This window comes from Vibrio sp. 10N.261.54.A5, from assembly GCF_041471145.1.
Classification (GTDB): domain Bacteria; phylum Pseudomonadota; class Gammaproteobacteria; order Enterobacterales; family Vibrionaceae; genus Vibrio; species Vibrio crassostreae_C.
In genome coordinates, this window is the sequence record NZ_JBFRNU010000043.1 from 1 (window position 1) to 51,912 (window position 51,912).

41 protein-coding genes, 2 pseudogenes and 1 riboswitch are annotated in these 51,912 nt (G+C 44.1%); of the genes and pseudogenes, 23 read left to right on the forward strand and 20 right to left on the reverse strand.

All coding sequences use genetic code 11. From position 1 onward, the window contains the following. Positions 1–191, reverse strand: a pseudogene (locus AB4329_RS13230) (transcriptional regulator); the annotation flags it as partial. A gap of 384 nt (positions 192–575) precedes the next feature. After that, complete coding sequence (locus AB4329_RS13235; RefSeq protein ID WP_017066272.1) at positions 576–1,946, reverse strand: sodium:alanine symporter family protein; 1,371 nt, start codon at positions 1,944–1,946, stop codon at positions 576–578. A gap of 128 nt (positions 1,947–2,074) precedes the next feature. Further along, positions 2,075–2,194: riboswitch (glycine riboswitch) on the reverse strand. A gap of 609 nt (positions 2,195–2,803) precedes the next feature. On the opposite strand from AB4329_RS13235, the gene AB4329_RS13240 reads away from it, so the two are divergent. Beyond that, on the forward strand, positions 2,804–3,538 hold the full coding sequence (locus AB4329_RS13240; RefSeq protein ID WP_017059725.1) for a chromosome segregation ATPase: 735 nt from the start codon (positions 2,804–2,806) through the stop codon (positions 3,536–3,538). 140 nt (positions 3,539–3,678) lie between these two features. Here AB4329_RS13240 and AB4329_RS13245 read toward each other — a convergent pair whose 3' ends face one another. Further along, positions 3,679–4,581, reverse strand: coding sequence for a LysR family transcriptional regulator (locus AB4329_RS13245; RefSeq protein ID WP_372138524.1), 903 nt, complete (start codon positions 4,579–4,581; stop codon positions 3,679–3,681). Positions 4,582–4,733: 152 nt separating this feature from the next. Here AB4329_RS13245 and AB4329_RS13250 point away from each other — a divergent pair, with 152 nt between their 5' ends. Together AB4329_RS13250 and AB4329_RS13255 are read left to right on the forward strand one after the other, a co-directional pair. Continuing rightward, positions 4,734–5,948 carry an MFS transporter gene (locus tag AB4329_RS13250; RefSeq protein WP_372138497.1) on the forward strand — a complete coding sequence of 405 codons (1,215 nt, stop codon included), beginning with the start codon at positions 4,734–4,736 and terminating at the stop codon, positions 5,946–5,948. Between the two features lie 233 nt (positions 5,949–6,181). Beyond that, complete coding sequence (locus AB4329_RS13255; protein ID WP_372138498.1) at positions 6,182–6,364, forward strand: hypothetical protein; 183 nt, start codon at positions 6,182–6,184, stop codon at positions 6,362–6,364. Positions 6,365–6,460: 96 nt separating this feature from the next. On the opposite strand, the gene AB4329_RS13260 is transcribed toward AB4329_RS13255, so the two are convergent. The 6 genes from AB4329_RS13260 to AB4329_RS13285 form a co-directional block, all read right to left on the reverse strand. Beyond that, on the reverse strand, positions 6,461–8,002 hold the full coding sequence (locus AB4329_RS13260; protein ID WP_372138499.1) for an alanine/glycine:cation symporter family protein: 1,542 nt from the start codon (positions 8,000–8,002) through the stop codon (positions 6,461–6,463). A 572-nt stretch (positions 8,003–8,574) separates the two neighbouring features. Then, positions 8,575–9,747 carry an ABC transporter permease gene (locus AB4329_RS13265; protein ID WP_372133153.1) on the reverse strand — a complete coding sequence of 391 codons (1,173 nt, stop codon included), beginning with the start codon at positions 9,745–9,747 and terminating at the stop codon, positions 8,575–8,577. Beyond that, positions 9,744–11,045 (reverse strand): ABC transporter permease, encoded by a 1,302-nt coding sequence (locus tag AB4329_RS13270; protein WP_372138501.1) that lies wholly within the window; start codon positions 11,043–11,045, stop codon positions 9,744–9,746. The genes AB4329_RS13265 and AB4329_RS13270 overlap by 4 nt, the downstream gene beginning before the upstream one ends. A 7-nt stretch (positions 11,046–11,052) precedes the next feature. Further along, positions 11,053–12,027: an HlyD family secretion protein gene (locus AB4329_RS13275; protein WP_372138502.1), complete on the reverse strand. Its 975-nt coding sequence runs from the start codon at positions 12,025–12,027 to the stop codon at positions 11,053–11,055. 3 nt (positions 12,028–12,030) lie between these two features. Continuing rightward, complete coding sequence (locus AB4329_RS13280; RefSeq protein ID WP_372138504.1) at positions 12,031–13,488, reverse strand: TolC family protein; 1,458 nt, start codon at positions 13,486–13,488, stop codon at positions 12,031–12,033. 215 nt (positions 13,489–13,703) lie between these two features. Next, a complete protein-coding gene (locus AB4329_RS13285; protein ID WP_009846577.1) occupies positions 13,704–13,931 on the reverse strand; it encodes a hypothetical protein in 228 nt (75 codons plus the stop codon). A gap of 617 nt (positions 13,932–14,548) precedes the next feature. Here AB4329_RS13285 and AB4329_RS13290 point away from each other — a divergent pair. The 5 genes from AB4329_RS13290 to gnd all read left to right on the forward strand — a co-directional run bounded on the left by AB4329_RS13290 (position 14,549) and on the right by gnd (position 21,084). Then, on the forward strand, positions 14,549–16,201 hold the full coding sequence (locus tag AB4329_RS13290) for an ATP-binding protein (protein ID WP_372138505.1): 1,653 nt from the start codon (positions 14,549–14,551) through the stop codon (positions 16,199–16,201). 66 nt (positions 16,202–16,267) lie between these two features. After that, a complete protein-coding gene (locus AB4329_RS13295; RefSeq protein WP_017059715.1) occupies positions 16,268–16,963 on the forward strand; it encodes a response regulator in 696 nt (231 codons plus the stop codon). Positions 16,964–17,373: 410 nt separating this feature from the next. After that, the gene (zwf, locus tag AB4329_RS13300) at positions 17,374–18,876 is read left to right on the forward strand and encodes a glucose-6-phosphate dehydrogenase (RefSeq protein WP_372138526.1); all 1,503 of its coding nucleotides are present in this window, start codon (positions 17,374–17,376) and stop codon (positions 18,874–18,876) included. Next, the gene (gene pgl / locus AB4329_RS13305) at positions 18,873–19,607 is read left to right on the forward strand and encodes a 6-phosphogluconolactonase (protein ID WP_017066266.1); all 735 of its coding nucleotides are present in this window, start codon (positions 18,873–18,875) and stop codon (positions 19,605–19,607) included. The genes zwf and pgl overlap by 4 nt, the downstream gene beginning before the upstream one ends. Positions 19,608–19,635: 28 nt before the next feature. Next, positions 19,636–21,084: a decarboxylating NADP(+)-dependent phosphogluconate dehydrogenase gene (gene gnd, locus AB4329_RS13310; RefSeq protein ID WP_017059712.1), complete on the forward strand. Its 1,449-nt coding sequence runs from the start codon at positions 19,636–19,638 to the stop codon at positions 21,082–21,084. A 132-nt stretch (positions 21,085–21,216) separates the two neighbouring features. Here the strand turns inward: gnd and AB4329_RS13315 are convergent. Continuing rightward, positions 21,217–21,423, reverse strand: a pseudogene (locus tag AB4329_RS13315) (metal-dependent phosphohydrolase); the annotation flags it as partial. A gap of 239 nt (positions 21,424–21,662) precedes the next feature. On the opposite strand from AB4329_RS13315, the gene AB4329_RS13320 reads away from it, so the two are divergent. After that, positions 21,663–22,076: a VF530 family DNA-binding protein gene (locus AB4329_RS13320; RefSeq protein WP_010438513.1), complete on the forward strand. Its 414-nt coding sequence runs from the start codon at positions 21,663–21,665 to the stop codon at positions 22,074–22,076. A 102-nt stretch (positions 22,077–22,178) separates the two neighbouring features. Here AB4329_RS13320 and AB4329_RS13325 read toward each other — a convergent pair whose 3' ends face one another. From AB4329_RS13325 to AB4329_RS13345, 5 genes are all read right to left on the reverse strand, one after another. Then, positions 22,179–22,370, reverse strand: a complete 192-nt coding sequence (locus AB4329_RS13325; RefSeq protein WP_017066914.1) for a hypothetical protein — start codon at positions 22,368–22,370, stop codon at positions 22,179–22,181. Between the two features lie 255 nt (positions 22,371–22,625). Further along, entirely contained in the window at positions 22,626–23,384 is a 759-nt protein-coding gene (locus AB4329_RS13330; RefSeq protein ID WP_372138506.1) for a sulfite exporter TauE/SafE family protein, read from the reverse strand. A 192-nt stretch (positions 23,385–23,576) separates the two neighbouring features. After that, a complete protein-coding gene (locus tag AB4329_RS13335; protein WP_372138507.1) occupies positions 23,577–25,097 on the reverse strand; it encodes a tripartite tricarboxylate transporter permease in 1,521 nt (506 codons plus the stop codon). Between the two features lie 10 nt (positions 25,098–25,107). Beyond that, positions 25,108–25,608: a tripartite tricarboxylate transporter TctB family protein gene (locus AB4329_RS13340; RefSeq protein ID WP_004733594.1), complete on the reverse strand. Its 501-nt coding sequence runs from the start codon at positions 25,606–25,608 to the stop codon at positions 25,108–25,110. Between the two features lie 244 nt (positions 25,609–25,852). Further along, positions 25,853–26,824, reverse strand: coding sequence for a tripartite tricarboxylate transporter substrate binding protein (locus tag AB4329_RS13345; protein ID WP_017062289.1), 972 nt, complete (start codon positions 26,822–26,824; stop codon positions 25,853–25,855). Between the two features lie 499 nt (positions 26,825–27,323). Here AB4329_RS13345 and AB4329_RS13350 point away from each other — a divergent pair, with 499 nt between their 5' ends. The 11 genes from AB4329_RS13350 to AB4329_RS13400 all read left to right on the forward strand — a co-directional run bounded on the left by AB4329_RS13350 (position 27,324) and on the right by AB4329_RS13400 (position 43,335). Continuing rightward, positions 27,324–30,497, forward strand: coding sequence for an HD domain-containing phosphohydrolase (locus AB4329_RS13350; RefSeq protein WP_372138508.1), 3,174 nt, complete (start codon positions 27,324–27,326; stop codon positions 30,495–30,497). A 391-nt stretch (positions 30,498–30,888) separates the two neighbouring features. Beyond that, positions 30,889–31,608 (forward strand): GntR family transcriptional regulator, encoded by a 720-nt coding sequence (locus tag AB4329_RS13355; protein ID WP_017071741.1) that lies wholly within the window; start codon positions 30,889–30,891, stop codon positions 31,606–31,608. 100 nt (positions 31,609–31,708) lie between these two features. Beyond that, entirely contained in the window at positions 31,709–32,605 is an 897-nt protein-coding gene (gene prpB, locus AB4329_RS13360) for a methylisocitrate lyase (RefSeq protein ID WP_065682186.1), read from the forward strand. Between the two features lie 146 nt (positions 32,606–32,751). Then, a complete protein-coding gene (prpC, locus tag AB4329_RS13365) occupies positions 32,752–33,966 on the forward strand; it encodes a 2-methylcitrate synthase (RefSeq protein WP_065682185.1) in 1,215 nt (404 codons plus the stop codon). 101 nt (positions 33,967–34,067) lie between these two features. Then, positions 34,068–36,704: a Fe/S-dependent 2-methylisocitrate dehydratase AcnD gene (gene acnD / locus AB4329_RS13370; RefSeq protein ID WP_372138510.1), complete on the forward strand. Its 2,637-nt coding sequence runs from the start codon at positions 34,068–34,070 to the stop codon at positions 36,702–36,704. Between the two features lie 9 nt (positions 36,705–36,713). Beyond that, positions 36,714–37,886, forward strand: coding sequence for a 2-methylaconitate cis-trans isomerase PrpF (gene prpF / locus AB4329_RS13375; protein WP_372138512.1), 1,173 nt, complete (start codon positions 36,714–36,716; stop codon positions 37,884–37,886). Between the two features lie 118 nt (positions 37,887–38,004). Then, positions 38,005–39,909 carry a propionyl-CoA synthetase gene (locus AB4329_RS13380; RefSeq protein WP_372138514.1) on the forward strand — a complete coding sequence of 635 codons (1,905 nt, stop codon included), beginning with the start codon at positions 38,005–38,007 and terminating at the stop codon, positions 39,907–39,909. Positions 39,910–40,056: 147 nt separating this feature from the next. Next, the gene (locus AB4329_RS13385; RefSeq protein ID WP_372138516.1) at positions 40,057–40,503 is read left to right on the forward strand and encodes a hypothetical protein; all 447 of its coding nucleotides are present in this window, start codon (positions 40,057–40,059) and stop codon (positions 40,501–40,503) included. A gap of 236 nt (positions 40,504–40,739) precedes the next feature. Further along, positions 40,740–41,141, forward strand: a complete 402-nt coding sequence (locus AB4329_RS13390) for a glycine zipper domain-containing protein (RefSeq protein WP_017062298.1) — start codon at positions 40,740–40,742, stop codon at positions 41,139–41,141. A gap of 215 nt (positions 41,142–41,356) precedes the next feature. Beyond that, entirely contained in the window at positions 41,357–41,836 is a 480-nt protein-coding gene (locus AB4329_RS13395) for a GNAT family N-acetyltransferase (RefSeq protein WP_009846623.1), read from the forward strand. 86 nt (positions 41,837–41,922) lie between these two features. Further along, positions 41,923–43,335: an NUDIX domain-containing protein gene (locus tag AB4329_RS13400; protein WP_372138518.1), complete on the forward strand. Its 1,413-nt coding sequence runs from the start codon at positions 41,923–41,925 to the stop codon at positions 43,333–43,335. Positions 43,336–43,435: 100 nt separating this feature from the next. Here AB4329_RS13400 and AB4329_RS13405 read toward each other — a convergent pair whose 3' ends face one another. Beyond that, on the reverse strand, positions 43,436–44,245 hold the full coding sequence (locus tag AB4329_RS13405; RefSeq protein WP_017062301.1) for a Cof-type HAD-IIB family hydrolase: 810 nt from the start codon (positions 44,243–44,245) through the stop codon (positions 43,436–43,438). Positions 44,246–44,429: 184 nt separating this feature from the next. Between AB4329_RS13405 and queE the strand changes: the two genes are divergently transcribed. Beyond that, positions 44,430–45,098 carry a 7-carboxy-7-deazaguanine synthase QueE gene (queE, locus tag AB4329_RS13410; RefSeq protein ID WP_346762947.1) on the forward strand — a complete coding sequence of 223 codons (669 nt, stop codon included), beginning with the start codon at positions 44,430–44,432 and terminating at the stop codon, positions 45,096–45,098. A 58-nt stretch (positions 45,099–45,156) separates the two neighbouring features. Next, entirely contained in the window at positions 45,157–45,852 is a 696-nt protein-coding gene (gene queC, locus AB4329_RS13415; RefSeq protein ID WP_017063822.1) for a 7-cyano-7-deazaguanine synthase QueC, read from the forward strand. On the opposite strand, the gene AB4329_RS13420 is transcribed toward queC, so the two are convergent. The 4 genes from AB4329_RS13420 to AB4329_RS13435 all read right to left on the reverse strand — a co-directional run bounded on the left by AB4329_RS13420 (position 45,812) and on the right by AB4329_RS13435 (position 50,412). Continuing rightward, the gene (locus AB4329_RS13420) at positions 45,812–47,839 is read right to left on the reverse strand and encodes a diguanylate cyclase (protein WP_372138520.1); all 2,028 of its coding nucleotides are present in this window, start codon (positions 47,837–47,839) and stop codon (positions 45,812–45,814) included. The two genes, queC and AB4329_RS13420, sit on opposite strands and share 41 nt — an antisense overlap. 162 nt (positions 47,840–48,001) lie before the next feature. Continuing rightward, on the reverse strand, positions 48,002–48,352 hold the full coding sequence (locus AB4329_RS13425) for a DUF2750 domain-containing protein (protein ID WP_017062305.1): 351 nt from the start codon (positions 48,350–48,352) through the stop codon (positions 48,002–48,004). A gap of 135 nt (positions 48,353–48,487) precedes the next feature. Then, complete coding sequence (locus tag AB4329_RS13430; protein WP_102321441.1) at positions 48,488–49,105, reverse strand: OmpA family protein; 618 nt, start codon at positions 49,103–49,105, stop codon at positions 48,488–48,490. Then, positions 49,105–50,412, reverse strand: coding sequence for a TolC family outer membrane protein (locus AB4329_RS13435; protein WP_017062307.1), 1,308 nt, complete (start codon positions 50,410–50,412; stop codon positions 49,105–49,107). Before AB4329_RS13435 ends, AB4329_RS13430 begins: the two co-directional genes overlap by 1 nt. 402 nt (positions 50,413–50,814) lie before the next feature. Here AB4329_RS13435 and AB4329_RS13440 point away from each other — a divergent pair. Continuing rightward, positions 50,815–51,912, forward strand: a 1,098-nt coding sequence (locus tag AB4329_RS13440) for an Ig-like domain-containing protein (RefSeq protein ID WP_372138522.1), incomplete at its 3' end; no start/stop codon positions are given.

Below are 51,912 nucleotides of genomic sequence, written 5' to 3' on the forward strand. Positions count from 1 at the left end.
AAAGTGTGCTCGCGCCCTGACGTATCCCCTATGAACTCGTTTCCCCAAGCGAAGCTAATAATATCTTGTTTGTTAACAATATCGGGTGAGTTTTTATGTAATAACTCCAGGACCCGAGTTTCACGGTATCCTACTTTAATAGAACGTTCATCGTTATAAATACGGTTTTTAATCGGGTCGAATCTGATCATATAGCCAACGTTTTATTTTTATTATAATTCTCTCTACAATGTAGATGACTATAAACTGACTAATATATGAATTAAAGTCACATGTTTTATTCTTCTGGTTTTTTGTGTCGTTGAAACGAAAATAAATTTAATATGTTTGTTACAAAACGCCTGACACCAACGCACAATCTGTTAAATATAAGTAATATCTAATTAAGTGTTGGTTTTATTAGTGTCCTTTTTAGTAGTCTACTATTCGCTTTATTAAATCGCATAGTAGTCGATTTAATATTCTTGTTATTTATAAGGGCATATGTTCTGCATAATAATTTAAGACGTTTCGCTATGTGATGAAAATAAAAAAGCCCGCAGTTGAGTGCGGGCTTGGTATTCAATCACTTCAGTTTACGCTTTAACTGCTTCACAATCATGTGAAGACGTCAACGGTTTGAAGAATAGCTTGGTTTCTTCGATAACAACGTGGCGCAGCAAGATAAGCCCGATTAGGTTCGGAATTGCCATTAGGCCGTTCACGATATCAGCCATTATCCAGATCATGTCGAGCTTTAAGAATGCACCAGAAGCCACCAACGCAATGAAGATGATCTTGTAAGGCAATACAGCTTTGGTACCTAGCAAGAACACAACACAGCGCTCACCGTAGTAGTTCCAACCTAAAATTGTTGTAAACGCAAAGAAGATTAAGCCAACAGAAACCAACATAGGGCCAAGGGTATCTGCATTCAGACCAACAGCGAATGCGTGAGTGGTCATCGCAGCGCCTGAAAGATCAGTCTGCCAAGCACCCGTTAAGATAAGCGCCAAACCTGTCATCGTACAGATGATGATGGTGTCGAAGAAGGTACCTGTCATAGAGACAAGTCCTTGTTTCACACATGAGTCTGTTTTAGCCGCTGCTGCAGCCATTGGTGCGCTACCTAGGCCAGATTCGTTCGAGAACACACCACGAGCGATACCTGATTGGATAGCAAGCATGATGCTCGCGCCAAAGAAACCACCGGTTGCTGCTGTGTTGGTAAACGCAGAAGTCACAACAAGGGTAATGGCATTCAGTAGTTGGTCGGCATTTGAAATCAGAACGCTTAAACACGCGACGACGTACATAACCGCCATAGTAGGAACAACTTTCCCTGCCACTTTAGCGATAGATTGGATACCACCAAGGGTAACCACTGCCACTAATATCGTAAGAACGACAGCAGACATCTCACGCGAAGCGCCAAATGAGATTTGAGTTGCGTCCAAGATAGCGTTGACTTGTGGGAAGGTACCGATACCGAAGCAAGCAACACCGAGCGCGAAGACAGCGAACATTACCGCTAAGATTCGTGAGCCGACACCGTATTGCAGGTAGTACATTGGGCCGCCAACCATTTCGCCATTGCTATCGGTTCTGCGGTATTTAACGGCGAGTAGACATTCTGCGTACTTGGTCGCCATACCAAATACAGCGGCAAGCCACATCCAGAATAGGGCACCAGGGCCACCAATCTTGATTGCGGTCGCTACACCAACGATGTTACCTGTACCAATGGTTGCTGAAAGTGCAGTACACAAAGCCGCGAAACTCGATACGTCACCCGTACCAGATTTGTCTTTGCTGAACACCATTTTCAGTGCAGTTGGGAGGTGTCTAAACTGGAGTAAGCCTAAGCGAAAAGTAAAGTAGATACCTGTACCCACTAGCAGAATAAGCAGTGGTGGTCCCCAAACGAATTGGTTAATGGTTTGTAGTGTAGCTTGTAGGTGGTTCATAGATTCCCCTTAATACATTAAAAATTTAAGGAGAAGAGGGAAGGCAGTGCAGATCTCAGGGATCGGGGGCACTACTTAATACATACGGATTTCTAGATAGAATTCTTGTGTTAATTAAGGCTGTTGCTTTCCACTCCTCTGTCCTTTTGCCTGAGAGTTTCACTTAGCGAATCACTTATAGATAAGTAACGGGCACTAAGCTTGCTCCTTCGGCGACCGATCTAACGGTTCTCTCCAGAGGTTCCTCCAACGACAGTCCTCACTTTTCTGGATTTCTCCAGCATAAAGCACCTGAAAGATTTACTTCTTCGGCGGGTCAATCTAACTAAATGTTAATGTTTAGTTAAAAACCACTCTCCTGCAGTCTTCATCGGAACAATTACCTAAATAATTAGGTAATCTGTAGGCGTATCCTAGATCATATAAAATGTGATGTCAGCTACAAAATATCTGTTTGCACAAATGTTGTTCAACTAAATGATCAAACAACGAGTCTCTGACGTAACTTGCTTATTTAAATGGTATAAAATAGAGAAACAAGGAGGAGTTATGACTCGACTAATAGCGATTGTTTTTTTATTGGCTTTGGCATTTGTACTATTTCGTTACCGGACAAACGAAAAACTGCAAAAATGGGTAGTGATAGTTATCGTTAGCAGTTTCCTTTTGTATACTGCCAGCTTGATGATTTCGGAGTTAACTCGTTAAGCCTGCCTGTAAACAGGTGGGATGAATGTGTTAGTAAAGCTTAAGTGCTTCTGGCTTGAGCGATAGGTTTAACTGAGCCTTCACAATCAGTATTGGCATTCGTGTCAGTGACCGCGTAACGTTAAATAAATTTTTGGGAGTACCCGCTAGTGAACCAGCAATCTGGACAAAGCGAACAAGATGAAGTGGTTGTTATAGAAGAACGCGATAAGCGCAGTCAGCTCTATATCGGCATTGCTGCGGTTATAGGTTTAGCACTGGGTGGCTTAATTGGTTCTACAGTTACGGCTTCTAAGTGGGAGTCCACTTACCAGGTACTCGAAACTCGTTATCAAGAACTGCATGACAGCAGAGCACAGTTGATGACATCCGTTGAAACTAAAGTGGCAAAAGTTGATACCGAAATCGATGCGAAAGTAGAAGCCGCTCTAGTGAAACAAACGGAAGAGCATCAAAAAGAGCTCCAGGAATTAGCGAAGCAGTCTTCGGTTTTAGAGAAGGCGAACTACTCGTTAGAGCAACAGCTAAATGAACAGAAGCAAACGTTAGAGCAAACTCAGCAAGACAACCAGAAACTTAATCGTCAGGCTGACATGCAATCGACTTTGTTTGAGCGTGCGCGTGAAGTTTTCCGAAAAGAATTACAGATTTCTCAAGAACTTGAAAAACTTGAGAAAGAAAGAGATCAACTCGAGCAGAATCTTGGTTCTCTTAAGAAAGCGTGTGATGTTTACTTAGATGGCACATCATGGGATGCGAAATCTGACGCGTGTGAGAAGCAAGATAACGCTAACTCTCGACTGAGTGATATAAGACAAATGATTGAAGTTCACACCATGGATCTTAAGCAAATTAAAACGCTAACTGAAGAGATGGGTTTATAAGCTCAGGCGCTTAGCCCACTCATAAGTAAGCCTGTTTGCTAGCGAATGTGTGACAGCAAATATTCAAACGCCCACATCATGAAAATGGTGTGGGCGTTTTTCGTTACGACTATCAATAGTATATGGCGAATACGTTGAGACTATTTCTGAAGGGGAGCTGGACTAGTTTGTAAGTGTTCAATAAACATTGATATTTTCTTTGCTAGATGTTTTCGCGATGCATAAAACGCATATAAAACTAAATCTTCAGGTTTATGCTCGAGTTCTACGACCTCTAAAGATCCTGCTTTGATCTCTTCAACACAGGCTTCGATTGGCAGTATAGAAAATCCAAGGCCAGCTAAGGCTCCTGCTTTGGCAAGGCTTCCACTATTTACTCGAAATGAAGAACTAACTTTTTGCGTAATAAGCTCTCCCTCCGTGCTTCTAAATACCCAAGGCGTTCCACTCAATGCCGTTAAACTACTAATACATGGGACGTGGACTAAATCTGTTATTTGATATGGACGTTTGGAGTCTTGAATTAACTCCGGCGATGCAACGACAGCACTTGGCCAGCGTCTAATTTCTCGGGCTATCCAATTGCTGTCTGGTAGCTTGCCTCGGCCAAAGCTCAAGATAAGATCAAAACCATCGAGCAGATCGTCTTTAGGACTTAAACTCGTGTCACAACACAATGAAACTTTGGGGTGCTCAGTACAGAATGAAATGACAGCCTGTGCGAGTGCAGGTGTGTCTGGCATCAATATTCTTAGTTGTCCCTCTACGCCGTGTGAATATCGAGTTACTTCCTCTAGCGCTTCATCAAGCTGACCCAGTAAAGATTGTGTCGATTGATATAGCTTCTCGCCAGCTTCTGTTGGCGCAATCTTACGAGTGGTTCTTTCAAACAGCCGAGTATTGAGCTTTTCCTCTAGCAAGGCGATGTGGCGGCTAACGTTTGATGTTGGTAAATCTAAAAACTCCGCTGCTTTTTTAAAGCTGTTGTTCTCAAAGACACAGTGAAAGCTTCGAAGCCATTGTTGTTCTATCTGATTAATCATCTTTATCCCGAAATATTGGATTATGAAACCAACAATAGCCACTTTGTTGACCTGTTTTACTTTGTACAATAACACCATTATCAATCAATAAAGTAGAGTAAAAATTGTTAAGTACAAATCGAATTAAAGCGTTATTTCTAATTAAGTATTTAATGAAATTCAAGGCTTTATTACCACGTCGTGCCATTTTATGTTGTTTTGTAATCCACTTTCTAGTCGCTCTTGATGCTCTTATTATTGTCCCATTAAGTTCAACAATAAGCCTGAGCTTAAGAGATGATGCCTCGCAAGCTGGCTACCTTGTTTCAGCCTATGCTATCGCGGCTGCAGTGATATGTTTATTCACGAAAGGCAGTTTAGACCCGAATAGAGAAATTAAACGAGTCTATATTTGCGTTGTAGGTTTAGCTGTAACGACGTGGTTGACATCAGTGGCCTCAGATTTTGATCTCTTGATCGTTTATAGAATGCTTTCGGGACTATTTGGTGGGGCTTTAGCCGTTCTAAACCTGAACTATCTTACGTTGATCTCTTGTGATGACGATAGAAAGCGAAACATTGCTGTTTTACTGAGCTCGTTTCCATTGGCGTTAAGTGCGGGCGTACCAGCGCTTATCATGCTGTCTTCAATGGGGGAATGGCAACTCAGTTTTCAAGTTATTGCAGGATTACTGTTGCTGATTGGCGCTGTGGTCTCTCTGTCACCATCTATTCAATTAAAAGAGGGGGCTGCAGAATCAGAATTCACTGATAGTCAAAAGTTTAAGTTAGGTGACTATTTATGTAGTCGGGATCTTCGTTTTGCAATTGTGTTGGCTTTCAGCGCTGTACTGGGTACTTTTCTGGTCTCTACGCAGTTCCCAGTGATGCTTGAGGTGAACCTCGGAATATCAGCAACGTTATTAGGATACTGTTATGCCATCAGCGGAACCTGTACCTTCATAGCGATGCAAGCTTTCGCACGTATTAGGGTTACTGATAAAGCAGTTTTTCGCCTCATTGTGTGTTTATCATTGGGCATGGTCATTTCTATCGTTTGGGGCTTTGGTTCGCTCAATGTGGTCAGCGCTGCTGTGGCTTTTGCTGTCTTTGTCGTGGTGAGCTCTACTCGGACTTTAGTTCTATCTGTTGAATTAATTAACGCTCTTAGCGTCAACAAACGCATGCTTTTGATTCGTTTACAAAGTTCGTTGCAACATTTTGCTGTGGGTTTTGGGGGATTGCTCAGTAGTGCTCTGGTACAGCCACAATCTGATGCGTCTTTGGATTTCAATACCTTGGTTTATGTGGCGGTTGGTATCGTGCTTTGTACTCCCTGCCTTTGGGTTGTTTACAGGAAAGGGTTGGGCTTGAATGATGCAAAGTGAGTGAAAGTGTTCATTGTGTTGTTGAATGTCTAAGCTACGTTTGCATGTTGTTACTAAGGTTATCTGTGATTAGAATCGTAAAACTGCTTTTAATATGTAATTAGTTGAATATTGGGTGACTTTGCACGCATATTTATACGGCTGAGAAACAGCATAATAGCGGTGTTCAAGGATGAACACGCGGTCTGTTGTCATTCTGTGATTAGACCATCTCAAGGGACAGGGATTAAACCATGAATGAATATCTGTGTGAGAACTGCACTGTAGCCTATTGTTTTGATGATTGTAACTCGCCATTAGCGCAACGAGATATGATTGAAGTAGAAGAGGTGGTGGATCGTAAAAAAGTAAGCCAAGATCCTGAACTGCTTGAACAAGAAAATTCAGGCATAAAAAATCCCTACAAGCTTAGCTAGTAGGGATTTGGATAAGTTGCAGTCCTGTTCTCGCTTTCTCAAGCAAAGGGTCTTACAAAAATTTTTAGAACAGTGTTATTAACGACAATCGATAAGCTACTTGTCGTAAGTCTTGATTTCACCTGATTTCACACGTGCAACAAATGATTGCAGCTCTTTCTTCACAACAGGCATTAGGAAGTACAGGCCAAGAATGTTGAAGATAGACATCGCAAAGATAGCCGCATCAGAGAAGTCAATTACCGCGCCAAACTGAATCGTCGCACCAATAACAACAAACACACAAAACATCACTTTGAAAATCAGTTCCGTTGTTTTGCCTTCACCAAATAGGTAAGTCCAAGCTTTAAGACCGTAGTACGACCAAGAGATCATGGTAGAAAACGCAAACATGATTACTGCGAGAGCGAGTGTGTATTTGAATACTTCTGCCGTTTCAGTAAACGATGCAGCAGTCAGCGTTACACCCGTTAAACCAGAGCCATCGAATGGACCTACGTTTAAACCAGCGATAGTGATAACCAATGCGGTCATTGTACAAATGATTACCGTATCAACGAACGGTTCTAATAGTGATACTAGACCTTCGGTGATTGGTTCTTTTGTTTTAACCGCTGAGTGAGCGATAGCTGCTGAACCTACACCTGCTTCGTTCGAGAATGTTGCACGTTTCAAGCCTTGAATTAGCGCACCAATAAATCCACCAACAACACCTTCACCAGTAAATGCACCTGTAAAGATTGCGCTGAACGCAGGGCCAACTTGATCAAGGTTAGAACCGATAACAATCAGAGCCATACCGATATACAGAGCAGCCATCCAAGGAACAACTTTTTCTGTTACCGATGCGATAGAAGGCATACCACCAACAATCACAGAGAAAACTAAAGAGGCAAGTACAAGGCCAGTGATCACACCGTATTCACTTGGTACATCAAATGCGTAAGTTAACATGGCGTGTGCTTGGTTAGCTTGGAACATGTTACCGCCGCCTAATGCGCCTAAAATACACATTAATGCGAAACCAATAGCGAGCACTTTACCTAGTCCGCCTAAACCTCTTTCACCCAGACCTTGGCTTAGGTAGTACATTGGACCACCCGAAACAACACCTGAAGGTAGGATAGTTCGGTATTTCACACCTAAGGTACACTCACAGAACTTAGAAGCCATACCTAGAAGGCCACACAAGATCATCCAGAATGTCGCGCCAGGGCCACCAATCGCAAGTGCAGCACCTACACCGGCAATGTTACCAAGCCCGACAGTACCAGAAAGCGCCGTTGTTAACGCTTGAAAGTGAGAAACCTCGCCGTCCTCTTTAGAGTTAGGATCGGTATACTTACCTTTGATAATGTCTATCGCCATGCCGACACGTTTAAATTGAACAAAGCCAAAATAAACAGTGAAGATGATCGCAGCGAGCAACAGCCAGCCAACAATCACTGGGAAGTTAGCTTCACCAATCGGTACACTTTTAAATATCAGCCCAACGAACCAACCTGTGTATTCGTTGAAAAAACCATCAACACTTTGACTTAAGTTGCTGATAGCTTGGTTAAATGATCCTTCTTCTGCAAATGCACTGGAACTAAACAATAATATAAACCCAAAAAATAATTCACGTATGTTTTTCATGGTTTTCCCTGTCTTTTTAATAAATTATGTTTGTTGCTGTTGTGTTTGTTTTCTATTTGATTTGTATATCTCAGTGGTTTATCTACTTCATTCGACGGCAACATAAACGGCTGTAGCTAGGTCGAAAAACGAAATAAATATAAGTACTGATCTTGCTTTGTATGGATATCCTTTTGGTATGTGCACCAATAAGACTATGGTATTCGGGCTACCAAGTCCTACTGGTAATCCTATACATAAAAATAATGCCAACAAAGAAATTTTTACAATAAATTTACAGTTGTTCGGGTTTTGTCATCATTTGGGAATAAGTCGATGCTTTTTATGCTGAGAAAAGCATATGCAGTAGCTGCTATAGAGTCGGGTGAAGGAGAATTCAGAGTGATGGGCTGTCGGGACATAGAGGGGGACATAGAGCGAACGTAGGAGAGTTCGAGTATTCGATATGTTTTGGCGGTGTATAAACATTCTAAGGCTGAAAGTGTATTCGGATCTTAGGATATTAAAAAAGCCCTTTATAAGAGCTTTTTTGATGAGCGGAAAGCATGACTACTTTCCGATAGCACATAAAACTAAACGGCTCGATCACTATTGCTATTGCCAACCGTGCTTTTGCTGGATTTGTGGTAGAGCTTAAGTGCCAATAACGAACCCCACAACAAAACTTGTCCCCAGAGTAATGTCCATTGAGATGCCACTTCTTGCCAAGATGCACCCATCTGATTAAGTGCTAAGAAGCCTTGGATAGCCGGTGTGCTTGGGAATAGCTGTGATAACAGAACTAACCATTCAGGCATCATTTCAACTGGCCAGATAAAACCTGAAGAGAAGATCAGTGGCATTGAACTGATTAACACTACTACCGTGACGAGTTCTCTTCGTGGTACTAACTCACCAATCAAAATCCCTATCAAACAACTGGCCAGTAAGAAGGGCAGAAGTAAGGTTAAGATCTGTGTTGTTGAGGCGATCTGGTTTATCCCATACATCGAAAAGCTAGCGCCGAAGTAGTACATCGACAACAGGTAATAAATGCCGACTAAGGTACAACAGCGGGCAAGCATCAATTTCGCTGGAGAGGTCTTACTCCAGTAACCAAATGTCGATTGAGCATTTTGGGTCGCGCCAACTAAACCAGAAGCCATGGCTAAGGTTTGTTGCAGGATCAACACAAAGACGGCTGGAACTACGTAATCGATGTATCCCATGCGACTATTAAACGTTGGTTTCAGGTTCAAGCTGAATGCACTGTAGCCTTTGGCTGCCGATTCTAAAGGCACACCTTCGACTAACAAATGGCTGACCTTAACTTGCGCAGCTAACGTACCACCGGCCTTGGCAAGCCCTTCAACAATGGTTCCGTAGACCAAAAAGTAAGAAGCATCACCAGCGTAAGAAAGTGTCGGGCTCTTACCGAGCAACAAGTCTTTATAGAAATCTTCTGGAATGACAAGGAATCCGCCAATCTCTTGGTTAAGCACGGCTTGTTTCGCATCGGCGATGGTGGAGTCTCGACGGACCAATTCGATCTGAGAGGTGGCATCCACCATACGCTCTAATTGATAGCTGCTTTGACTCTTATCCAAGTTCACAACCGAAGCTTTCAGTTGTTGAGGAACTTGGTTCGCGTAAGGCAATGGATACAAGAAGGAATAGAAGACCACACCACCAAATACCGTAAGAAGCACGACAGGGTTGCGCAATACCGCTAAGAGTTCTTGCTTGAGCAGTTGAGTAAAGCTCATCGTTTTACTCCTTGTTGTGCTGATGCTTCTGGCTGTGTTGACGGCGTTGTTTTTGCAGATATAGCTGCTTTTGTAGATGGATCTGCTTGTGCAGTTAGAGTTGATTGCGCCAAGTGTTTCTTAATTAGCAACATTACCACGAAAGCAGGAACTGCATACCACAACATAGAAGAGAGGCTGATCAAAGACTGTGCTGCGCTCACACCATAACTAGACTGCGCCGTTTGTACTTCGATGTAATGACTCACGGGCAATAAGCTTCTCCAAATTTGAGCAGCTGTATTCATGTCTGTTACTGGAAAGGTAATACCCATGAACGCAAAGCTTGGTGCCGTAAATGCGCCAGCGAAACTCATCGCCCTTGCTGGATCAAGTGTTAAGAAGAAAAACAAACAACCCATAATGATACAACTGATCACGGTTAGCAGTTGGGCAATAGTCAATGCCACAAAGCTGCCGTTAAATGGCCAGTCTAAGAGCACATAGAACCAAAAACTAAACGCGATACCAAACATCAAAAACAAGACAAGGTAGGGCGTTAATGTTGATGCGAGTGACTTCATAGGGGCGTTGGATAACCAAGCGTGAAGCCCACGAGCTCTAACGTTCGCCGTCAAAACCAATATCGTGCCCACCACAATCATGATCTGCCACAGTGCAGGAATAACCGCAGACACCAAGAACTGAGCATAACTGCTGTTCTTGTTAAACAGTGGCGTGATCTGGCTTTGCACTGTTACTGCTTGGCCTAATGCTGATTGGACTGTGGTATCACCGAGTGACAGTTGTTTAACCACTTCAAGTTGAGCGTTAAACGTACCTTGAGCTTGTAGCAGAGCCGAGTTCACTAATTTGCCGATCAAGATAAATTGGCTGTTGTAGAACACGGATACCTGCGGGTTTAAACCTAGGTAAATATCTCGGTCAAAGTGCCTTGGTATCACAACATAGCCGTAGATATCACGTTCGATCATCGCTTTTGCCGCTTCACTCGCTGAGCTGTATTTCTGAGTGACTTGCAGTGTTGGTGAAGCATCAACAAGGCGTGTGAACTGTTGCGAGATTTGACTGTGCTCAAGGTCGACAACTGCGACCGGTAAGTCACGAGCGATCCCTTGTGAAAAAATCAGCCAGATACTGGCAGCAAGCAGCAAAGGAATCCAAGTTAGGCAAGACAACAACCATTTGTCTTTGCGGACAATCGCCCACTGCCGAAGCAAGGTATTCTTCGCTCTATGATGCTCAGTTGATTGCGAGCCTCTAGATTGCGATCCAGTATATTGAGAGTTAGCAGACATAAGTCACCTAAAGCTCAACCACTAGGCTCATGCCCATACGCAGTGTTTCGCTCGTATCGACAGGGTGTGCTTCTACTTCAAAAGTACGTAAATCGAAGCCTTGTGCTGCGTCTGTTGAGCGCCAAGTTGCGAAATCACCCATTACGGCGATGTGAGTTACTTGGAAAGTTAATGATTTATCCAGAGCCGGTAGGTACGCCTCAAACTGGCTGCCTTTCTCGAAATGCTTAAGCATGTCTTCACGAACATTGAGCACAGCCCAAGCATCCTTGGTGTCGATAACAGTCACAACAGGGAAGCCTTGTGGTGCAAGTTCTCCACTGCTCAATAGAACCTGAGAGACTTCGCCATTAAACCAGCTGTGGATCTGTGTGTCTTTTGCGTAAGCTTCAACTTCCGCTACCGCACCCGCTGCCATTAACGCTTTTTGAGCGGCGGCCACTTTGGTTTCGTCACGCGCACCTTCTTGCGCTAATTGATACATTTGGAATGCAGCGCTTTCGGTGTACTTCGCCGCTTGCCACTGTGTTTTGGCTTCATCACGCTTCTGCTCGGCAACCACACCATCGTTGTAAAGGTTGTTTACACGTTGGTAGGTTTTGTCCATCAGATCGGCAGCTGCTTTGGCTTTCAACCATTGGTCTTTAGCCGCTTGGATCTGTTGAGTACGCGCGCCATTCTCTGCTTCTTGTGCTAATGCACCAGCGGCTTTCTGACCAGCTTTTGCTTGCTCTAGCTTCGCATCAATCTCAGGGCTTAGTAGAGAGAAGATCAAATCGCCTTTTTCAACCGAATCGCCTTTGCGCACGAATATTTCATCAATTCTGCCAGGTACTTTCGATGAGATGCTGTATTGCTGCGCATCGATTTGACCTTGAAGTTTAACCGGCTGAGGTTGATAAGCTTGATAGAAACTGTATCCGACCCAGCCAATAACGCCGATACCAACTAAAGATAGAAGAAGGGGCTTAATAGGTTTCATGAATTATCCTTTTGACTGGCTAACGGTGTCTGTTTTTGAGTCGAAATCAGACGGAACAGAGGAGGTTAAGTAACTGGAGTAAGCATTCATTTCGCTGGTTAGCGCTAACAGCTTGTTGAGAGAGATTAGGTATTTGAAGCGAGCAGCAGATTGCTGGGTTTTAATGCTCGCAAGATAAAGCTCGGCATCAACCACTTCTAATGAGTTAGATAACCCTTGTGTGAAGGCTTTTTTACGAAGTAATAGGTTTTCCTGAGCTAAAGACAAGCTCGAGTTTAGGCCTTGAACCTCTTCAATCGCTTGGTTTGCTTCAAGGTAAGTCTTTTGTACCAACACGGTTAAGTCTTGCTTAGCTTGTGACTTAAGGAATTGAACCTGTGATACGGCACTGTGAGCCGCAGCGACTTTGTCGGAACGGCCAGAGGTATCAAGCAGTGGCACATTCACACCAATGCCAACCAACCAATCGGGTTTCATTTCACTGGCTAGAGAGTCATCTTCATACAGGCTGTAATCACCATAAAGGTAAACCTCTGGGTAGTATTTACCTTTCTCGGCTTTAATTAAGCTGCTTGCTTGTTTCTCTTTTGCATCAAGAATCTTAAGGCCGGGGTAGGTCATGAGTGTCTGGTCAATGAACACGTCCATATGAGGCAGGTTCTTATTGATAAACAGTTGTTCAGAGGGTTCTACACTTTCATTTTGACCAAGGATTTGGGTCAACGCCAATTGCGCAATTTTAAGATCGTTCTGAGCTTTCGTGCGCTCTACAATCGCTTTATCTAAAGAAGCATCGGCTTGTAGGCGTTCTACTCGGGCGATTTGTCCTTGCTGTTCAAGCTTGATGGCGAAATCACGATGCTGAGTTAAGCCTGCTTCAACGGCTTGACGCGTTCTCACCACGTCTTCCGCTAAGATCACCGAGAAGTAATACTTACTTAAGTCTTCGTAGCGAGCTTGTTTCTCCATCAACAGTTGGCTTTGCGCTTCTTCGCTTTTACCTTCAGCGGCATTTTGCGCAGCGGTTATTCGACCACCAGTGAAGATAGGCCACACAGCACGAATGGAAGAGCTAAAGATGTCTTGTTCGGTGATGGTTGAGGTGATACCACCGAGAGATGAAGCTACCCCAGGGAACGCGGCTCCAATAGCAGACAAACTAGCTGGGACATTACTTAAGCTATCTGACAGTTGTTGACCGCTAACTGTCACGTCACTATCAAGGTGCGTGTAGTTAGCCCCTAAGGTAATAGAAGGTAGATTAAGGCTACTTGTTGAATTCTGAAGATGTTGATAACGTTCAACGTTGGCTTGTTGAGCCGCAAGTGAGTTGTTGTTTTCTTGCAATATTTGCCACGCTTCAGAAAAAGTGAGCGGAGCTGCATAGCCTGGCGAAGCCATAGTGCCGAGAAGCATACTGGCGATCGCAAGGTATCGGAATTTTGGTTTGGTCATCTGCATTAAATACCAATTAGAGTATTAGCTCTAATGTTAACAGGGCGATAGTCATTTGTCTTGAATAGATTGTCTCATATGAATAGAAACTCTCATAACTCGTTAATCAAGTGTAAATAAGATTGAGTGATGTGAATATCAAAGATAAATGAAACTTAAAAAGCACGCATAAGCGTGCTCTTTAAGTTCAGTATAGAAGTGTTTTTACAAAATGAAGTGGCTTATTTAAAGCTAGGACAATGGTGATCGGCGCGCCATACCAATTGTCTTGAACCTTGCATTGTTTGTAATAAATCTCTACCTGACATTTGCGGGAATGCTAACAATACCTTGAGATCGAGAGGGGAGGTGCCATCTTTCTCATAGGCTCTTACGTGAGTAAAAGTCGATTGTAAATGTTTGAACAGCATAGTCTTAGTAAGACAAATTCCAAAGTTATCGCGTTTCATTGCCTTGTTTCCTTTTCAACAATGTTTATACGTTATGTTTGTTATCCTGTTTCTATTGGACGTTGCCACTGATCGATACTTCCTGCTCATCAATGTTTTATTATTGGGTGATGCTTTTATCAGTCACCTCTTCGTTGTCTGGCTAGCCGAGTGTGAATTAGCGATGGATGAATAGGGGAGAATACTTAATCCGTTTGTTCATCATTCGTAACGGCGAGCGTGCAACTTTTAGTTATAGATACGTCCAGCGAGCGAAGGGTTGTTGCCATTTTGTTAATCGAAATTTCGATTCAAAGCACGGTCTGAAAATCATGACTTATGGCTTAGCAACAATAAACTTCTTCATATGCAACCATTATAATTGTATTTATTTTAAACAACCTAAAAAACACCTAAAAGCTTAGTGATCTAGCTCAATATTTATTCGTTTATTTTGGTTTTTAAGCTAATCCGTTCTAAAAATGAACGATTAATCGAGATGAACAACGTAAAGGGTTATCAATTAACAATCTGCTCAATTATTTAGTTGAGTAGCAGTCACAAATTCACGTCCCTAGAAAGGTCATGCGATTAACTTGGTGTTAACATTGATCGTCTAACACTAGGGACGGTGGAATATGAAATGGAGCAGTATCAGTTTCCGTAAAAGGTTACTGATTATCATGACGGTCACTGGCCTCGTTGAACTTTTGATTCTTGCAGCGGCTGGTTTTTACTACATCAAACAATCTCAAGAGCAAGAGATGGGTTTGAAAGCGTTAGGTGTTGCTGAATTTCTATCTGAATCGCCGCTTGTCACCAGCATTATTAAAGAAAATGGAACGTTGGACCCTAATGGCGTTCCCTACGTTTTGTCTGAAGAAACCCAAGTTAAGTTTCGTAACCTTACCCAGCTCATTGGCGCGGCGTTTATCGTTGTTGGAGATGATAAAGGTATCCGCCTGATTCACCCTTATGATGACAGGCTCGGTAAACCCATGCGTGGTGGCGATAACCAAAAAGCATTGGTATTGGGCGAGTCTTATGTGTCGACAGCCAAAGGATCGCTGGGTTTTTCAGTTCGTGGTAAATCCGCGGTAAAAGACACCCAAGGTACCGTTATTGGTGTGGTGTCAGTTGGTTACTTATTGGATTCGTTGCAAGATCGAATCGAACCTTACTTAGCCTTTTTGATTGTGATGGCGTTGCTGGTGGTTGCGGTCAACGCTTTGATTTCGAGTTATGTATCTCGCCGTTTTCAACGCGCTATTTTGGGCTTTGAGCCTGAAGAGATAGGCCGGTTGTATGTTGAGCTAGATGTAACCATGAGTACCGTGAAAGAGGGCATTCTGAGCATCGATAAGCACGGCATTTTACGTTCAATTAATAAGAGTGCCTGCGATATTTTATCGATAGACAGGGATAAAGCACTCAATCAACAGCGCCTTTCTGATGTATTGCCAGGCAGTGATTTAGAACAACTGCTATCAACCGGCGACACCGACCACGATGTTGAGTTGTATTTAAACAATAAGCGAATCATTGCTAACCGAAGCCCGATTATAGTGGCAGGTGAGGTGGTCGGGGCGGTATCGAGTTTCCGATTACGAGATGAAATCAACGATTTAACAGACCAGCTCTCACAAACCAAAGAATATGCTGATCTACTGCGTTCACAAACCCACGAGCATCAAAACAAGCTCAACACCATCAGTGGCTTGATTCAGATGGGCGAGCTGGACTCTGTTCAACAATTGATTGGTCAAGAAACCGCTCATTACCAGAGCTTAATTGAGTTCTTAAGAGAGACGGTGAAAGACCCTCTTATTGCAGGCATGCTTTTAGGCAAAACAGAGCGAGCTCGAGAGATTGGGTTAGAGCTTAAAGTGGAAGAGGGATCAAGGCTTGAAGCTCTGCCTAGCTGGTTAAACGCGGATGACGTTGTCACAATTCTTGGCAACCTGATTGATAACGCCTTTGACGCCACCATGACGGCGATTAAGCAAGAGGGTCAAATTGCGCCAGCGCGTCGGGTTATTGAAGTTTCAATCAGTGATTTTGGTAATGAAATTATCGTAGAAGTAGAAGACAAAGGGTGCGGTTTGCCGAAAGAGTTGGCGACCAAAGCACTCACCGAAAAAGGCGTATCGAGCAAAGCGAAGCAAAATCGTGGTGTGGGTTTGTATCTGATAAAGCAGCTGGCAGACCGATATCAAGGGCAGCTTGAAATGGTCGACAACCACGATTTTGGCACGCGAATGACGGTTTATCTGCCAAAAGAAGAACAATAATTAAGCACGAAACGATCTTGCGAAGATCATCGTGACGGAAAAAGCATGGTTAAAGGAAGAACATAAATGAACGCAATCACGAGAGTCATGGTCATTGAAGATGATATTGCGATTGCAGAGCTACACCATCGTTATTTAGAACAGATGGGTGGCTTTGACGTGGTCGGCATTGCCACCACACAGTCTGAAGCGCTCATGCAACTGGACATCTTAAAACCTGATTTGGTGTTATTGGACGTGTACCTGCCGGACGGGTGTGGGCTCGATATTCTTAATCACGTAAGAGGGAGCAATCAAGGCTGCGACGTTATCTTGATTACTGCTGCTCGGGATGTGGATACGCTGCAGCAGGCAATGCGCGGGGGAGTGGTGGATTACCTATTAAAACCAGTCATGTTTCCTCGTTTGGAAGCAGCACTGAAGAAGTATCAGTCACAGTTACAAGAGTTTGAAAGTGTGTCTGATTTGAACCAAGGTTTGGTTGATAAGATGCTGCAAGCCAATGCCAAAGCGGACTCAGGAAAAGTATCAACCTTGCCCAAAGGAATTGATGGCGTAACGTTGGATAAGATCAGAGCCATTTTTCAGCAAGCTGATGCCGTTAATATTACCGCCGATGAAGCCGGAGAACGAATTGGTGCTAGCCGAACCACCGCCAGACGCTATTTAGAATTTTTGATTACCACTGGTGAGTTAGTCGCAGACTTAAATTACGGTACCGTAGGTCGCCCGGAGCGCTGCTACAACAAAGCGCAAAGATAAACACGACACCATCAAAATAAATATAAAGCCAGTTGAATAAGCTGGTTTTACCTTTTTCTCCCTTTCCTATTGCTCACTCCACCGACCAGATACCGTTCTTTCTTGACTACACTGTTTGAGAATGCCGATTTGCTTCACCCGTGGGTTAAATGAACGGAACTATCGATTAGAATTTGTTCGAAATGAGTCAATATTTAATCGATTGCTTTCACAGTGGTTGATGTAAATCAAATAGTCATAGACAATACTGTCCCGAATAGAGGTGATAGCTTTCACCCTCGTTTACCAAACGCATTCTCAAATTTAATAGGCGCTTACTATTGATGTAATAGTTAAGACCTATTATCTATTTTCGTATGTCGCTGATACCTTTGGCGAATACTAAAAACCTTGTTTTTATAGGAAAGATGATGGTAATACCTGAAAACAGCAGCATCGTTATTTTTGGTGCGTCGGGAGATCTAACTTACCGCAAGTTAATTCCTGCTCTATACCACCTGTATGCTAGCAATCAACTACCAGAATCCTTTGCGATTCTTGGAGTGAGCCGTACTGAGTACAGCGATGAGTCTTACCGTGAGAAGCTGAAGAAGTCTCTTCAGGAAATGGAAAAAACTGAACCAGAGACGCTGAATGCATTTATTGAACATCTGCATTACCAAGCGATCAATACTTCAGATGTAGACGACTATGCTCGTTTAGCACAACGTCTAGACAAGCTTGAGCAAGACTACCAATTCGAAAACCATAACACATTGTTCTACTTGGCAACCCCGCCAAGCCTATACGGTGTGATTCCAGCAAACCTTGCTGCGCATGGCCTTAACGATGAATCGAACGGCTGGCGTCGTCTGATCATCGAAAAACCATTTGGTTACGACTTAGCATCAGCTCAAGCGTTGGATGAAGAGATCCATCATCACTTCCAAGAACACCAGATCTACCGTATCGACCATTACCTTGGTAAAGAGACGGTTCAAAACCTTCTAGTGCTTCGTTTCTCAAACGCGATGTTTGAACCACTGTGGAACCGTAACTTCATTGAATACGTTGAAATCACAGGTGCTGAGTTCCTTGGCGTTGAAGAGCGTGGCGGATACTACGACGGTTCTGGCGCAGTTCGCGACATGTTCCAAAACCACCTGCTGCAAGTGCTAGCGATGGTAGGTATGGAGCCGCCTGCACAAATTAACGCTGATTCTATTCGTGATGAAGTGGTTAAAGTGCTTCAGTGTCTGAAACCATTAGAAGAAGATGCTCTGCGTAAAGACTTAGTATTAGGTCAGTACACAGCATCAGATGTTCGTGGTCAGCACCTACTAGGTTACCGTGAAGAGCATGGTGTAGCGGATGATTCTCGTACCGAGACTTACATCGGCTTGAAAGCTCACATCAATAACTGGCGTTGGAATGGTGTTCCTTTCTACGTACGTACAGGTAAACGCTTACCAACACGTGTGACTGAAATCGTGATTCACTTTAAGAACACGCCACACCCAGTATTTGGTCAAGATGCACCAGAGAACAAGCTAATTATCCGCATCCAACCGGATGAAGGTATTCAGATGAGCTTTGGTTTGAAAGAGCCAGGCGCAGGCTTCAAAGCAAAAGAAGTGAAAATGAACTTCTCTTACTCTGACTTGCCTGAAACTCAGATGCTGACGGCTTATGAGCGTCTTCTTCTTGATGCACTGAACGGTGATGCGACTCTGTTTGCACGTACCGATGCGGTAGAAGCATGTTGGAAGTACGTTCAACCAATCTTAGACTTCAAGCAAGATCCTCAAGCACTGTTTGGCTATGCTTGTGGTACTTGGGGCCCACAGGAAGCAGATGAACTTCTGCAACGTGATGGCCGCGCATGGCGTTTCCCATGCAAAAACTTAACAGACACGGATTACTGCGAACTATGATCAATCACAAGATCTTTGCAACGCCTGAACTGGTTGTTGAAAACCTAGCAAATGAAATGAAAGCATACAGCGAGCAGGGCAAACCTGTTCACATTTCACTGTCTGGTGGCAGCACGCCAAAAATGCTTTTCAAACTTTTAGCACAGGCGCCATACGCGGAAGGTATTCAATGGAATAACCTTCACTTCTGGTGGGGCGACGAACGTTGCGTTGTACCAGACGACGCTGAAAGCAATTTCGGTGAAGCAAACGCGCTCTTATTTTCAAAACTAAAAGAGTTTACTCAAGTAAACCTTCCTGCTGAAAACATCCACCGCATCCGTGGTGAAGATGAACCAAAAGCAGAAGCAGAGCGTTTCGCAAAAGAGATGGCAGACGTAATCCCAACAGAAAACGGCACGCCTGTATTCGATTGGATTCTGCTTGGTGTTGGCGCAGACGGCCACACAGCTTCACTATTCCCAGGTGCAACCAACTACCAAGATGAGAACCTATCTGTATTAGCTTCTCACCCTGAGTCTGGTCAAATCCGTGTTTCTAAAACAGCGAAAGTTTTAGAAGCAGCAAAACGAATCAGCTACCTAGTACTGGGTGCAGGTAAAGTTGAGATCGTTAAAGAAATTCATACAACTCCTGCTTCAGAACTGCCTTACCCGGCAGCGAAAATCCAGTCTAAAACTGGCGAAACAGAGTGGTTCCTAGATTCAAATGCAGCAAGTGCTATCGCATAAGTGCGAATAGCCGCAAGGAGATAAAATAATGAAAGGTGATATCGGTGTAATTGGCCTAGCAGTAATGGGTCAGAACCTTATCCTAAACATGAACGACCACGGCTTCAAAGTTGTGGCTCATAACCGTACTGCTGCTAAAGTAGACGAGTTCCTAGAAGGCCCAGCTAAAGGTACTAACATTGTTGGTGCTTACTCTCTAGAAGAGCTAGTTGAGAAGCTAGAAGCGCCACGTAAAGTGATGCTTATGGTTCGTGCTGGTGACGTTGTAGACACGTTCATCGAAAACCTAATCCCACTTCTAGACGAAGGCGACATCATCATTGATGGTGGTAACACTAACTACCCAGACACTAACCGTCGTGTAGCGCATTGTCGTGAGAAAGGCATCCACTTCATCGGTACTGGTGTATCTGGTGGTGAAGAAGGTGCTCGTTTCGGTCCTTCAATCATGCCAGGTGGTGCGGCTGAAGCTTGGGAAGCGGTTAAGCCAATCTTCCAAGGTATCTCGGCAAAAACTGACGCTGGTGAGCCTTGCTGTGACTGGGTTGGTAACGACGGTGCTGGTCACTTCGTTAAGATGGTACACAACGGCATCGAATACGGTGACATGCAGCTTATCACTGAAGCATACCAGTTCATGAAAGATGGCCTAGGTATGTCTGCTGACGAGATGCAAGCAGTATTCGCTGACTGGAACAAGACTGAGCTAGACAGCTACCTAGTTGAAATCACTGCTGACATCCTTGGCTATAAAGATGAAGACGGTGAAGCGCTAGTTGAGAAGATCCTAGACACTGCAGGCCAAAAAGGTACGGGTAAGTGGACTGGTATCAACGCACTAGACCTAGGTATCCCACTAACACTGATCTCTGAGTCTGTATTCTCTCGTTGCCTGTCTGCTCTTAAAGACCAACGTGTTGAAGCTGAAGCTTTGTTTGAGAAGACAATCACTCCAGTTGAAGGCGACAAGCAAGAGTGGGTTGATGCACTACGTCAAGCTCTACTGGCTTCTAAGATCATCTCTTACGCTCAAGGTTTCATGCTAATGCGTGAAGCGTCGAACGAAAACGGCTGGGACCTAAACTACGGTAACGTAGCACTAATGTGGCGTGGTGGTTGTATCATCCGTTCTGCATTCCTAGGCAACATACGTGATGCGTACGAAGCAAACCCAGACATCGCGTTCCTAGGTTCTGACGAGTACTTCAAAAACATCCTACAAGGCAGCCTAGTGGCATGGCGTAAAGTAGCAGCGAAATCTCTAGAGTCTGGTATCCCAATGCCATGTACGATTTCTGCGCTATCTTTCCTAGACGGTTACACAACTGCACGTCTACCAGCGAACCTGCTTCAAGCTCAACGTGACTACTTCGGTGCTCACACTTACGAGCGTACTGACCGTCCACGTGGTGAATTCTTCCACACAAACTGGACTGGTACAGGCGGCGATACTGCTTCTACAACTTACGACGTATAATCGTTAGTTAGAATCAGTTAAGAACCTTGTTGTTCTTATTAGCTGTAAACTAGAAAACAAAAGGATGCCAACTGGCATCCTTTTTTGTTGGTTCTGCAAGAGAGTCACAGACAGCAAATTTAATACAACCCGTTAAGCGAGTGCAGCTTGTGGACTTTGCATATCACTGTATTGCTCTCGTATCGACATGAAGTAATCAAGGTTTTGCTTCAGCGCAGAGACGCACTCTGGATCAAACATCAACCCTGTATGCGCTTCAATGTAGTCCATTACCTTAGATGCTGACCATGCGTGTTTATAAGCTCGTTTACTCAGTAAAGCATCGAATACGTCTGCCAGTTAATAGCGTATGCGCTATTGCTTAACTAAAGTGCTGTTAATGATGATCTGGACGTTAAATAACCATTTTAAAATTAAATGAAAAGATAAATAGGATAACGCACATGCTTTATGCCATCATAAAGACATAAACAAGGGCAATGGAAATAATGCCCAAATGATTGAGCTAGAAGCGGTCAGTGATGACGGTGTTCTAGAGTAAATTCAAGGCCTTTAGTTGCCTTGAAAAAGGTAATGTTATGACTGAAGAAGAAAGAATCGAACTGCAACAAAATAACCCGCTACACGGCTTAAAGCTTGAAACCATGATCACTGAATTAGTGGATCATTATGGTTGGGAAATTTTAGATGCGGCAATGCGTATGAACTGCTTTAACACTAAGCCTACAGTGGCAAGCGCAGTTAAATACCTGAAGAAAACCGAATGGGCTCGTGAGAAGGTTGAAAACTTCTACCTTTACCGTTTCAAGCGCATGCCTAAAGCATCGGACATCGAATACCAGATGCCTCCGCGTTCACGTACATTCCGCCATGGGCTAGAGCCTCGTGAGCCGATGGAACTAACGGTTGAGTCTATCCATGCCTCTCAAGCTAAAGCTGCGTCTGCATTTAAAGAGCGCCGTGGCGGTAACGGTCGTAACTTCCGTCGTTAATAAGAAGGCGTCGACGATTAGTACGCCTAATTAGATAAGCGAAAAACACAAAAGGAGCCTATGAGCTCCTTTTTTAATTCGTTCGATTTAAACCGTAAATGGCTAAGCTTCGCGGTTCTTTCTTTGATTCTTCCAAAGATCGGTGACATAAACGATTGCACTGATAAGTAAGAATAGCGCTGACACAGAAAACAGAGCGGGCATTTTTAGGATCCACGCGAATGTGGCAGCAAGAAAAGCGACAAAGCAAATGAGTCGACTTGATGACATGACATGACCGAGTTTAATGTTCATAACGCCTCCTAATGAAGTCTCACTTTCGACAGGAGAAGTATCCCACCCTTGGAAAAATAAAGGCTAAAAAACAGTCTAAATTGTTATCAAATTTACTAATTAAAGGACTCGTATCACACATATCGACACGGTTATTTTATAAGTAATAAAATAGCGAGATAGGTAATGCGAGAGTCAGCTTTCCCGCTGTGTTTTCCAGTTAGAATTAGATTCAGTTTCGGGTTTAATTAGTGTCAAACCGACTTAGCATAAAACCTAGTTATTATAGAAAAAGTAAGCGGTGATCAAAAAGCTCGCGATGATCACTGTGGTTCGAACATAGTGTTGAGGGATGCGGCGAGAGATTTTTGCTGAATAATAACCACCAACCAATGTACCCAATAATACAGCCATGCCAGACGGCCAATCAATTGAACCATTGACGATAAAAAATACGATCGCTGCGAGGGAAGCACACGCGGACACGAGCAGTTTGATGCCATTCATCACGTTGATGTTGGTGTAACCAGCCAGCGCCAAGTAGCTCAATGTCACAATGCCTAAGCCTGCATTAAAATAACCACCATAAACACACACGATCAAAAGCAATACAGCGGAAAAGAACGCCCCTGCGCTGGTGGCGTGCTTATGTTTAGCGGTTACTTTCTTTAGCCATTTGTTGAGAGTGCCACCAAAGGTAAAAAGCAGAGCGGCGAACAGTAATAACCAAGGTACGGATTGGGTAAATAGCGCTTCTGGCGTGTGTAGTAGTAAAAATGCACCAATGCCGCCGCCAATTACGCATAGCCCAACAACGAGCTTGAGTTGTTTGGTACCAGATTGAATTTCGTGGCGCAGTGCGTAAGCACCACTGATGTAACCAGCGCATGAAGCAAAGGTGTTGGTCGCGTTGGCTGCTATTGGTGGAACGCCAGCAAATAACAAAGCAGGGAAAGTGATGAAGCTGCCGCCACCCGCAATGGAGTTAAGCACACCGCCAACCACCCCTGATAAGAATAGAATCAACCAATCCATAGTTTTAGAATCCAATACGTTAACTAACTGGTTACCTTACTTGAATTTGTTATGAATATCAGCGCCATGTGTGTTGTAAAGATAGGTTTGTGAGTTTGCTACCATCTTTAACCGCTGGTTTTAATTGAGGCTTTAAATGAAAAAAGGAGCCAATGGCTCCTTTCGTTGAGGTTTAGTTGATTCGATAAAGCTTTACACTTCTACTGGCTTCGCTCTAAAACTCTTAAATAGTTTCACTAGAATCGGGCTAGACAGCACCAATACCGCCAGAATAGTGAAGGTCATCGTAATAGGGCGTTCCCATAAGAAGTTCAACTCACCATCGCTGATCATCAATGCTCGTCTTAAGTTCTCTTCCATCAAGCCGCCCAATATGAAGCCTAACAGTAATGGTGCCAATGGGAAGTTGGCTAGCCTTAATGCTATCGCAGCCATCGCTACCAGTAGCATCACAAATACGTCCATCGTGTTGAATGACACCAAGTACACGCCAGTGATTGAGAAGAAGATAATCATTGGCAGTAGAACCGTTCTAGGTACCGCTAGCAGTTTAGAAATATAAGGGATTAAAGGCAGGTTCAAGATAACCAGTACGATGTTGCCAAAGTACATAGAGATGATCACTGACCAAAATACATCTGGGTGTTCAACGAACAAGCGAGGACCAGGCTGAATACCGTAGGCAATCAATGCACCAAGCATAATCGCAGTTGTACCAGAGCCCGGAATACCCAGCGTTAGTAGCGGAACGAATGAACCACTTGAAGCGGCGTTGTTTGCTGATTCAGGAGCAACAAGACCACGGATACTGCCTTTACCGAACTCTTTCTGCTTGTCTTTTGGCGCGAGGCTACGCTCCATACCGTAACTTAGGAATGCCGCAATAGTGGCACCTGCGCCCGGTAGAACACCGGTAAAGAAACCGAGAATAGAAGATCGAATTGAAACTGGTGCCACTTCTTTGAACTCTTTTTTGGTGACCTTCATGCTACCAATATCCGACATCTTTTGGCTTTCTTCCGCGCTGGTGTCTTGCTCTGGTTTTAGAATACCCATCAAGGTTTCACCCAGTGCGAATGTTGCCATCGCTAATAATAGGAAGCTAAAGCCATCCATCAGATCCGTAAGGCCAAAAGTGAACCGTTCAACGCCAACACCTTTGTCGATACCTACAGTTGATAGCATCAAACCAAGAATAGTCATCATCCACGCTTTGATTACCTGACCTGGGCCTGCAAACGCCGCTACAGCGGACAAACCTAATAGCATCAACGCAAAGTAGTCTGAAGACTGGAAGCTCAGTGACACGCTTGCTAGAGCCGGTGCGGCAATCAAAAGCATGATTGCTGAAAGCGTACCGCCTGTGAAAGAAGAGTAAGCCGCGAGAGCAAGTGCTTTACCTGCTTGGCCTTTTTGAGCCATCGGGTAGCCGTCAAACGCGGTTACTACCGTTGAAGAACAACCCGGAGCATTGATTAAGATGGATGACGTCGAGCCACCAAATACAGCGCCGTAGTACACACCAGCCATCAAGATTAGGCCAGAAGAAGGATCTAGGCCGTATGTAATCGGGATCATCAACGCGATTGCTGAAATTGGACCGAGTCCCGGTAGCATTCCAATAAAGGTACCAACAAAACAGCCAACAATTACCATCATGATGTTCATTGGCATCACGGCGGTAGAAAGTCCTTGTAAAATTCCGTCTAACATAATGTTATCCCTACCAAAGAGTGAAGATTAAACCAGGCTCTAGGTAGATATCTAAGCCTTGAGTTAATAAAAGAAAGAACGCGATAACGAAAGGAAACGACGCGCCAAATAAGACAGCTTTGCGGCGCTCACCCAGTAGGTAAAAGCCTGCAAGTAAGAAGAAGCTGGTTGCTAAAACAAAGCCAAGATAAGTCAGTCCAACACCGTACAGAGCCATTAACACCAAGAAGCCAATAAGCAGTTTCCAGTTCAGCGGCGTAGTGTCGCATGTAACTTTTTTATCCGGCTGTCCGGTTATAAGCAGGATCAACGAAAGGCCAATGCCGATAAACGTTAGCAGGATAGGTAAGGTTCTTGCTGTGAAGGGTTCGTACTCGTCACCGGGGAACAAAGGAATCAGCGTGGTTTGGTAGCCATAGCATAAACATGCAAGCATAAAGAGCATGGCTCCGATGCGATCCTTCGAAAGCAAAGATTCCTTACTCAGAAATTTGGTTGGTAAGTCCGACATATCCAACTCCATTTGGGGTGGTATAAAAAGTAAAAAAGCCGTACATGAGCGAGTCAATGAAATGTCTGGGATCACTAACCAAAGGTAAGCGAATTACGGTACTGGTTTATCAGCCACTTGCGTTTACAACGAATCGGCAAGCGTTAGTAATACGTCTACGAATAAACAAAGGAGTTTGAAGTTAACTCATGCACGGCGAAACAGGAAAGAGTAAGAGGGCACATAAGCCCTCTATGGTTGTTGGTTACTTCAAGAAACCAAGCTCACGCATTAGATCGCCCATCTGTTTTTCTTGGTCTTCTAGGAAGGCGTAAAAATCTTTGTCAGCTTTGTAGTTGTCGATCCAACCGTTACGGTCACGAACCACTTGCCACTCATCGGTTTTGTACATTTTGCCAAGCGCTACATTCCACTCGTCGATTTTTGCTTGGCTTGTACCCGGTGCCGCAAAGAAACCACGCCAGTTAGCAAATACTGTCTCGTTGCCGTATTCAGTCAGTGTTGGGATGTTAGGCGCAGCGTCAAGACGCTTTGGAGCCGTCACAGCAAGCACTTTTACTTGGCCAGACTTAGACATCTCTAGTACTTCACCAAGGCCCGTTGAAAGCAGCTGTGTTTCGCCAGAAAGCAGTGCCGCCATCGCTTTACCGCCAGCATCGTAGGCAATGTAACGTACTTTCTTCGCATCAAAACCTTCGCCTTTGAACGCTGCCGCTACTACAAGGTGGTCCATGCTGCCACGAGCTGAACCGCCAGCAATCTTCACTTTACGTGGGTTGGTTTCGAACTCTTTAACGACGTCTTCCCAAGTGTCGTACTTAGAATCCGCAGGAGCGACGATTGCGCCGTAATCGGCAATGGTTGCTGCTACCGGAGTTAGGTCACGGAAAGATTGAGGGAAGATACCTGTTAGTGAACGAACAACGATAGGCGTTGAGTTCACCATTAGCGTGTCTTCTTGGCGTTGTGCTGTTTCGATTAGGTGAGCAATCGCTTTACCGCCACCGCCACCAGACAGGTTTTGGAAAGAGACATTTTCTACGATGTCTGATTTCACCAATACATCACCCGTACCACGAGCTGTCATATCCCAACCACCACCAGCGCCGCCAGGGATTAGGAAGTGGATTTTTTCTACGTCAGCAGCAAAAGTGTTGAAAGAAAAGGTTGCTGCGATGATAGAAGCCGCAAGAGTAGGTTTCAGTGCCTTGAACATGGTTCACGTTCCTTATGTAGGGGATCTCTTCAACGGAGAGAAACTTATGTTTTATTTCCAGCTACTAAACAGATGAGTAGGATATTGCTTAGCAGATGAAGCTAAAGTTAACGGTGTGTTAATGAAATGTCTGTAATGCGGCGATATTGAGAATAAAGAACATTGGATTAATATTGTTCATAAAGTTCACGGTAACGTGTTTTTGTCCATTTACTGTTGAATGATATCTGGATTCTAAAATCGTAGTTATTGTCTCAGAATGATTGAATTTATTGACAAAGTTTGGATTTAACTAGCGTTTTCTACTCGAGTGCATTGGTTGTTGGTCTATATTGTTAGATGTGACTACGATAACTATTTCTGCAAAAGAGTCAGGTGTATAGAGGTGTTAGATTTTAGATGTGGAATAATGAGTTACTATAGTTGATATGCAACTTAAGCGGTATTGATTGCGCTAGGCTGTTAACTTTGGAGTTGGCGATTATTCAAGGATGAAATAATGGCATTAAAAAAAATTTCGTTACGCTTTACCGTTGGAACAATGTTCATACTCGCGACTGTGCTAACGGCTGTGGTTGCGGTCTCTCTTCAATACTACTTCAGTAAAAAAATGGCGACGGAGAATACTCTGTCAAAGTTGACGATGGTATCTCATGACCTGAGTGATTATATCAGCGCGATTGACTCTGACGCAGCCAACACCGCGCGTTTACTTGCTACAGTGAAACGATCTATCAGTAACAAAATATCGAAAGAAGAGTCGCGTAGTATTCTTTCTGAAGCCATTAAAGATAACCCTTTCTTTTATAGTATTTACATTGGCTCATCCGATGAAAATTTCTTCCAAATTATTAACCTAGAATCTGCCCCTGTCGTTAGAGAAAAAATAGGAGCACAACAAACGGATCGTTGGGTTGTGGTTGAGATTCAAAATATAGGGCAGGAGCGAGTCCGGACAACGAAATACTTTGACCAAGAGTTTTCCCTCAGAAGCTCAACTACGGAGCAGAGCAACTACTTTCCAACGACCAGGCCTTGGTATGTTGCTGCCAATGTTCTGTCGGTCGAAAAAACTCAGCCATATCTTTTTCAGCATTTACAAATTACCGGACAAACTTATTCTTTAGCGTTTGAGTCGAAAATCGAATCTGAAATTCAACATGTGATTGGTATTGATATTGTGCTGTCTTCTTTGGCTAACAAATTATCAGGTACGGCGCTTGGATTAGCAGAAGATAGTAAGGTTGAGTCTTTCTTATATTCGAAATCGGGTAACATTATTGCGTCTAACCTCAAGGTTAATAATCAGGAATCGGAGTTTGATGTATCAACATTGATGCTATCGTCTGAGCAGCAAGCCTTGGTTAACGATACCCCTCCGCTGTTAGTGTCTAATCAAAATGATTGGGGGCCGATGGACTTTTCAGTGGCGGGAAAACCAAACGGCTATGCGATAGACCTTCTTAAAATGATTGGTGAGATGACAGGGATCAGGTTTGAATTTGTTAATGGTTTCTCTTGGGGCGAGCTTGTCAGTAAGTTTCAAGAAGGAAGTATTGATGGCCTGCAATCGGTTCAACATTATAAAAATAATGGCATAGATGGCCTATACACGACTCCAATTTATGAATTGCCATTTTCTATCGTGACAAGGGTCGGCGCGAAGGTTGTCACTAATTATGCCGAGCTTGAGGGTAAAAAAGTTGCCATTTTATCTGGGTGGTCAATTATTCCTAAGTTGAGAGAGGATTTTCCGAACATTGATTTAGTTGAATTTGAAAACCTAGAGTCTGCATTTAATTCAATTGAAAGCGAAGAGAACTTTGCTTTCTTAGAAGCAGAACCCGTACTCTCGTTTGCATTAGATAGGTTTTTCCAGCCAGGCCTTGTTGTCAATGGGACTCTAGAAGATCTAAAACAGAACTACTCAAACCAATTCCATTTGGTGCTGCAGAGCAAGCATAAACAATTGCTCCCAATCATTGATCAAGCTATCAGTAAGTTAAGTGGTGAACAACTTGATGCCTTAGCGAAAAAGTGGCTGCATGATACCGGCTTTAATACGAATACGACGGTTCCTTATACTGAACTTTATGATTTGACTAAGGAAGCAACGGTTGAAGGCAGTATGGTAAGGGTAGAGTTGAATGGCGAGATCAAACATCTCTATTTAAAGAAAATAGACACGGGCGAACACTACTCTGAGTATTTTGCGGTATTGATTCCCGAATCTGAAGTCTTCAGTACAGTCAATAAACGTCTAGCAACCTCTGTTGGTGTAACGGTGTTACTGATGAGTTTGACGTTGCCTATTGCTTGGGCTTTTGGTGCGCCGATAGTGCATCCAATTCGCCAATTAGAGGAAGAGACTCATAAGGTTAAGCTGCGTGATTATGACAACGTGACAATTCTTGATACTCGAATCAAAGAAGTGTGGGAATTATCTGTTGCTGTAAAAGATATGGCTATGGAGATTAAACGACATGAACAGATGCAAGAGGCGTTTGTTGAGTCGTTTATCAAGCTCATCGCTCAAGCGATCGATGATAAGTCCGCTTATACGGCAGGGCATTGTAATCGTGTACCAGAACTCGGCTTGATGCTGGCTGACGCGGCGGAACAATCGCAGTCTGAGCACTTCAAAGACTTTGAGTTTAAAAATGATGACGAACGCCGTGAGTTTAGAATTGCGGCTTGGCTTCATGATTGTGGCAAGATCACGACACCGGAACACATCGTCGATAAAGGTACGAAGTTAGAAGCGAACTACAACCGAATCCACGAGGTGAGAACTCGATTTGAAGTACTTTGGCGTGATGCGGAAATCACCGCTTTGAGAAAACAACTTGATGGTACGCTATCAACGCAACTGATAGCCGATGAACTTACGGCAACGAAGCAGCAGCTACAAGATGACTTTGCCTTTATCGCTACGTCGAACGTTGGTGGTGAGTTCATGAGTGATGACAAAGTCACTCGTATTCGCTCGATAGCTGAGACGACCTGGACGCGTCACTTTGATGATCAACTTGGTCTATCACCGATAGAGGCAATGAATCGAGAGCCGAGTTCAAGTTTACCAGCCACAGAACCACTTTTGAGTGATAAGCCAGAGCACATAGTGAAAAGAGATAGGCCGTTAGAATTTGACCCGAAACATCAAATTAAAATGGATGTGCCTGAGCACTTATACAACCTAGGCGAAGTCTACAATCTGAGTATTGCACGCGGTACATTGACTGCTGAAGATAGATTTAAGATAAACGAGCACATGCTTGGCACGATTAAGATGCTTGAGAACCTGCCATTCCCGAAAGAGCTAAGTCGTGTTCCTCGCTACGCTTCAACTCACCATGAAACACTTAAAGGTACAGGGTATCCAAGGAAGCTGACTGGTGATGACCTCTCAATCCCAGAACGTATTCTGGTGATCTCTGATATTTTTGAGGCATTAACCGCTGCAGATAGGCCTTATAAGAAGGCTAAGCCAATCAGTGTTGCTGTCGACATCATGTATAAAATGGCATTGGACGAGCATCTCGATATCGAACTGTTTAGATTGTTCTTAACCAGCGGCACTCACCTGCGTTATGCAGAAGAGTATCTGAAGCCGGAACAAATTGATTTCGTTGATATCAGCAAATACCTAGATGTTACTCGTCAGATTGCTTGAGTAAAGGTGGCTTGTTAGAACGGGGTCTATGAATGAAAGGCGCACATGAGTGCGCCTTTTTTATATCTGTTTATCGGTGAACAGGTAGATCGACACAAAGTGCTCTGCGTTTGTCAAGTCTGTCTATAAGTTGTCGACACATTGGTTTCGAGTGATTTCAGGGTAGGGAAGGGTTTAGCGGCTCTTTCTTTGCTTAAATCGATAAATAACAAGTGGTTGAATTGTTTTTAGTGTCCTTTTAAGTAAGTTTTTATCGCCTATAGAAAGTACTACCTTAGTCTAAATTGTCGACAATTTGCTTGATTGTCGACAATTTAATCGTGTATTTTATGTTCATGTTATGGAATTGTTGACAATTAAGGTTCAGCAATCAGAAGTGAGCAGCGTGAATATGAATACTGCGATAAAAGATCTCACCTTAAGTGCAAACACGAAAACACGTGTGAGCGACAAAGAAAACACCAAGTCGGAAAATCTGACTGAGTACCTCGTTGAGGCGATTGTTAACGGTGAATTAGCACCGGGCAGTAAGATCTCGGAGCCTGAACTGGCTAAACGCTTCGAGGTAAGTCGAGGTCCATTACGTGAAGCGATAATGCGTGTGGAAGGACTTGGCCTGATAGAACGTATTCCACATGTTGGTGCGCGAGTTATTACTTTTTCTGCAGACAAACTGCTAGAGCTTTACGCGGTGCGAGAGGCATTGGAAGGCATGGCGGCTCGCTTAGCAGCGCGACATATTACACAAGAAGAGCTTATCGGGCTTGAAGGATTATTGTCGACACACTCAAAGCACATCGATGAAGTCGAAGGTTCTTCTTACTTTCATCAACATGGGGATTTTGATTTCCATTACCGCATTATCAAAGCGAGTCGTAACAGCAAACTCATTTCGCTGCTGTGTGATGAGCTTTATCACCTATTACGCATGTATCGCTATCAATCGCCTAGGGCTCAGTCTCGACCAAAAGAGGCGCTCGATGAACACAAATACATCCTACAAGCGATTCGTAATCGTGATGAAGAGCTAGCAGAAATGCTAATGCGACGACACATCTCGGGTAGTCGATTGCTTATAGAACAACAAATTCAATCCAAAGATCTTGATTAAGCGACCATTGGAACCTGTCAGCAGATCAGTGCTGGCGATAATCAAAAGCCGTAAGTCTTAAAGATTAGCTAGAAATAAACAATTAACCGGGAGCGTCATTATGAAGTTATCAGCAGGAGCTAAGTTCCGACAAGCTGTGCAAGACAACGAGCCATTGCAGATCGTCGGTACGGTGAATCCGTATTGCGCGATGATGGCAAAGAACTTAGGGCATCAGGCGATCTATTTGTCGGGTGGAGGTATCGCCAATGCGTCTTATGGTTTGCCTGATTTAGGTATTACGACATTGAACGATGTGTTGGTGGATGTTGAACGTATTACCAACGCGTGTGATCTGCCATTGCTGGTGGATATCGATACGGGATTTGGTGGCGCATTCAATATTGCACGTACCATTCGTGCTATGGAGAAGGCAGGCGCAGCAGCAATCCATATGGAAGACCAAGTGGCCCAGAAACGCTGTGGTCATCGACCAAATAAAGCGATTGTAAGTCAGCAAGAGATGGTCGATAGAGTCAAAGCGGCAACCGATGCTAGAACCGATGACAGCTTTGTGATTATGGCGCGTACGGATGCATTGGCGGTTGAAGGCATTGATAGCGCAATTGAGCGAGCGATAGCTTGTGTTGAAGCGGGCGCAGACATGATCTTCCCTGAGGCGATGAATCAACTCGACCAATACGTGAAGTTCTCGGCAGCTTTGAAATCAGCAACGGGTAAGCATGTGCCTATTCTCGCGAACATAACTGAATTCGGGCAAACGCCACTTTACAACTGTAATGAGTTAGCGCAATCGAGTGTCGACATGGTGCTTTACCCATTGAGTGCGTTCCGTGCGATGAATAAAGCGGCTGAGAATGTTTACAAGCACTTGTTAGTTGAAGGCAATCAGGAAGCTCTGTTGGATTCAATGCAAACCCGTAAAGAGCTTTACGAACACCTTAATTACCACGACTACGAGAACAAGCTTGATCAGTTGTTTTCAAGTGAAGGGTAAACCAGTTTCAATTAATCAAAAATCAACTTAATCCAATAACGTGAAATGGTTAGTCGCCATATCCAGTACCGATGATAAAGATCATCGGACACATAAACAGGCAGCACCAAAGAGTGCAGGCGGCTAACACAGAAAAGGAGTTCACCATGTCTGTATCTTTGAGTGATAAAGCAGCTGTCGATAAGGCTTCAACAGAAAACCAACAACAAAGCGCAAAAACAGCAAGTACACCAGTAAGCGCACCTGCAATAGGTGGTGCTGGTCTACGTGGCCAAAGTGCGGGAACTACGGCGCTATGTACGGTAGGCCAGTCAGGAACGGGTTTGACCTACCGTGGCTATGACATAACCGACCTTGCTAATCATGCTCAGTTCGAAGAAGTGGCGCATCTGCTACTAAGAGGTCACTTACCCACTGAAAAAGAGCTCGATGATTACAAAATATTGTTAGTTGGTCTGCGCGGCTTGCCTCAACCTTTGAAAGCGGCCTTAGAACTGATCCCTGCAGACGCTCATCCAATGGATGTGATGAGAACGGGCTGTTCAATGCTAGGTAATCTAGAGCAAGAGTCTGACTTCTCCGAGCAACTGCCTGCGACTGAACGAATGCTCGCGCTTTTCCCTGCCATTATTTGTTATTGGTACCGCTTTAGCCATGATGGCGTGCGAATTGATACTGAAGATCAAAGTGAAGCCTGTCTGGGTGGCTACTTCTTGAAAATGCTAACGGATAAAACACCTAGTGAACTTCATAAGAAGGTGATGCACTGCTCGCTAACCCTTTACGCAGAACATGAGTTTAATGCTTCAACCTTTGCCGCTCGTGTGTGTGCATCCACACTGTCAGATATCCACTCTTGTGTCACCGCAGCGATTGGTACGTTGAGAGGTCCTTTACATGGTGGTGCAAATGAAGCGGCGATGGAAATGATCCAAGATTGGCAAACCGCTGATGAAGCAGAAACTAACATCATGCAGATGCTTGCTAACAAAGACAAAATCATGGGCTTCGGTCATGCCATTTACCGTGAGAGCGACCCCCGAAATGCGCTAATCAAGCGTTGGTCAAAAGAGTTAGCTCAAGAGGTGGGAGATGAACAGCTTTACGCCGTTTCAGAACGTGTTGAAGCGGTAATGAAGCGCGAGAAAGGCTTGTTCTGTAATGCTGACTTCTTCCATGCATCGGCTTATCACTTCATGGACATCCCAACCCAATTGTTTACTCCTATCTTCGTGATGAGCCGCCTTACGGGTTGGACGGCACACGTATTCGAGCAAAGAGAAAACAATCGAATTATTCGTCCAAGTGCAGACTACACCGGCCCAGAACATCAAGACTGGCTGCCTATTCATCTACGTTAGTCCTCTATATCGAGCCGACTTATATATCGAGGTGACTTTTCTCTTCTTGTGATAAGGCCTCGAGAACCAACGAATAGAATTTAACAGATAATGGTGGATGTATGTCTGATGTAAAACTTGAAAGAAACCAAGATCTTGATGAAAACAAGTATCGAAAGGTTCTACCGGGAACGGGCTTAGAATATTTCGACGCTTGCGAAGCGGTAGAAGTAATATCCCCGGGCGCTTATAAAACCTTGCCTTATACGTCGCGAGTGTTGGCAGAGCAATTAGTAAGACGCTGTGATCCTGAAACCCTTGAAGACAGCTTAAAACAGATCATTGAACGCAAGAGCGACTTAGATTTTCCTTGGTATCCTGCGCGAGTGGTGTGTCATGACATTCTTGGTCAAACAGCCCTAGTAGATTTGGCTGGATTAAGAGACGCGATTGCCGACCAAGGCGGAGACCCTGCCAAGGTGAACCCCGTTGTCGAAACCCAGCTGATTGTTGATCACTCTTTAGCTGTGGAACATGCAGGCTTTGATAGTGAAGCCTTTGATAAAAACCGTGCGATTGAAGAACGCAGAAACGAAGATCGTTTTCATTTTATTGACTGGTGTAAAATCGCGTTTAAAAACGTGAGTGTGATACCTGCGGGTAATGGAATTATGCACCAGATTAACTTGGAGAAAATGTCTCCAGTGATTCAATCTAAAGAAGGAATCGCGTTTCCTGATACCTGTGTCGGCACCGACAGTCATACTCCTCATGTTGACGCTCTGGGTGTTATTGCAATAGGTGTAGGTGGTTTGGAAGCTGAGACTGTGATGCTCGGTCGTCCGTCTATGATGCGATTGCCTGATATTGTAGGCGTTAAACTGACGGGTCAACGACAAGAAGGGATAACCGCAACGGATATTGTGCTTGCGATTACAGAGTTTCTTCGCAATCAGAGAGTGGTTTCCAGTTATCTAGAGTTCTTTGGTGAAGGGGCTCGTGCACTGACCATTGGCGACCGCGCCACTATATCGAATATGACACCAGAATACGGCGCGACAGCAGGTATGTTCTATATCGATGAACAGACCATACAATACCTAAAGCTGACAGGACGCGAGCCTGAACAGGTTGAGTTAGTTGAGCTATACGCTAAGCAAACTGGCTTATGGGCCGATGATTTAGATTCCGCTCAATACGAACGTGTGCTTGAGTTTGATTTGTCTAAAGTTGAGCGCAACCTTGCAGGGCCATCCAATCCACATCGTCGTTTACCAACCAGCGAACTTGCCAAACAAGGCATCAGCCAAGCTTCTTGGAAAGAGCAACACGCTGAACAATATTCTGATGAACAAATGCCAGATGGTGCCGTGATCATTGCGGCGATTACTTCTTGTACCAATACCAGTAACCCAAGAAATGTCGTCGCCGCAGCATTGGTTGCGAAGAAGGCCAATCAGCTTGGATTAGTTCGTAAGCCATGGGTAAAAACGTCATTCGCGCCAGGCTCAAAAGTTGCCAAGCTTTATCTTGAGTCCGCCGGTTTGTTGCCTGAACTGGAAAAACTAGGCTTCGGTATCGTCGGTTATGCGTGCACAACCTGTAATGGAATGAGTGGTGCGTTGGATCCTAAAATTCAACAAGAGATCATCGACCGTGACCTATATTCAACCGCTGTGCTATCGGGGAATCGAAACTTCGATGGTCGAATTCACCCTTATGCCAAACAAGCGTTTTTAGCATCACCGCCATTGGTCGTCGCTTATGCCTTAGCTGGTACGATTCGCTTTGATATCGAAAAAGACAGCTTAGGTACAGACAGCAACGGAAAATCGATCTATTTAAGTGACTTGTGGCCGAGTGATGCAGAGATCGATGCAGTGGTCGGTGAACATGTTAAGCCTCAGCAATTCCAACAAATCTACGTGAAAATGTTCCAGCCAGACGAGGAACAGGTGACTACTGAACCGCTTTATGACTGGCGACCTCAAAGTACCTATATTCGCAGACCACCTTATTGGGAAGGAGCTCTGGCGGGAGAGCGAAGCCTATCTGGTATGAGACCTTTAGCGATTTTGGGTGACAACATCACCACAGATCACTTATCCCCTTCAAATGCGATTCTCGCTTCGAGCGCTGCGGGGGAATACCTCACCAAAATGGAAGTGCCGGAAGAGGACTTTAACTCTTACGCGACCCATCGAGGCGATCACTTAACCGCGCAACGAGCAACATTCGCCAACCCTAAGCTGTTTAACGAAATGGTGAAGTACGCTGGAGAAGTCGTGCAAGGTTCATTAGCAAGAGTTGAACCTGAAGGTCAAGTTACGCGAATGTGGGAAGCGATAGAAACTTACATGAATCGTAAACAACCCTTGATTGTCGTTGCTGGTGCCGATTATGGACAAGGTTCATCACGTGATTGGGCAGCCAAAGGTGTGCGTTTAGCGGGTGTTGAAGTGATTGTTGCTGAAGGGTTTGAACGAATTCACAGAACCAACTTGGTTGGCATGGGCGTGTTGCCTCTGCAATTCAAAGCGGGGACCAATCGCAATACCTTAGAATTGGACGGTACCGAGCTTTACGACGTGTACGGCGACATTGAAGCAGGTTCAGACTTGGCTTTAGTGATCACTCGTAAAAGCGGTGAAAAGCTTGATGTGCCAGTAACCTGTCGATTAGATACCGCAGATGAAGTGAATGTGTATAGCGCTGGTGGTGTGTTGCAGCGTTTTGCCAAAGACTTTCTTTCACAGTAGGAGCTAGTTATGAACATCAAACAGATAAAAGTACCTGCTACCTACATGCGGGGCGGAACAAGCAAAGGCGTTTTTTTCAACTTAAGTGACTTACCTGAAGCTGCGCAAGTTGCCGGAGAAGCTCGAGACGCATTACTTCTGCGCGTGATTGGTAGTCCAGATCCTTATGGCAAACAAACCGATGGTATGGGTGGTGCAACATCCAGTACCAGTAAAACCGTGATTGTTTCGAAAAGTAGTAAAGCCGATCACGATGTTGACTACCTATTCGGCCAAGTTGCCATTGATAAGCCGTTTGTGGACTGGAGTGGTAACTGCGGCAATCTGTCTGCTGCAGTGGGCCCATTTGCTATTCATAGTGGCCTAGTCGACTCGAATCGTATTCCAGAAAACGGTGTGGTCGAGGTGCGAGTATGGCAAGTGAACATAGAGAAAACCATTATTGTTCATGTACCTATCGCTGGTGGCGAAGTTCAAGAGTTAGGTGATTTTGAACTCGACGGTGTGACTTTCCCCGCCGCTGAGATCCAAGTTGATTTCCTAGACCCCGCCGATGCGAGTGGCTCTATGTTCCCAACAGGGAATGTTGTCGATTTTTTAGATGTTCCCGATCTGGGTTGCATCAAAGCGACATACATTAATGCTGGGATACCCACCATTTTTGTTGATGCTGAATCGGTTGGCTACCAAGGCACTGAACTTCAATCAGATATCAATAGTGATACCAAAGCCTTGGCTCTGTTTGAATCCATACGAGCACATGGTGCAGTAGCAATGGGTCTTATTGATTCTTTAGAACAAGCTGAATCACGTCAACATACACCTAAAGTCGCGTTTGTTGCTAAGCCTCAAGCGTACCAAGCTTCCAGTGGTAAATCGGTTTCTGTCGAAGATACTGACCTTCTGGTGCGTGCTTTGTCTATGGGGCAACTGCATCATGCCATGATGGGTACGGCTGCGGTTGCTATTGCTTCAGCGGCAAGTGTTCCTGGCACCTTAGTGAACTTGGCAGCCGGTGAGGGAAGTCGTGATTTCGTGACCTTTGGACACCCGTCAGGAACCTTAAAGGTAGGTGCGAAAGCGCTGCAGGCCGAAAGTGGGTGGAAAATAGAGAGGGCGATTATGAGTCGTAGTGCCCGAGTGATCATGGAAGGTGCCATTCGTGTGCCTTTTCCCAAGTAAAGCGATTGTCGTGAACGGTTAAATGTTCACGAATACAACGCTGAGAAAAGAGTGCACCCAAGTGAAACTGTTAAAAGCTAGTCGCTTGGACTAATGGATAAATCATGGAGGAGGCACTATGTCTGCTACGAATCGAATGACTAGAAAAACAGATTACATCACCGAGTATCAATGGGCGAGGGAAGACCCAAATTCGTTTTGGGAAACACAATCACAAGCGATAGATTGGTTTGAACCACCAAAAACGATATTACAAACTGACGATAACGGAATTGAGCGTTGGTTTCCTGATGGGGTGATGAACACCTGCTGGCTCGCGCTGGATTATCATTGTGAAAATGGGCGAGGTGACAATACCGCACTGATTTACGACTCTCCAGTTACAGGAACTCAATCCTCGTACACTTACAATCAATTGCGTAACCAAGTGGCTAAAGTCGCTGGTATGTTAGCCACGCAAGGCGTTACCAAAGGTGATCGTGTGGTGATCTACATGCCAATGATTCCTGAAGCGGCGATGGCAATGTTGGCCTGTGCACGACTAGGTGCGGTGCATTCGGTGGTGTTTGGTGGTTTTGCCCCTCATGAGCTTGCCGTTCGAATTGAAGATGCCGAGCCCAAGGTGTTGATTACTGCATCCTGCGGTGTCGAGATAAATAAAGTCCTGCCATATAAGCCGATGGTTGATCGAGCGATCATGGACAGCCGATGGAAGCCTGAGAAAGTGGTGGTATTCCAAAGAGAGCAGTCTCTAGCCGAATTGAACAACGAACGTGATGTACTTTGGCAGCAAGCTGTTGAGGATGCTTTGCCTCACGTATGTGTGCCTGTTCTAGCGACTGACCCACTATATATCTTGTATACATCAGGGACGACGGGTAAGCCAAAAGGCGTGGTGCGCGATAATGGTGGTCATGCGGTCGCGATGAAATACTCGATGAGCACTATCTACGATATGCCGCAAGATGGTGTGTTTTGGGCGGCTTCTGATGTCGGCTGGGTAGTGGGGCATTCCTATATTGTGTATGCGCCATTGATTCATGGTTGCACAACCATCTTGTTTGAAGGAAAGCCAGTTAGAACGCCAGATCCGGGGGCATTCTGGCGTGTGTGTGAAGAGTACAACGTCGATGTGTTATTTTCTGCGCCAACAGCGTTTAGAGCCATTAAGAAAGAAGATCCTGAAGGCGAGTTGCTCACCAAGTATGACTTATCATCGCTCAAGTCGATTTTCATGGCTGGCGAGCGCTTAGACCCGCCAACATTGGATTGGGTCGAGTCTCATACCAATAAACCGGTTATCGACCACTGGTGGCAAACCGAAACGGGTTGGGCTATTTCTGCCAATCCAACAGGGCTTGAATCTTTGCCTGTAAAAGCGGGTTCTTCAACCAAGCCAGTACCCGGTTACCAAGTGGAGATCCTCAATGAATTGGGTGAAACGGCACAGCCTAATCAGCAAGGCTTTGTTGCACTCAAACGTCCACTACCACCCGGTTGTCTGCCAACGGTTTGGCGTAATCATGATCGATTTGAATCTGGCTATCTGAGCCAATTCCCAGGCTATTATGTTTCTGGGGACGGTGGCTATCTTGATGAAGATGGGTATCTATTTATCATGGGCCGTATCGACGATGTGATAAACGTAGCGGGACACCGTCTGTCGACGGGAGAAATGGAAGAGATCGTGGGTGGTCACCCAGCCATTGCAGAATGCGCGGTAGTCGGTATTCACGATGACTTAAAAGGACAACTTCCATTAGGTCTAGTTGTGTTAAAAGATGGCGTAAAAGTTGATGGCATTGAGTTACAAGCGGAGTTGGTTGGCAAGGTTCGCAATGAGATTGGCGCGGTCGCGTGTTTTAAGCAAGCCTTGGTTGTTGAGAGATTACCTAAGACGCGCTCCGGTAAGATTTTGCGCAGAACCATACGACAGATCGCAGAAGGTGAACAATATGTGGTGCCTTCGACGATTGACGACCCTACCAGCTTAACTGAAATTGCTGAAAAGCTCGGTAAATAGACGTCGCAGTTTAGGTAATATCATCTTTGGCTTGTTGATTAATGCATAACCCAGCGTGATAGTTTACCTAAACTCTACTTTATTCATCCGCTTATCCATTGCGTTTACTATGACCTCATTATGAATCCCACATATTGAGGTCTTTTTATGCGAGCTTACTTTTTGTTGATTGCTTTACTGGTCAGTGGTGCTGCTAGTGCCAGTATTTCAAAGGATGAAGCGAGTAGAGCGTTGTTAGAGCCATTGAGTCATCCCAAGATATTTAAATGTGTATCAAAGACTGGCGTCGATCTCTATCAAGCGGTTTTTGATATTGGTGTGGGATATGAAGCCGACCCTATTAACTCGAAGATGATCGTTAATTCAAGGAAAGGCCGCTACGAATATCAAATCTTAGGCGCAGTAAGGTCTGAAAGAGCTGGTGAAATTGTCGTGTTAACTCGCCATGTGGGAGACGGTGTTAAAGTTGCGGCTATGATTGATGACGAAAATGGCAAGATACTGGGGATCGGCGATAAAAATCATTATCGAGATTGTGGTGTTAGGCCACCACCTAGCGTAGCAAACATGCAAAACTTTTGGTCTAAAGGCTAAGAGATATGTGAAAGGCAAGAATTATAGAGAAAGCGCGATTGAGGCGACCTTATTGGTCGCCTTTTTTGTTGGTGAGGATAAAGCGAGCTCAAAGCTATATATCATTAATCAGTTATGCGATGGCTGAATAATACATAGCTGAACATGATGTATCGTCTAAACGTGGCTTTATTTATCTCATTAACGGCTCTGCTTAAGATGGTTCTACTCAAAACGAAGAACTAAGCGAGACTCCTATGAAATTCACTAAACCTTTTCTTTTAGCGACACTGATTGTGACTCTTTCTGGTTGCGCATCACCAGCAATGGATAACGAAAATGAGAATGCCGCACGTAATCGTGGTGCGGTAGGTGGTGCTTTATTAGGAGCAACAGCCGGCGCTCTAACTGGAGATGCGAGTTTAGCCGTTAAGGGCGCTGCATTAGGTGGTGTGACCGGTGGTGTTGCGGGTTCAATGAAAGATACGGACGATGCAAGAAACGCACAACGAACCCAAGTTACTGCTGATGGTCTAGCGCAAGACAATCGCACTGATGCAGAAAAGCGAGTTGCGGAAGTAGAGGCGGAAATTAAGCTTATTGAACTGGAACAACAGCTTGCTGATCTCAAAGAAGAGAAAGAAGATAACGGTGCATAAAGCTGAGGCTACAGCAAAAGCCACAGCAAAAAACATAGCTTCGATATTCGTTTAATTCAAAATCATTCAAACAGAATGGCCACGTAATGTGGCCGTTTTTGTATCTAAAATACACACTTCAAACAATGAATTAATTCAATAACTTGTATAGATACTCACGCCAAGTAAACTAGACTCAGTTTAGATATTAATTTGGTTTGAGAAGCGCAATAGTCATGAATGTCACCTTAAGGGCCGCAAAGCACGCGGATTTAGAACAACTTAACGAGTTAATGTTCGATCTCCACCATCACCACCACCTTGCTAGCCCAGAGCACTTTAAAACGGCAGAAGAGATTGAGCAGGAAAAAAGCATTGCACGATACTTGGATGACCCTGAATGTTTGGTTTATGTGGCATTAAAAGGAGAGCTCATTGTTGGCTTTATCTCTGGGCATTTTTGTGAGCTTATCTCAACGGTCAGCAAACCAGTGCCGATGGGAAGTGTCGATGAACTGTTTGTCTTGCCTGATTATCGAAAAGAATCGATTGCTGAAAAGTTGTTTAACAAAGTTGAAAGTACTTTTGATGATTATGGGGTTGAACAAGTCTTTGTAGAAGTTTGGGACTTTAACTCGCCTGCCAAGGACTTCTATCAAAAAATGGGGTTCACACCTCACATTCAATGGATGAGGAAGGCTTTGCACAAAACGTAGACAGCGATTTTGTGTGGCTTTGATTACAATAGTTCAACTGCAACAGCAGTCTTCAATATTCTTCTATTATTTTTTAGGTAAACTCGTTGGTTATTCGATATTTATTAGTTTTCATACTGTCTCTTTTGAGTACTACTTCCGCTTGGGCAAACGACACTTTGCCCGATCATATCGCGGGCGCCTTGTGTGTAGTACGTGCTGATAACCAAATCGTGTTGGTTGATGAGTTGATCACCGGTCAATTGTCTCTACCGGGAGGCACTGTTGTTTCAGGTGAGCCGCCAGCCGTCGCGGCGCAACGTGAAACGTGGGAAGAGGCTGGTTTGTCGGTAACGGTCGGTGATGTGCTAGGTTATACCGACAGTGCCGTCGTGTTTGATTGTATTTCTGACTCTGAAGTGATCAGTTACAAGGCTCGAAATGAGTTAGGTGGCTTTGAGCTGCCGATTTGGTTTGCTCCTCATTATGGCGTGGAAGTCAGCCGAGCGATGTTACTTCCTCCTACTGAATTGCAAGATCACCAATACCGCTACCCAGAACAGTGGTCTGAGATTAACGAGCTGTTTTTATCTGCGACAGATCAACCGGTGACGTATGTGACTGAGCTGGTGGGCGCGGCACCCAAAGTCCATCAAGTTGAATTAAATTGGATTGTGTCACTTCAAAACACGTTCGATAAGATGCCAAGCGTATTTGCGAATACTGTGCTTTTGACTGACTTGTTGGCCAAGCCATGGGTCTTCATTGTGATATTGCCGTTAATTGCTTGGTACTTTGGCCGTAACTTCGCGTTGAAGTTTGGCTTCACTTTGATCTCGGTGACACTACTTACTTTAATCGCGCACCAAGGTTTTGGTTTTCCACGTCCACACGCTTACTTGCCAACATTGAAACTGGTGATAAGCAGTGGGTATAGTTTTCCAAGTCTGTTGGCTGCCTTGTGGGTCAGTTTAACCTTGTTAGTCTTTTGGAAACTAAAGCGCCTCTTGGAGCAAAAAGCCATTCTGGTAGTGCTCGCTGGCCTGCTGTGGATCATGCTATTTAAGTCTTATTCAGGTAGTGCGTTTTTTAGTGATGTATTAATGGGTGGCGTATTAGGCGCTTTAACGATGTGGCATATCGTGAGATTAGACGCGAAACCGGATGTTGATATTAGCGCCTTATTGAGTTCTAAAGGTGTTTGGTGGGCATTGTGCTTACTGTCGATTGTTCTGACGGTGATATGGCCACTGCCAACATTCTCATTCTGGGTGGCGATTGTGATGACGATTGCATGCCTAGTGACGTTAACAGACTCGAAACCTTTGGTTGGTCAGTTCTCATTCAAGATCGTTCTTGGAGTGATGGCGATGTTGTTAGCGGGAAATCTGCTGATTAGCTGGGCTGGAAGCTTTGTCTCTTTCAGCGGTATTGCTTCATTTATTGTTGAAACGTTACGTTTCCCAATCTTGATTCTGTTTGGTGTGGTGGCATTTCGTCTGCCATGGAAAAGAGAGTAAGCGACTCGACTAACACAAAATCAAAAAGGCTGTGCAGTGCACAGCCTTTGTCATTTCTGAAACAAGCAAAAAGTAATTCTTATTAGAACCTGTTGAGCGTTTATGAGTTGAAGATAAACTTCTCAATCGCGACCGCTACACCATGGTCGTCGTTGCTAGCTGTGATGTGATCCGCCAGTTTCTTGGTTTCTTCCATTGCGTTTTCCATTGCAATGCCAAGGCCTGCGTATTCAAGCATATGGTGATCGTTTTCAGCATCACCCATGCAGATGACTTCTTCCGCTTTAATGCCTAAGTGTTTCGCTATCGCTTCAATACCGACACCCTTGTTTGATTTCGGGTTTAGGAACTCTAAGAAGAATGGTGCACTTTGTACGATAGTAAACTGAGTCTTAAGCTCTTGTGGCAACTTACCGATGATTTCAGTCAGCTTGCTTGGTTCAGCGACAATCATAGTTTTGATGATTTCGTGGTCATCTTCTAGTTGAGAAAAGTCGAACTCGGTTATATCTAAGCAATTAATACGCGCTTCAATACCAGTGTACTCATTGTTCTCAGGTGTGATTAAGCCGTGGATCTTGCTGAAAGCATGGACATAACCACCAAGCTGTTCAGCGAGGGCAGCAATCTCTTTTGCGGCTTTACCGTTGCTGATCTCACTGTGAATGATCTCTTTTGTCGATACGTTCTGAACCATAGAGCCGTTGTAGAAGAGTACAAAGTCATCTTCGCCGTCAATCGAAAGCTCATCTAATTTGCTTTGCATGCCTTCTAAAGGGCGACCAGAAGCGAGAACTACTTTCACACCTGCAGCTCGTGCTTTGGCGATTGCGTCTTTGTTCTCTTGAGAAATCACTTTTTCACTGTTGAGTAGTGTGCCATCCATATCAAGAGCAATCAGTTTGTACATGTTGTTCCTTACTAAAAAATTAAAAGCTAACGAAATCTATGGGCGAAAGGATAAGGGAACTTGAAAGTTCAGGCTAGGGCTTTGATCAACTCATTTATCAGTACTCATTTGTTTGACCAAAAGGGGGAAGTGCTTTAAGGTCTGCGGTTGATTAATTTCATCAAATGATTGAGCTGAGGGAAAGTTGTACAAGATTAATGAAATGTTTGAAACCATTCAGGGTGAGGGCGTGTTTACTGGCGTTCCCGCTGTTTTTGTTCGTCTGCAAATTTGCCCAGTGGGCTGTTCTTGGTGTGATACCAAGCAGACCTGGGAAGCGTTGCCAGAAGAGGAAACCAGCCTTGGCGATATTATGGTTAAGACAGAAGATTCACCTACTTGGTCAGCAATCGATGCTCAAGGAATCGTGAATGAATATATCAAGCAAGGTTACACTGCTAAGCACATTGTGATTACTGGTGGTGAGCCATGCATTTATGATCTTGTTCCTCTTACTGAAGCGTTTGAGCAGCACGGTTGTCGCTGTCAGATTGAGACTAGCGGAACATCAGAAGTTAAAGCCACACCGGACACTTGGGTTACGGTGTCACCGAAAGTGGCGATGAAAGCGAAACTGGAAATCTTAGATAGCGCCTTGCAACGTGCTAACGAAATTAAGCATCCAGTAGGTACAAGCAAAGACATCGAACAACTTGACGGTTTATTGGAGCGAGCAGCAGTTCCTAACGACACTGTTATCGCTCTGCAACCAATCAGCCAAAAAGACCGCGCTACTCAGCTTTGTATTGATACCTGCATTGAGCGCAATTGGCGCTTATCAATACAAACTCACAAATATTTGAGCATCGCATAGGTTGTATTTTTACTGGGCAAGATAAGTCGCTAGTAGAAGGTTCTCGTAAGGATTTAAGATGAAAAAAGCAGTGGTAGTATTCAGTGGTGGTCAAGACTCAACAACGTGTCTTGTTCAAGCATTAAAAGAGTATGATGAAGTTCATGCGATTACGTTTGATTATGGTCAGCGCCATAGACTCGAGATTGAAGTTGCTGAGTCATTGTCGAAAGAGCTTGGTGTGAAAGCGCACAAAGTGATGGATGTGACTCTGTTGAATGAACTGGCTATCAGCTCTTTGACTCGTGACGATATTCCTGTGTCTCATGAGCTGCAAGAGAATGGGCTGCCGAATTCATTCGTTCCTGGTCGTAATATTCTATTTCTGACTCTAGCGGGTATTTACGCTTACCAAATCGGTGCTGAAACCGTGATTACAGGTGTGTGTGAAACAGACTTTTCTGGTTACCCTGATTGTCGTAATGACTTTGTGAAGGCGATGAACTCTGCACTTGTACAAGGTATGGACAAGCAGCTTGATATCAAAACACCGCTAATGTGGTTAAACAAGGCTGAGACATGGGCGCTAGCAGACCAGTACTCAGCACTTGAACTTGTTAGAAACAAAACACTGACTTGTTACAACGGCATTGTTGGTGATGGCTGTGGCGATTGTCCGGCATGTGAACTGCGTAAAGTTGGCCTTAACGATTACCTCGGTGATCGCGAAAGCATCATGGCTGAGTTGGTTCGCAAACAGGCTGAGAATAAATAATTTCAGGTAAATCAATCGGTTCGTTATATGCATCAATAATGCAGTTTCGGCCGTTGCTTTTGGCTTGATAGAGTGCTTGGTCGAGCACTGAATACAAGTCATCAAAGTCACTTAATGCGTTTGAGGTTGCTAGATAAGCAAAACTCGCGGTCACATTAAGTGACTTTTTGCTTTCTGATAAAAAGACAGTGCTTGAAATGGCGTAGTGCAACTCTTCAACGCGTTCTCGTACCTCTGCTGGTGGGGTATCGGTTAACATGATGACAAATTCTTCACCCCCTAAGCGACCAAACAATTCACCATTCACTAAGTGTTTTCTAATTTGATCACTAATATGGACCAGTGCTCGATCACCAGTAGGGTGCCCATGCTCATCATTAATCTTCTTAAACTTATCTAGATCGAGCAGCACGAGCACATGCTGTTTGTCCGTCCCTTTACAGCGTTTCACTCTTTTGATTCTTCGAATTATCTCAGTTCGGCTATATGCTTTCGTTAAGCCATCAATTGCTGTTTTTGCGCGAACCGTTTTGTTTATCAATACCGTGAAGCTTGCAGCGCAAAGCAACAGAATAACAACGATGTTGTACATCCATCTTTGATGTTCCATTTTTTCAATTTGAACGCGGTCGAGTTTCGTCTGATGTGTCAGGAAAGAGCTTTCTAGTTCTTGTTCATATTTGGCGTGCGTCAGGCCGAGCGCTTCGAGTGCGAGTCGATTGTCGATATCTCTAGCTTCCATTTGTATTGACGAGTATCGCTGGTAGAAATAGAAAGCTTGTTGGTAATCGCTGAGTGATTGATGAATATCAGAAAGCTGAAGAAGTGACTGCGCGATGTATTTATGCCTTGTGACTTGTTCAGCTAATTCTAGCGCTTGTTGAGCATAGTTGAGTGCTTCCGTTGGCAGTTTCTGTTCTTCGAACATATCGCTGATCGCCAAGTAAGCATTGATGCGAATGACATCATTGCTCAGTTCGCTCGAAGCTGAAAGAGACTCAATTAGGTAGGTTCTCGCCACATCATAGTTTTTCGTTTGAGTGTACGCTTTTCCTAAGCCAAGACTTGTGAGTGCAATACCGTAGCTATGCGACGTTGAGCTCAGCAGTGTTCTTGCTGTCTGAAAGTGGTGAATTGCTAGTTCACTTTGCTCTTGGTTAAGGTAGAGATCCGCAAGGCTGTGATGCACTTGTGCTTTCATTAAATCTGAAGCGTTTACTCTGAGAATGAGAGCTTGCTCTAGATACTCCGCCGATTTTTCATATTGCTTTAATTCTTTGAGCAAGTTACCCACATCGTTGTAAACCCCTGAAATATCATGCCCTTGTGGAAACACGTTTATTAGTGATAGGTAGGTGTCTAGTGCAGCTTGATAGTCACTGCGGAAATGATGATTGTTCGCGATGACTCGATAAGTCCCGAATTTTGGTAATACAGGGTCAGCGATGTCATGTAAATCTGACTGAAGGGCAGAGCAGTAATAGTTCGCTTGATGGTATTTAGCTTGCTCGTTAAGCGATCGGCATAGCTGGTACTTTAGTAAGGCTTTACCAGTTAAATCACTGCGAGATTGCATTTTCGCCAAAAGTGTTAGAAAGCCTTGTTGTGCTTGTTCATATTGGCCTTTGCCGTCTTTCCTCAGAGCAGAAATAAACGCTGTTTCTATCGCTTGGTAGTCATTGTCGTTTGAAGCGATTCCGTAGAACGGCTGATCTCGGTGGCTCATGTATTGATACAGAAGAGACGCAAGGTAAAGCTTATCTCCATAAACCGTTGAGCCGATGTAGCGTGTTTGCAGCATGTTTAATGCGCGCTCAGGAGAGTGGTTTAAAGTAGAGAGATAAAGCGCGTTCCAATCAGCATTTGGAGTAGAGCTTAGATTGGAGGTATAGACTGGTGAATTGTGGTCACGATCTGATGTTGATACTTGGCTATAAGAACAAAAGCTAATGAATAGTAGAAAGGTAACAAAAACGAAGTGATTCACAAGAGACGATCAATCAGATAAAGAACGATATTCTATTATTAGTTTGATGTTGCTTCAAATTTTGAATGGTGCGACTACGTGGTTATGCGAGGTAGGTCTCTAATTTATTGATACTAATCAGAGGTATATCGGTCGCGCGAATCGTGCGACCGATATCGGAAATTAGATGTATAATTTCGCTAGGTCAGAAGGCTCAAGTTCTTTGCCTTCTAATGTTGCATTCCAGTTAGTACCAACAAGAACGCCGTCTTCAGCAAGAGTCAGTAACCAATCTTCTACAAAGATATCTAGTGGAATTTCTAATACTTCAAAGTCAGCCCACTCTTCAACGTTGTGAGTTTGAGCATCTTCTTTTGAAGACCAGAATGGCATCACTTCGCTGTTTTCGAATTCACTTGAGTCACATGCTAGCCAACCTTCTTCGTTGCGAAGGCCCCATACCAGTTTAGTTTCTTGTGTTTCAGAAACGAAAAGTTCTAGATTTGCTTGAGTATCAGCTGTTAGTTTGCTCATGGATTAATTCTCTATGTTGATAACGTGGCAAGATTAACATTATAGACGGCTTAGGTATATGCTATTCAAGGAATTATCACCATACTGAAACGTTAACTTAAGATAACGTTTCAGTATGGTAAAAGCTGGGTACGCCTACTTTTTAATTTTGGTGAAGATGTGCCATTCTTCTTTGATATTACCCTTAAATCCAACAACGGAAGCAACAACTTTTCGATGTAGTGCGTGATTGATTTGGGTGTCATCACTGCTGAATTCAGAATCACCATGACCTACGATGCTGACTCTAGATGGCTGAATACCGTTGCTAATTAGCGCTCGTCTTACATGTGATGCACGTTCTTTCGAAAGCTTTAGGTTATGTTCCGCGTTACCTACTTTGCTGGCATAACCTTGCAATTCAATGCTGGTACTTTCGTAGCGCTTTAAAAATGCCGCCATTTGGCGTATGTGCCCTAGAAAGACAGGGTTTATTTCCGTTGAATTATTAGCGAAGAGTATATGCAGCTCTTTCTTTTCCGATGACTCGAAATATGATCCACAACCGTCGTTATCGATCTCGGCACCAATTTGTGTATCGGGACATAAATCTCGCGCGTTTATTACACCGTCATTGTCATCATCTTGAAGATCGTAAATTTGAGTGGCCGGCGGTAGAGCGCGATATTCGAATTCATCTTCGTTGTTTTCAGCTAAAACATTGGCAGATACAACCATGAAGCAAAGCGATAATACTGTGTTGGTAAGCTTCATTAATATTCCACCTTTTCATTCCATTCTTCTGGGATCTCAACTCGTAAACCTATGAGTAGGTTACCAGTTGCGTTCATTACGCGATATTTTGCGTATTGCTCGTCATACTTAGCATCTAAATAGCCTTTACGAGCTTCGAATAATTCATTCTCAGTGTTAAGTAAGTCGAGAAGGGTACGTTTACCGATACGGTATTGTTTCTCATATGAGATTACCGTGTCTGATGCCGAGTCTACGTGGTCAGATAGGAACTCTTTTTGCTGAACCGTTAAATCAAGTGCGCTCCATGATAGACGTAGACTCTCTTCTACATTGCGGTAAGTACTTTCGCGAAGGTCCTTGGCTTTGTTGAGTTGGTAGGCTGCACTTTCTGTGCGGTCTTGATCCGAACCACCATTGTAAAGGTTGTATCTTAAACGAACCATGGCAGAAAACTCATCGCTGCTGCCTTCTGTACCACCGGCGTCATCACGCCAAGTTTGAGCGGCTTCAAAAGAAACAGTCGGGTAGTTGGTACTCTTAGATTGTTTGTATTGGAACTTCGCTGAGTCAACATCGGCTTGTGCAATCTTAATGACTGGATGCTGGTTAAACGCTTTTGCCAACGCACCATCAACGGTATAAGGAATTGCACCCGCATCTGCGCGAGGGAAAGTTAACCCTAAAGGAGATTGACCAACAAGTCTTTTAAACTGAGTATGCGTATCAAAAAGGTTGTTTTGAGCAGCAAGCAAATTCCCGTGCGCTTTCGCAATACGAGCTTCAACTTGTGACATATCTGCGGTTGAACCAATACCTGATTCCACGCGCTTACGAATATCGTTATATATCTCTTTGTGCGTCGCTAAGTTACTTTCCGAAAGAGAAAGCACTTCATAGGCTTTCACTGCATCAAGATAAACCTTTGTTACTTCTAAAGCGATGTCTTGCGCGTTAGATAGTAGTTGATAGCGCACGGACTCTGCATCAGCCGCAGTACGGTCAATATCATTGGATGTATTAGCGCCATCCCATATTAACTGGGTCAAGGTGATCGTTGCTTCTTTTCTAGTCAGATCGGTAGTGTCTTGGTTGGTTGCTAGATCAGTATGTTCATAACCAATCCCACCATCTAAGTCTATACTTGGTCGATAAGCACCACCAGAAGCGTCGTTAAGATAACGCTTACTGATATATTCGTTATAAGCACTTTTGATTTCAGGGTTGCTTTCTAATGTAAACGCAACGGCTTGCTCTAAGGTTTGTGCTGTTGTCGGCAAACTTAGCGCTATAGCTAACCCTAATGTTGTCGTTTGAATGTAATTCAATTTCCATCTCTCCAAATTGGACTGCATCTAAACCTACGCTTTTTAATGTGCTAGATACGAAATTTAGATGAACCGCCAAAAAAATAACGTTCGCTCGAGAAGCTACCGTAAATGGTTGTAAAGTTGTTAACAGTTTGCTGTGCGTTTTATGATGATTTTGAGAACGTCAATTTTACGTTTTTAGCTCTGTTATTTTTCGCAAACACAATAACTTATATTGATAGTGTGAGCACTTTCATTATTGTGTGATGTGATCAGCGTCATTACCTTGTCACTCGGTATGTTAAATGTACGATTCATAACTAGGAATTATGTGATGTTAAATGTTATATTTCGGCTAATATTATAAATAAGATGTCACAAAGTTGACGTGACAAGCGAAAATGGTTTTTAGGGGTTGATATGGACATTACAGCATTGAATTTGACCGGTGCTCTTGCATTGGGTCAGCGCATTGTTATTTCAGTTGATGGCACGGTTAGAGTACTCGAAGAGGGAGAGCCTCTACAGGCTGGAGATGTAACTCTTGAATCTCAAAATGGACCTAATGAACCTCAGGTATCAGTTAAGCGTTTTTCACCTGAAGACGGTGAAGTTGAACTAGACCAGGATATCGCAAATATTTTTGCCGCATTAGAAGAAGGTGAAGACCCTACTGAGTTAGGAGATGAGTTCGCTACCGCTGCTGGTCAAAATGGTTCTAGCTTGGCAACTAGTGGGACTGTAGAGCGAGACGGTGAAGAAACGATCCCAGCAACCGAATTTATAACAACGGGATTTGAAGCGCTGGGCATGTCGCGAACTCAAAGCCTGAGCCTTCTAGAGCAATTCCGTTCGTTTGAGCAAACTAATAGCGCCCCTACCTTTGTTGATACCAATAACTCGCCTGTCGGTGACACTCTCTCATTTACAACCGATGAAGATACTCCAGTAAGCGGAACGTTGTCAGCATCAGATGAAGATGGCGATTCGCTGTCTTTCGTTAAGTTCACCGATCCATCAAACGGTACTGTCGTTGTCGATGAAAATGGTGATTGGACTTATACCCCCAACGAAAACTACAACGGTACCGATAGCTTTACGGTTATCGTCGATGATGGAAATGGTGGTACTGACACAATTACGGTTAACGTTGGCGTAACTCCCGTAAATGACGCGCCGATAGGTAATGACCTTTCAGTAACCACCGACGAAGATACCCCAGTAAGCGGAACGCTAAACGCAACAGATACGGACGGAGACTCGTTAACATTCTCAAAAGGCACAGATCCGTCAAACGGTTCTGTAGTCGTTGATGAAAATGGTAATTGGACCTATACGCCAGACGAAAACTACAACGGAAGCGATAGCTTCACCGTTGTAGTTAGCGACGGGAATGGAGGCACAGATACTATTACTGTTGATATTGGCGTGACGCCTGTAGATGACGACTCTTTATTTTTTAACCAAGAACTAAGTTATACGGAAAACCAAGTGGCGGGCGCGGTGGTGGGTACCTTG

Coding starts and splice junctions, on each gene's coding strand:
- AB4329_RS13235 (WP_017066272.1), bottom strand. CDS start 1,946: ATGAACCACCTACAAGCTACACTACAAACCATTAACCAATTCGTTTGG.
- AB4329_RS13245 (WP_372138524.1), bottom strand. CDS start 4,581: ATGATTAATCAGATAGAACAACAATGGCTTCGAAGCTTTCACTGTGTC.
- AB4329_RS13250 (WP_372138497.1), top strand. CDS start 4,734: ATGAAATTCAAGGCTTTATTACCACGTCGTGCCATTTTATGTTGTTTT.
- AB4329_RS13255 (WP_372138498.1), top strand. CDS start 6,182: ATGAATGAATATCTGTGTGAGAACTGCACTGTAGCCTATTGTTTTGAT.
- AB4329_RS13260 (WP_372138499.1), bottom strand. CDS start 8,002: ATGAAAAACATACGTGAATTATTTTTTGGGTTTATATTATTGTTTAGT.
- AB4329_RS13265 (WP_372133153.1), bottom strand. CDS start 9,747: ATGAGCTTTACTCAACTGCTCAAGCAAGAACTCTTAGCGGTATTGCGC.
- AB4329_RS13270 (WP_372138501.1), bottom strand. CDS start 11,045: ATGTCTGCTAACTCTCAATATACTGGATCGCAATCTAGAGGCTCGCAA.
- AB4329_RS13275 (WP_372138502.1), bottom strand. CDS start 12,027: ATGAAACCTATTAAGCCCCTTCTTCTATCTTTAGTTGGTATCGGCGTT.
- AB4329_RS13280 (WP_372138504.1), bottom strand. CDS start 13,488: ATGCAGATGACCAAACCAAAATTCCGATACCTTGCGATCGCCAGTATG.
- AB4329_RS13285 (WP_009846577.1), bottom strand. CDS start 13,931: ATGAAACGCGATAACTTTGGAATTTGTCTTACTAAGACTATGCTGTTC.
- AB4329_RS13290 (WP_372138505.1), top strand. CDS start 14,549: ATGAAATGGAGCAGTATCAGTTTCCGTAAAAGGTTACTGATTATCATG.
- AB4329_RS13295 (WP_017059715.1), top strand. CDS start 16,268: ATGAACGCAATCACGAGAGTCATGGTCATTGAAGATGATATTGCGATT.
- zwf (WP_372138526.1), top strand. CDS start 17,374: ATGGTAATACCTGAAAACAGCAGCATCGTTATTTTTGGTGCGTCGGGA.
- pgl (WP_017066266.1), top strand. CDS start 18,873: ATGATCAATCACAAGATCTTTGCAACGCCTGAACTGGTTGTTGAAAAC.
- gnd (WP_017059712.1), top strand. CDS start 19,636: ATGAAAGGTGATATCGGTGTAATTGGCCTAGCAGTAATGGGTCAGAAC.
- AB4329_RS13320 (WP_010438513.1), top strand. CDS start 21,663: ATGACTGAAGAAGAAAGAATCGAACTGCAACAAAATAACCCGCTACAC.
- AB4329_RS13325 (WP_017066914.1), bottom strand. CDS start 22,370: ATGAACATTAAACTCGGTCATGTCATGTCATCAAGTCGACTCATTTGC.
- AB4329_RS13330 (WP_372138506.1), bottom strand. CDS start 23,384: ATGGATTGGTTGATTCTATTCTTATCAGGGGTGGTTGGCGGTGTGCTT.
- AB4329_RS13335 (WP_372138507.1), bottom strand. CDS start 25,097: ATGTTAGACGGAATTTTACAAGGACTTTCTACCGCCGTGATGCCAATG.
- AB4329_RS13340 (WP_004733594.1), bottom strand. CDS start 25,608: ATGTCGGACTTACCAACCAAATTTCTGAGTAAGGAATCTTTGCTTTCG.
- AB4329_RS13345 (WP_017062289.1), bottom strand. CDS start 26,824: ATGTTCAAGGCACTGAAACCTACTCTTGCGGCTTCTATCATCGCAGCA.
- AB4329_RS13350 (WP_372138508.1), top strand. CDS start 27,324: ATGGCATTAAAAAAAATTTCGTTACGCTTTACCGTTGGAACAATGTTC.
- AB4329_RS13355 (WP_017071741.1), top strand. CDS start 30,889: ATGAATACTGCGATAAAAGATCTCACCTTAAGTGCAAACACGAAAACA.
- prpB (WP_065682186.1), top strand. CDS start 31,709: ATGAAGTTATCAGCAGGAGCTAAGTTCCGACAAGCTGTGCAAGACAAC.
- prpC (WP_065682185.1), top strand. CDS start 32,752: ATGTCTGTATCTTTGAGTGATAAAGCAGCTGTCGATAAGGCTTCAACA.
- acnD (WP_372138510.1), top strand. CDS start 34,068: ATGTCTGATGTAAAACTTGAAAGAAACCAAGATCTTGATGAAAACAAG.
- prpF (WP_372138512.1), top strand. CDS start 36,714: ATGAACATCAAACAGATAAAAGTACCTGCTACCTACATGCGGGGCGGA.
- AB4329_RS13380 (WP_372138514.1), top strand. CDS start 38,005: ATGTCTGCTACGAATCGAATGACTAGAAAAACAGATTACATCACCGAG.
- AB4329_RS13385 (WP_372138516.1), top strand. CDS start 40,057: ATGCGAGCTTACTTTTTGTTGATTGCTTTACTGGTCAGTGGTGCTGCT.
- AB4329_RS13390 (WP_017062298.1), top strand. CDS start 40,740: ATGAAATTCACTAAACCTTTTCTTTTAGCGACACTGATTGTGACTCTT.
- AB4329_RS13395 (WP_009846623.1), top strand. CDS start 41,357: ATGAATGTCACCTTAAGGGCCGCAAAGCACGCGGATTTAGAACAACTT.
- AB4329_RS13405 (WP_017062301.1), bottom strand. CDS start 44,245: ATGTACAAACTGATTGCTCTTGATATGGATGGCACACTACTCAACAGT.
- queC (WP_017063822.1), top strand. CDS start 45,157: ATGAAAAAAGCAGTGGTAGTATTCAGTGGTGGTCAAGACTCAACAACG.
- AB4329_RS13425 (WP_017062305.1), bottom strand. CDS start 48,352: ATGAGCAAACTAACAGCTGATACTCAAGCAAATCTAGAACTTTTCGTT.
- AB4329_RS13430 (WP_102321441.1), bottom strand. CDS start 49,105: ATGAAGCTTACCAACACAGTATTATCGCTTTGCTTCATGGTTGTATCT.